This window comes from Burkholderia sp. AU45251 (genome assembly GCF_030482905.1).
Taxonomy (GTDB): Bacteria; Pseudomonadota; Gammaproteobacteria; order Burkholderiales; family Burkholderiaceae; genus Burkholderia; species Burkholderia aenigmatica.
In genome coordinates, this window is record NZ_JAUJQH010000038.1 from 1 (window position 1) to 44,874 (window position 44,874).

Sequence of the window (44,874 nt, forward strand, 5' to 3'; positions counted from 1 at the left end):
TGCCGCAGCCCGAGCTGCCGAGCAGCGCGAACAGCTCGTTCTTCGCGATGGTCAGGTTCACGTTGTCGACGGCCGTGCTGTCGCCGAATTTCTTCACGACGTTTTCGATGCGCACGAACGCGTCGTTTTGCGTACGGGCCGCGGCGGCCGGTTGGGTCTGTCGTGCAGCAGCGGAAGAGGGTATCGATTGCATGGGAGTCACCATTCGTTCTTCACGGATTGCAGGCGTGAGCGTCCCCGCACGAGGCGCGCAACGCGACTCGCGGACGACGGCTCGTGCCGGATGGAACAGTGCGCGCGGCGCGCGCGGGCGGACGGAGGTCCGCGGATCTCAGGCGGGCAGGCGTGAAGCGATGCCTGCGCCGCCGGAATGCTGGGCGATCAGTGGCCGGTCTTCAATTGGGCCCACAGGCGGTTCTGGAGGCGCAGGATGTCGGCCGGCATCGGCTTCATCAGCACCATCTTCTTCAGCACGTCTTCGGGCGGATAGACCGTCGGGTCCTGCGCGACGCTCGGCGTGACGAACTGATGCGCAGCCTTGTTGGCAGTCGGGTAGAACACCGTGTTGGTGATCGCCGCGTTGACCTTCGGATCGGACACGTAGTTGATCCACTTCAGTGCGGCCTCGGGGTGCGGTGCATCCTTCGGGATCACCATCACGTCGAACCACAGCAGGCCGCCTTCCTTCGGGTTCGAGAACTTGATGTCGTACGAACGCTTCGCTTCGGCCGAGCGGCGATGCGCGATGCCGACGTCGCCCGACCAGCCGAGCGCGACGCACACGTCGTTGTTCGCGAGGTCGTTGATGTAGCCGGACGAGTTGAACTGGGTGATGTACGGGCGGACTTTCTTCAGGACTTCGAAGGCTGCCTGGTAATCGCCGGGGTTCGTGCTGTTCGGGTTCTTGCCCATGTATTGCAGCGTGGCGGCGAACACGTCGACGGCCTGGTCGAGGAACGACACGCCGCAGCCCTTCAGCTTTTCCATGTTGGCCGGGTCGAACACCAGTGCCCAGCTGTCGACCGGCGCCTTGTCGCCGAGTGCCTTCTTCACCGCCTGCGCGTTGTAGCCGATGCCGTCCGTGCCGTAGGCCCAGGGCACGCCGTACTGGTTGCCCGGATCGGCATCCGCGATCATCTTCATCAGCAGCGGGTCGAGGTTCGCGAGGTTCGGCAGCTTCGACTTGTCGAGCTTCTGGTACACGCCGGCCTGGATCTGCTTGGCCATGTAGTTCGACGTCGGCACGACGATGTCGTACCCCGAACTGCCGGCCAGCAGCTTCGCCTGAAGCGTGTCGTCGCTGTCGTAGTTGTCGTACTTGACGTGGATACCCGTCTGCTTCTGGAAGTTCGGGATCGTGTCGGGTGCGATGTAGTCGGACCAGTTGTAGACATTCAGCTCGTCGGCCGCGTGCGCCGTCGGGCTGGCGACCGACGTGAACGCGGCCGCGGCGGCAAGGGCGGCAACAGAACAGGCTTGGCGAAGAAAGCAGGCACGCATGGTGGAATTCCCCTGGTTATGGCGGCGTGCGGCGCCCGCCGCACGCCTGTAGGCAAAACCGTTACGAAATACCCAGTTGCTGGGCGGTTGCATCGACTGCTTTTTTCGCCTTCGATACGAGTTCATCGATTTCCGGACGCGAGATCACGAGCGGCGGCGACAGCAGCATCCGGTCGCCGGTCGCACGCATGATCAGGTTGCCGTTGAAGCAGAAGTCGCGGCAGATCGTGCCGACGTCGCCGCCGTTCGCGAAGCGGCGGCGTTCGGCCGGCGATTCGGCGAGCTGCAGGCTCGCGACGAGGCCGTGGCCGTGCACTTCGCCGACGATCGGGTGACGCGCGAAGGTTTCGCGCATCAGCGCCTGGAAGTACGGGCCGGTATCGTTCTTCACGCGCTCGACGATCCCTTCGTCGCGCAGCAGCTTCAGGTTCGCGACCGCGACGGCCGCTGCAACCGGGTGGCCCGAGTACGTGAGACCGTGGTTGAATTCGCCGTTGTCGATGATCGGCCGCGCGACGCGCTCGTGAATGCCGACGGCACCCATCGGCACGTAGCCCGACGTGAGGCCCTTGGCCATCGTGATCAGGTCCGGCTCGAAGCCGAAGTGCTGGTGCGCGAACCATTCGCCGGTACGGCCGAAGCCGCCGATCACTTCGTCGGCAACCAGCAGGATGTCGTACTTGCGGCAGATCCGCTGGATTTCCGGCCAGTACGTCGACGGCGGGAAGATCACGCCGCCCGCGCCCTGGAACGGCTCGCCGATGAACGCGGCGACGTTCTCCGCGCCGAGTTCGAGGATCTTCGCTTCGAGTTGCTGCGCGCGGGCGAGGCCGAACGCTTCCGGCGTTTCACCGGCCGCCGCTTCGCCGAAGAAATACGGCTGGTCGATGTGCACGATGTTCTCGACCTTCGACGGCATCTGCTCGTGCATGTAGCCCATCCCGCCGAGCGTGCCGCCCGCGATCGTCGAGCCGTGATAGCCGTTCTTGCGCGAGATCACGTACTTCTTCTGCGGCTGGCCCTGCACGCGCCAGTACTGGTGCACGAGGCGCAGCACCGTGTCGTTGCCTTCCGAGCCGCTGTTGCAATAGAAGAAGTGGTTGAAGCCCTTCGGCGTGACTTCCGCGAGCATCGCGGAGAGTTCGATCACCGGCGGGTGCGTGGTCTTGAAGAACGTGTTGTAGAACGGCAGCTCCTGGATCTGGCGATACGCGGCGTCGGCGAGTTCCTTGCGGCCGTAGCCGACGTTCACGCACCAGAGGCCGGCCATCCCGTCGATCACCTTGTTGCCGTCCGAGTCCCACAGGTAGACGCCGTCGGCCTTCACGATCACGCGGCTGCCCGCGCGGTTCAGCGCACCCATGTCCGAGAACGGATGGATGTGGTGCGCGGCGTCGAGCGCGCGGTATTCGGCGGTCGTGCGCGCCTGCGTCGCGCGCGGCGCGGCGGCCGTAGCGGTGGGGGCGGCGGGCTGGATCCAGGCAGATTCGTTGCGGTACGTCATGTTTCCTCCGTGATTCCGTATTCGGTTGGGTGCACGCTCAGACGTGCAGCAGCAGATGGCGGCGTTCCCACGAGCTGATCACGCGGAAGAACGCTTCGTATTCGGTTTCCTTCAGCGCGAAATACGCCTTCAGGAACTTGTGGCCGAGAATCTCGCCGAGCGGCTCGCATGCAGCCATCAGCGTGAGCCCTTCCTCGAGGTTGCGCGGCAGCTGGTACGGCAGGTCGTAGCCGTCGCTGACGAGCGGCTCGGTCGGCTCCAGGCGCTGCGTCATGCCGAGATAGCCGGCCGCGAGCGTGGCGGCGAGTGCGAGGTACGGGTTGCAGTCGACGCCCGGGATGCGGTTCTCGATGCGGCGTGCCGACGGGCTCGAGTGCGGGATGCGGAAGCCGACCGTGCGGTTGTCGTAGCCCCACTGCACGTTGATCGGTGCAGCCATGAAGCGCGACAGGCGGCGGTACGAGTTGATGTACGGCGCGAAGATCGGCATCAGTGCCGGCGTGTACTTCTGCAGCCCCGCGAGGTAGTTGTAGAACATCGACGTCGCGCCGCCGGTTTCCTGCGACGTGAACAGGTTATGGCCCGTTTCCTCGTCGACGATGCTCTGGTGCACGTGCATCGCCGAACCCGGTTCGTCTTCCATCGGCTTGGCCATGAACGTCGCGTACATGTTGTGACGCAGCGCGGCCTCGCGCACCGTGCGCTTGAACAGGAACACCTGGTCGGCCAGCGACAGCGCGTCGCCGTGCATGAAGTTGATCTCCATCTGCGCGGCGCCGACTTCGTGGATCAGCGTGTCGATGTCGAGGTTCTGCGCTTCGCAGTACTCGTAGATGTCCTCGAACAGCGGGTCGAACTCGTTGACGGCCTCGATCGAATACGACTGGCGGCCCGTTTCGGGGCGGCCCGTACGGCCGACCGGCGGACGCAGCGGCAGGTCGGGATCCTTGTTCATGTCGACCAGGTAGAACTCGAGCTCGGGCGCGACGACCGGCTTCCAGCCCTTCGCCTTGTACAGGTCGAGCACGCGGCGCAGCACGTAGCGCGGCGAGATCTCGACCGGCGAGCCGTCGAAGTGCACGCAATCGTGGATCACCTGGGCGGTCGGGTCGATCGCCCACGGGATCAGGCGGATCGTCGATGCATCGGGCACGCACACCATGTCGGGGTCGGTCACGCCGGTCAGCGAGCCGTCTTCCGGATATTCGCCGGTGACGGTCTGCACCATCACGGCTTGCGGCAGGCGCATCGATTCGCCGGACGTGAACTTGTTGCGCGGCGTGATCTTGCCGCGCGCGATGCCGGCCATGTCGGGAATGATCGCCTCGACTTCGGTGATCCGGTGCTGCTTCAGAAAATCTTCGATGTCTTGCATGTCTGTTCTCGTTGGTTTGGGTCGGCGCGCTCAGGCGAGCGCGGCGGCGGCCATGGCACGCGTGCGGGCGGCGCGGCGGGCGCGGCAGGCATCGCCGAAGGCGCGGAAGATCGCGCTCGACAGCGGGTCCTGCGCATGGCGCCATTCCGGATGCCACTGCACGGCCAGGGCGAAAGCCGGTGCGTCGACGACGCTCACGGCTTCGATCAGCCCGTCCGGCGCGACGGCCTCGACAGCCAGGCCGGAGCCCAGCTGAGCGATGCCCTGCTTGTGCAGCGAGTTCACGTGCACTTCGTCGCGGCCGCCGGCGAGCGCGTGCAGCTGGCCGCCGGGCGTCAGGCGCACGACGTGCGCGGGGCCGTACTGCGTGTCCATCGGCGCGTCGTCGTCTTCGCGGTGATCGGCGAAGCCCGGCACTTCATGCACGCGCTGGTGCAGCGTGCCGCCGCAGACGACGTTCAGCTCCTGGAAGCCGCGGCAGACGGCCAGCACGGGTACGCCCGCGGCGATCGCCGCGCGCAGCAGCGGCAGCGTGGTCGCGTCGCGGGCCGGGTCGTGCTTCGTGCCCGGTGCGCTCGGTTCGCCGCCGTACAGGTGCGGCTCGACGTTCGAGTAGCTGCCGGTAAACAGCAGGCCGTCGACCGTGTCGAGCACGTCGTCGACCGACTGGCGATCGCCGAACGCGGGCAGCACCATCGCGAACGCTTGCGCGCCGTCGACGATCGCGGCGACGTACTTGTCGCCGACCGTATGCGACGCGTGGGCGCCGATTTGCGTGTGGTCGGCGGTGATGCCGACGAGAGGTTTCCTTCTTTCCATGACGTCAATCAGTTATCCGGAGGGTTGTCGCTTACGTCTTGCCGGATGTGGCGAAACGCCGGCGTGCAACAACCCCGCAGCCTTGCGCGAGACGCAGGGCCGCTGGTGAATGGGCGCAACGGGATGGTGTGGCGATCCGCGCTGCGCGCGACGATCTGGCCGTCGTTCATTTCATGGCGATACGCGACGCAGCAACGCATGCGCGAACGCGTTCCGTCACCGCACGGACGATGCGGTTGGCGAATCGGCAGATGAAACGAACGACGTAAAGAAAGGAGAGGCGCTACGGCAGCAGCGACGCCACTTCGTCCGTATCGACGGCAACGAAGGCGCGTGCGGAAACGGCGTTGTGACGCCGAACGGAACGACGGGACAGGATGGTGTAGATCGACAGATGAAGCAGGCGAGGACTATGCCAGCCGCAACTGCCGTCGTCGGAAGCGGACGCCGCGCTGCGCAAACTTCGCACATCGCCTCGATCCCACCTCACCAGAGGGCCACGGACTCTCACGATTACACTCGACTGGGTTGTTGAAAGTATTGAACACCTGACCGTTTCGACGCGCTGGGCGTTTAAAATAATCAAGGCGCCGGTTACGCGTTATTTACATTGATGGGCATCAATTTTTGCGTTGCAATAACGTTTTTGCTGCCCATGAAAGCTTGATGACGCTAACCTGAGAGCCAGCATATACGAGCCAAAAACGGCGTCAAATGTTTTTTAACGGTGTTGCATCAGGGCTTTCCCGAGCAGTGCGAACAAAAGATTCGTAAACGGAATAATCGACAGGGTGTTCATTATTTCGAACGCCTTTCAGGGTTTTCCCCGCTGATGCGCGGCATAAAGTGATTAGAATATTCAACGGCTGTCCAACGCGTCGTTTCACTTTGTCATCGCACTTATCGTGTCCGAAACCGAATCGATGTCTACCGAAGTCGCCGAGCGCCTGCGTTTCGTGCGCAACAAGCATGGCCTGTCGCAGCGCGAACTCGCGAAGCGGGCCGGCGTGACCAACGGCACGATCTCGCTGATCGAACAGGGCCGTGTGAGCCCGTCGGTCGGCTCGCTGAAGAAGCTGCTCGAATGCATCCCGATGAGCCTCGCGGAGTTCTTCACGTTCGAGCTCGTCGATTCGCGTTCGGTCGTGTCGCGTCGTGACGAGATGCCGAACCTCGGCAACGACACGCTCGCGTTCCATCTGGTCGGCGCGAGCATGAAGGACCGCAACATGTGCATCCTGCGCGAGATCTACCAGCCGCAGGCCGATACGGGGCCCGAGATGCTCGTACACGCGGGGCACGAGGGCGGCGTCGTCGTGTCGGGCCGGCTCGAACTGACCGTCGACGGCGCGACGTGGCTGCTCGACCCCGGAGACGGCTACTACTTCGAAAGCCGTTTGCCGCACCGTTTCCGTAATCCCAGCGCGGACCTGATCTGCGAGGTCGTTTCGGCCAATTCGCCGGCGACCTTCTGACCTTTCCACCGCGCGTCACTGCATTCGCTGCCGGCCGGCTGCGCGTCACGCGCAGCGGCGTGCCGCATCGCGAATGCCAAAAAACTGAGGCATCCTGATGAACAAGTTGACTTTGGCTGACTGGCAGGACAAGGCGGCGTCGCTCGAGATCGAAGGGCGCGCATTCATCGACGGTGCGTCGCGCGACGCGCATGGCGGCAAGACGTTCGACTGCGTGAGCCCGATCGACGGCCGCGTGCTCGCGAAGGTCGCCGATTGCGGCGAAGCCGACGTGAACGCGGCCGTTGCGGCCGCGCGCCGCGCGTTCGACGCGGGCGTATGGGCCGGGCTGAACCCGCGTGCGCGCAAGGCCGTGCTGCTGCGCTGGGCCGCGCTGATGCGCGAGCATCTCGACGAGCTGTCGCTGCTCGAAACGCTCGACGCCGGCAAGCCGATCGGCGACACGACGACGGTCGACGTGCCGGGCGCCGCGTACTGCGTCGAGTGGTTCGCGGAAGCGATCGACAAGGTGGGCGGCGAGGTCGCGCCGGCCGATCATCATCTCGTCGGCCTCGTCACGCGCGAGCCGGTCGGCGTGGTGGCCGCCGTCGTGCCGTGGAACTTCCCGATCCTGATGGCCGCGTGGAAATTCGGCCCGGCGCTCGCGGCTGGCAACAGCGTGGTGCTGAAGCCGTCGGAGAAATCGCCGCTGACCGCGATCCGTGTCGCGCAACTCGCGTACGAGGCCGGCATTCCCGCCGGCGTGTTCAACGTCGTGCCGGGCGCGGGCGAGCCCGGCAAGCTGCTCGCGCTGCATCGCGACGTCGATTGCATCGCGTTTACAGGCTCGACGGCGGTCGGCAAGCTGATCATGCAGTACGCCGCGCAGTCGAACCTGAAGCGGGCATGGCTCGAACTCGGCGGCAAGTCGCCGAACATCGTGCTGCCCGATTGCCCCGATCTCGACCGTGCGGCGCAGGCAGCCGCCGGCGCGATCTTCTACAACATGGGCGAGATGTGCACGGCAGGTTCCCGGCTGCTCGTGCATCGCGACATCAAGGACGCGTTCATCGAGAAGCTCGTCGCGGCCGCGCGTGCGTACGTGCCCGGCAATCCGCTCGATCCGTCGGTGTCGATGGGCGCGATCGTCGACGGCATCCAGCTCGAGCGCGTGCTCGGCTATATCGAGGCCGGGCGCAGCGAAGGCAGGCTCGTCACCGGCGGTGCGCGCGTGAAGGCGGAAACGGGCGGCTTCTACGTGGAGCCGACGGTGTTCGAGGTGAAACCGGATGCGAAGATCGCGCGCGAGGAGATCTTCGGGCCGGTGCTGTCGGTGATCGTGTTCGACGACGTCGACGAGGCCGTGCGGATCGCGAACGACACCGAATACGGGCTGGCCGCGGCCGTGTGGACGTCGAACTTGACGACCGCGCACGACGTGTCGCGCCGGCTGCGTGCGGGCACCGTCTGGGTGAACTGCTACGACGAGGGGGGCGACATGAACTTCCCGTTCGGCGGCTACAAGCAGTCGGGCAACGGTCGCGACAAGTCGCTGCACGCGCTCGAGAAGTACACCGAGCTGAAGTCGACGCTGATCCGGCTGCGCTGACGCGCTGCCGGGTGCGGGCGCGGCCGTCGTACGACCGCGTGCCCGCACCCGCGGCGGGCGGGCGTTATGCCGTGCGCAGCGCGGGGTGGAAGCCGGCGGCTTCGATGATCGACTGCACACGCTCGGCGCCTTGCGCCGATTCGACCTTGACGATCTTCGCCGCGACGTCGATGTCGAGCTTCGCGGCGGGATCGGCGGCCGTCACCGCGCGGGTGATGGCATTGGCGCAGCCGCCGCAGGTCATGTCCTGGACTTCGAATTCCATCGTGTTCTCCTGAGTTGACGATTGACAAGCATCGACAGCATGAAGCTTGCCATAGTGGGAAGGTCAAGCGTGCGCGTGCCGCCGGGAATCGGTGTTGCGCCTGGATCGGGCGACAGCGCGTTGTAAAGATGAAGTCTGACGAATATCGATCGGGCCTTTGACGTCATTCGGCACTTGTCCTGATTGACGGAGAAGCGTTCCGGGCGAAGCCGGGCGGATGCCTTGCGGGGCAACGCGTGACGTCGATCCATTAAGCGCGATCACCATGTTGCGAGTAAGGGTACGCGAGGTGAAAATGCGAATCGATCTTAGTATCAGCTCCCTTCGATATTTCATTTCGTTACCCCTATGAATCGTTTTGCTTTCGGCTTCGCGCTGGCGCTGCTGGGCGCTTCGGCAACGTCCGCCTTCGCGGCCGACGATGTCGTCAACCTGACCCTGAAGGATCACAAGTTTTCGCCGGACGGCGTGACGATCCCGGCCGGCAAGAAGGTGAAGTTCGTCGTGAAGAACCTCGACGCGACGCCCGCTGAATTCGAGAGCGACGACTTCAAGGCGGAGAAGGTCGTGCCCGCCGGCAAGTCGGTGGAGATCCTGGTCGGGCCGCTGAAGGCCGGCACGTACGAATTCCACGACGAGTATCACGAAGCGCAGTCGAAGACGCACCTGACCGTCAAGTAAGCCGATATCGCCATGTTGTCTACCGCTCTGATCGTTTTTCGTGAAGTGCTCGAGGCCGCGCTGGTGGTGTCGATCGTGATGGCCGCGACGAAGGGCGTGCCGCGGCGCGGCTGGTGGGTCGGCAGCGGGCTGGTGGGCGGCGTGATCGGCGCCGGCCTGATCGCCGCGTTCGCCGACGTGATTTCGCAGTGGGCGTCCGGCATGGGGCAGGAGGTCTTCAACGCGGGCGTGATGTTCGTCGCGACGCTGATGCTCGCGTGGCACAGCATCTGGATGAGCCGGCACGGTCGCGAGATGGCGATGCAGATGACCGAGGTCGGGCGTGCCGTCGCGGCCGGCAGCAAGCCGCTGACGGGGCTGGCGATCGTGGTCGGCGTCGCGGTGCTGCGCGAAGGTTCCGAGGCCGTGCTGTTCCTGTACGGCATCGCGGCTGGCGATCCGGGGCAGACGCCGCAGATGATCGTCGGCGGGCTGCTCGGCGTGCTGGGCGGCGCCGGGCTCGGCTACGGGATGTATGCGGGCCTGCTGCAGATTCCGCTGAAGCGCCTGTTCTCCGTCACCAACTGGCTGATCGTGCTGCTCGCGGCGGGGATGGCAAGCCAGTGCGTCGGCTTCCTGCTCTCGGCGGGCCTCGTGCCGTCGTGGGGCGATGTGATCTGGGATACGTCGTGGCTGCTCAAGGATTCGAGCATCGTCGGCAAGGCGCTGCATACGCTGGTCGGCTATACCGCGCGCCCGGCGGGCATCCAGATCGTCGCGTATCTCGCGACGCTGGCCGCGATTGTCGGGCTGGCACGGCTCGTCGGCCGGCCGCAGGCGGCGGTGCGGCCGCCACGGCCGGTGGCCTGAGTGGTCCGGGTTCGAATAAAAAAGGGGCGTCATGGACGCCCCTTTTTTGCATGTGCGGTTCGCGGCCGGCCCGTGCGCGGCCTGGGCAGCCGCACACGGGTGGCGCACGCCGCGCCCGGTCAGCGGTGGCTGTCGATCCATGCGCGGGCCCATTCGAGCCCCGCATCGCGTGCGTCGTCCTCGGTGTCGAACACGCCGAGCACGCCGGATGCTTCGACCAGCTTGTTGTTCTGCGTGATCGTGCCGCTCGCCGCAAAGCGCTCGGGCTGCAGGATCTCGTCCTGCTGCAGGATCGCGTGGCCCCAGATCTGGTAGCCGTGGTAGGTTTGCGCTTCCATTATCGAGTCACCTCCGCGGAGCGGCCGTGCGTGCCGACCTGCAGCACGTTGCCGTCCGGCGTGTATTGACGCGGGATGTTGGAGAAGTTTAGCGCGTGCTGCGCATCGGGCGCAGCCGGCTGCATCACCGTCAGGCGGCCCGGTGCGGGCTGCGCGACGGGGCGCGGGGCGACGGGTGCCTCGGCCGCGGCGGCGGGCGAACGATGCGAGCCGGCTTTCACGGCCTGCGCGGTTTGCGCGACGCGACGCTTGTGCGGTGGCTTCGCGACGGCCTTCGGCGGCACGGCGGCGTGTTTCGTCGTCGTGGCGGCGGGGGCGTCGGCACCTTTGCGTGCCGCCGGCGCGTGCGCGGCCGGCGACCGCGCCTCGGGCGGGTTCCAGACCTCGACATAGTGCTCGGCCGCCCAGCCCGTCGACGCGAACGTCAGTGCCAGCATTCCGCATCCCAACAGTCTTACCATGGTCTCTCCGTCTGTCTCGTCGGCGTGCCTGCTCGTTTTACTCCACCGTCACCGACTTCGCGAGGTTCCGCGGCTTGTCGACGTCGGTGCCGCGTGCGCACGCGGTGTGATACGCGAGCAATTGCAGCGGCACGACGTGCAGGATCGGCGACAGTTGCCCGTAGTGCTCCGGCATCCGGATCACGTGCAGGCCGTCGTCGTTGACGATCTGCGTGTCGGCATCGGCGAACACGTACAACTCGCCGCCGCGCGCGCGCACTTCCTGCATGTTCGACTTCAGCTTCTCGAGCAGCGTATCGTTCGGCGCGACCGTGACGACCGGCATCGCTTCCGTGACGAGCGCGAGCGGCCCGTGCTTCAGTTCGCCGGCCGGATAGGCCTCGGCGTGGATGTACGAGATTTCCTTCAGCTTCAGCGCGCCTTCGAGTGCGATCGGGTAGTGCAGCCCGCGGCCGAGGAACAGCGCGTTTTCCTTGCGCGCGAATTCCTCCGACCACGCGATGATCTGCGGCTCCAGCGCGAGCACGCTGTTCAGCGCGGCCGGCAGGTGGCGCAGCTGCTTCAGGAATTCCGCTTCCTGTGCGGCGTCGACGTGCCCGCGCAGCTTGCCGAGCGTCGCGGCCAGCACGAACAGCGCGACGAGCTGGGTCGTGAACGCCTTGGTCGACGCGACGCCGATCTCGGTGCCCGCGTGCGTCAGGAACTGCATCTCGGTGAGGCGCACCATCGCGCTCGTCGCGACGTTGCAGACGGCCAGCGTATGCGTGTGGCCGAGCGACTGCGCGTGCTTGAGCGCCGCGAGCGTATCGGCCGTCTCGCCCGACTGCGAGATCACCAGCACGAGCTGGCGCGGGTTCGGTACCGATTCGCGATAGCGGTATTCGCTCGCGATCTCGACCTGCGTCGGGATCTTCGCGATCGATTCGAGCCAGTATTTCGCGGTCAGGCCCGAGTAGTAGCTCGTGCCGCACGCGAGGATCAGCAGGCTGTCGATGTTCGCGAACGCGGCGGGCGCGGCGTCGCCGAACAGCGTCGCGTCGAATGCGTCCGTTTGCGGCACGGTATCGCTGATCGCGCGCGGCTGCTCGAAGATTTCCTTCTGCATGAAGTGACGATACGGGCCGAGTTCGACCGCGCCGCCGTAGGTGCTGACCACGCGGATCTCGCGCTGCGCGAGCGCGCCGTTCCGGTCGACGATCTTCACGCCGTCGAGCGACAGCTCGCACACGTCGCCTTCCTCGAGGAACGTGAAGCGGTCGGTGCTGCCCACGAGCGCGAGCGCGTCGGACGCGAGGAAGTTCTCGCCGTCGCCGTGGCCGACCACGAGCGGCGAACCCTGGCGCGCGCCGACGACGGTGTGCGGCTGGTCCTTGTGGATCACGGCGATCGCGTACGCGCCGTGCAACTGGCCGACCGCCTCGCGCACCGCGTCGAACAGGTTGCCGCGATACAGGCTGTGCACAAGGTGGGCGATCACTTCGGTGTCGGTCTGCGACACGAATTCGTAGCCCTTCGCGCGCAGCGCTTCGCGCAGCGATTCGAAGTTCTCGATGATGCCGTTGTGGACGAGCGCGAGCGCGTTCGACGAGAAGATCGGGTGCGCGTTGTGCGTGACGGGCGCACCGTGCGTCGCCCAGCGCGTGTGTGCGACGCCCGTCGTGCCTTCGACGTGCGATTCGCGCACCTGTGCGTCGAGATCGGCGACGCGCGCAACGCTGCGCGCGCGCTTCGGCGCGTCCGGCTCGAGCACGGCAACGCCGCACGAGTCGTAGCCACGGTACTCGAGGCGCCGCAATCCTTCGATCAGCACCGGAACGATATTACGCTGCGCAACTGCGCCGACAATGCCGCACATGAAATCTACCTTCTATAGGGAAGCGGGCGCCGTAGGGCACCCGCGTGATGTTAACTTTTCTTCTTGACCGGGCGGACGTAGCCGCTTTTTGCGGTCTGCGTCTTCTCGTTCAATGCGAGCAGGCCGTCGGCCACGTCCTTCCAGACCGTCGTGCCGGCGGCGATCGTCACGCCGCGGCCGACGCGCACCGGCGCGACCAGTTGCGTGTCGGAGCCGACGAACACGTCGTCCTCGATCACGGTGCGGAACTTGTTCGCGCCGTCGTAGTTGCAGGTGATCGTGCCCGCGCCGATGTTCACGCGCGCGCCGATGTCGGCGTCGCCAATGTACGTGAGGTGGTTCGCCTTCGAGCCGTGGCCGATCACCGCGTTCTTCACCTCGACGAAGTTGCCGACGTGCGCTTCGTCCGCGAGCTGCGCGCCGGGGCGCAGCCGCGCGTACGGGCCGATCACCGTGTGCGCGCCGAGCTCGGCGCCGTCGATGTGCGTGAACGCGTCGATGCGCGTGCCCGTGCCGACCGACGCGTTGCGGATCACGCAGTTCGCGCCGATCGTCACGTTGTCGGCGAGCGTCACGTTGCCTTCGAACACGCAGTTCACGTCGATCGACACGTCGCGGCCGCAGCGCAGCGTGCCGCGCACGTCGAGGCGCGCCGGATCGGCGAGCGTGACGCCGTCGACGAGCAGCGCGTCGGCGATCGTGCGCTGGTGGATGCGTTCGAGCTCGGCGAGCTGCGCCTTGCTGTTCACGCCGAGCGTTTCCCATTCCTCGTCGGGCTGCGCGGTGACGACCTCGAAACCGGCCTCGATCGCGAGCTCGACGACGTCGGTCAGGTAGTACTCGCCCTGCGCGTTCTCGTTCTTCAGCGCGCCGAGCCACATCGACAGCTGGGCTGTCGGTGTGACGATGATGCCGGTGTTGATCTCGGCGATCTTCAGCTGCTCGGGCGACGCGTCCTTCTGCTCGACGATGCGCGTGACGAAGCCGGCCGCGTCGCGCACGATGCGGCCATAGCCGGTCGGATCGTCGAGCGTGACGGTCAGAATCCCGTAGCGGCCTTCGCGCGCGGCGTCGACGAGGCGCTGCAAGGTCGACTCGCGTGTGAGCGGCACGTCGCCGTACAGCACGAGCGTCGGTTGCGCGGGATCGAGGAGCGGCAGCGCCTGGCGCACCGCGTGGCCGGTGCCGAGCTGCTCGGCCTGCACGGCAAACTGCACATCCGGGGCGGCGACGGCGGCCTGGACCTGCTCGGCGCCGTGACCGACGACGACGACCAGCCGGGACGGCTGCAGCGTGCGCGCGGTGTCGATGACGTGGGAGAGAAGCGGCCTGCCGGCCAGGGGATGAAGCACTTTCGGCAGCGCGGAACGCATGCGCTTGCCGGTGCCTGCCGCCAAAATCACGATATTCATGGCGCCAGCTTGTCAGAAGAGTTCGAAGCCGTCCATTTTAGCATGCAGCCCCCGTCGATCCGGGCCCGCTGCGGCGCGGCTGCAACGCCGGAACGGGCGGCTGGCGCGCCGTTCCGGCAAGGGTTCCGGCCCCGCTTACAGGTCGTCGAACTGGACGATCGAGATCGGTTGGGCGCCGCCCGGCGCCGCGGTGTCGTCGCCCGACGCGCACGGCTCCTCGTCGAACGCGATGTCGCCCTGCGGATCGGCTTCGCCTGTCGCCCGCAGCGACTGGAACGGGTACAGCGTCGTGTCCATCAGGTGCGACGGCACGACCTTCGCGAGTGCGTTGAACATGTTCTCGACGCGGCCCGGGAAGCGCTTGTCCCATTCGCGGATCAGTGCCTTCATTTCCGCGCGCTTCAGGTTCGGCTGGCTGCCGCACAGGTTGCACGGGATGATCGGGAATTCGCGCAGTTCCGCGTATTTCTCGAGATCGGTTTCCTTCACGTACGCGAGCGGGCGGATCACGATGTTCTTGCCGTCGTCCGACTGCAGCTTCGGCGGCATTCCCTTCAGCTTGCCGCCGTAGAACATGTTGAGCAGCAGCGTTTGCACGATGTCGTCGCGGTGGTGGCCGAGCGCGATCTTGGTCGCGCCGAGCTCACCGGCCACGCGGTACAGGATCCCGCGGCGCAGCCGCGAGCACAGCGAGCAGGTCGTCTTGCCTTCGGGCACGAGCCGCTTGACGATGCTGTAGGTGTCCTGGTTCTCGATGTGGAACGGCACGCCGACCTGCTTCAGGTATTCCGGCAGCACGTGCTCGGGGAAGCCCGGCTGCTTCTGGTCGAGGTTCACCGCGACGATGTCGAAATCGATCGGCGCGCGCTCGCGCAGGCGCAGCAGCACGTCGAGCATCGCGTAGCTGTCCTTGCCGCCCGACAGGCACACCATCACCTTGTCGCCCTGCTCGATCATGTTGAAGTCGCCGATCGCCTGGCCGACCTGGCGCACGATCCGCTTGAACAGCTTGTTGTTCTCGTACGCGTCTTTCTGTTCGCGGCGCGTCAGCGCCGGGCGGCCTGCCGGCGCGGCGGTCGCGTCGAGGGGGGCGGCATCGGCCGCCGTGTCATTCATGTGGGGGGCGTTCATGCGCGCTCCTCGTCCTTGATGCGAAAGACTTCGACGCCGACGGCGTCGCAGTCCGGATAAGCGTCCGGTTTCTCGGTACAGACGCGTACCGCGCGCACGGCATCGTGCGCCAGCAGGCGCGCGGCGATCGCGTCGCACAGCGTTTCCTGCAGGTGGATGTGGCCCCGCGCCAGACATTGCGTGACGCTCTGCTTCATCAGATCGTAGTCGACGATTTCATGCAGCCGATCGTCGACGGGGGTGGACAGCGCGAGAGGCACGAACAGGTCGACATTGATGACGACGCGCTGCTCGCCGCGCTTCTCGTGTTCGAAGGCACCGATGTTGATGTGCACTTCGTAGTCGCGCAGGTAGAGCCTGCGGCAGTCCGCGAGGCGGGGGTGCAGGAGAGCGGAAAACATGGTCGTCCCAGTCAAATTGGCGTGCGCACACGCAAAGCGGCGCGGGCGGCGGCAGTCAGGCCGCGCGATCCGCGCAGTTCATTCATTCGGGCCGGCGGCGGGCGGCACGAGGTGCTCGCCGCCGTCGACGGTCAGCGTCGCGCCCGTGACGCCGGGCGCGCTCGCGAGATAGCAGGCCGCCGCCGCGATGTCGTCCGCGTGCGGCGCGTGGCCGCGCACGAGCGCCGCGACCCGCACCTTCGGCGCGAGCGCCAGCGCCAGCGCCGACGTCGCGCGGTTCAACGCGGCCTGCATCAGCGCGTGCGACATCTGCGCCGGCGCAGGGTGAAACAGGGCCTGATCCAGTACGTGGATCGCGCACGCGCGCAGCGCTTCCTGTTCGCATGCGGCCTCGGGCGTCGCATCGGCGAGCGCGCGGGCCAGCGCGAGCGGCGCCGTCACGTTGCGCGCGAGGGCGCCGGCGAGCGACGCGCCGTCCACCGTGTGGGCGTCGTCGGCGCCCGCGCTGGCGCTCACGAACACCGCGCACGCGGGCCGGCCGAGTGCCGCGCTGCACGCGGCGACGAGTGCGGCGGCGTCGGCTTCCAGGGCCAGATCGGCGTCGAGCACGACCGCGCGGCGGCCAAGCGCCGCGACTTCGGCGACGAGCGCGTCGGCGGCCGCGTGCGGCGCGCCGTGGCTGCGCTGCAGCGCGACGTCCCAGCCGTGCCGCGCGAAGCCGGTCGCGAGCGCACGGCCGATCGACGCGGCGTCGGCCGCGCTGCCCAGGGCGCCTGTGACGAGCGCCACGCGCTGGGTCGACGTATCGGCTGAAACGGTCATTTACAATGCCGGGATGAACCCGAAAGCTCACGAACCCGCTAGTTTACCTGCTCCCGGCCCTGACGCGCTCGCGCAGTCCGAAACCCTTGCCGGGCAACTGCGCGACGAGATCGCGGCGGCCGGCGGCTGGCTGCCGTTCGACCGCTTCATGGAGCGCGCGCTGTATGCGCCCGGTCTCGGCTATTACAGCGGCGGCGCGCGCAAGTTCGGGCGCCGCGCCGACGACGGCAGCGACTTCGTCACCGCGCCCGAACTGTCGCCGCTGTTCGCGCAGACGCTCGCGCAACCGGTCGCGGAAGCGCTCGCGGCGAGCGGCACGCGTAGCGTGATGGAGTTCGGCGCCGGTACCGGCAAGCTCGCGGCCGGGCTGCTCGCGGCGCTCGACGTGCTGGAAGCCGGGCTCGACGAATACCTGATCGTCGACCTGTCCGGCGAGCTGCGCGAACGGCAGCGCGACACGATCGCGGCCGCCGCGCCGGCGCTTGCCGCGAAGGTGCGCTGGCTCGACGCGCTGCCCGAGCGGTTCGACGGCGTCGTGGTCGGCAACGAGGTGCTCGATGCGATGCCCGTGCGGCTGTTCGCGAAGGCGGGCGACGCATGGCATGAGCGCGGTGTCGCGCTCGACGCGCACCAGGCGTTCGTGTTCGAAGACCGTCCGGCCGCGCCGGCCGGCCTGCCGCCGGTGCTCGCGGGGCTGGACGATGCGGGCGACGGCTACCTGACCGAGACGCACGAGGCCGCGCTGGCCTTCACGCGCACCGTCTGCACGATGCTCGGGCGCGGCGCGGTGCTGCTGGTCGACTACGGCTTTCCCGCACACGAGTACTACCACCCGCAGCGCGACCGGGGCACGCTGATGTGCCACTACCGCCACCATGCGCACGACGATCCGTTCCTGTACCCGGGGCTGCAGGACATCACCGCGCACGTCGAATTCACCGGCATCTACGACGCGGCGATCGCCACCGGCGCCGACCTGCTCGGCTACACGTCGCAGGCGCGTTTCCTGCTGAACGCGGGCATCACCGACGCACTGGCCGCGATCGATCCGTCGGACATCCACGCGTTCCTGCCGGCCGCGAACGCGGTGCAGAAGCTGATCTCCGAGGCCGAGATGGGCGAGCTGTTCAAGGTGATCGCGTTCTCGCGCGGCATCGACGGCACACTCGACGCGTTCGCGCGCGGCGACCGCTCGCACGCGCTCTGACGGGAGCCGACATGCTGCGCTGGCTGATGACGTCGTTCGTCGCGGTGATGATCCTGACGCGCTGCTGGCCGTGGCTCGGCAAGCTCGGCATCGGGCGGATGCCGGGCGACGTCACGCTGACGCTCGGCGGGCGGCGCTACCCGTTCCCGTTCATGTCGACGCTGGTGCTGACGATGCTGGTATCGATGGTGGCGCGGCTGCTTTAGGGCCTGTTCACGCTAATAACGGGCTTGCGCTGGCCACCACGAATGAATTTTCCCGAACAGGGAACGTGCCTGTCCGCCCGCATTGCGGCGTCGTTCGTCGCTTGTCCCCCAAGGGGACTTCCTTCGGGGCGTTTGGCACGGCCAGACGGCGCTCCTCACTTCTTGCACTGCGAGCGGAAAGGCGCGTTCGCAAGTCCGTTATTAGCGTGAACAGGCCCTAAGCCGCGCCTGAATGGCGGCGCGCGTTACAGCTCGATTTCGCCGAGGATCCGGTGCGCGAGCGCCTTCGCCTCGTCGAACGCTTCCTCCTCGCTGGGGCTCGTCGAGTGGACGTCGTAGCGCGTGTTCTCGGTGTCGTCCCCGTCGTCCCGCGCGAGGATCACGTAACCCTGGAACTGCCCGTTGCCCGCATGCTGGGTATGCGCCTTGGCCGTGTAGATGCCTTTCGTGAACGTGTTGGTGTCCATCGTGCTCTCCCGCAAAAGGACACTTCATCGTAGCACTGCGGCGCAGCATGTACAGCGCCGCTTATCGGTGACCGAACGGCGTCCGGTCGCGGCGTCCGGTCACCGTCCTTCCCGTCATCGTTCGATCAGCGAGACGACCTCGTCGAGCGTCGGCGCGTGCGCGCCCGTATGCCGGCACGCGGCGGCGCCCGCCGCCAGCGCGAACACGAGATGCTCGCGCCACGATCGCTGCGGCGCGGCCATCAGGCTGAACAGCATGCCGCCGATCGACGCGTCGCCCGCGCCGACGGTGTCGGCCACTTCGACGCGCGGCGGGCTGGCTTCATGCATGTCGCCGTCCACGTAGAGCGTCGCCGCCTGCGCGCCGCGCGTGACGAGCACGGCCGCGCGCGGGTTCAGCGCGCGCACCGCGCCGATCGCGTCGGGGCCGTCGCCGCCGAACAGGTGCCGCAGGTCCTCGTCGGACACCTTGATCAGGTCGGCGAGTGCGGCCATTTTCTCCAGCGTCGGCCGGTACGCGGCCGTCATCAGGTTCCGGACGTTCGGGTCGAAGCTGATCTTCACGCCGCGCGCGTGCAGGTCGGCCGCGAGCGCGGCCAGCGTGCCGGCGAGCGGTTCGCGCACCAGGCTGATGCAGCCGAAATGCGCCCATTTCACGTGGTCGGTCCAGCCGGCCGGCAGCCGTGCCGGATCGAACGCGAGGTCGGCGCTCGATTCGCCGATGAAAAAGTACGCGGGCGGGCGTGTCTCGTGGACGATCGCGAGCAGCGGCGGCCGTGCGACGCGCTGCAGGAAGCGCAGGTCGAGCCCGGCCGCTTCGCTCGTGCGCCACAGCACATCGGAGAAGCAGTCTTCGCCGATCGAACCCGCGAGCGCGCTCGGCACGCCGAGCCGCGCGACCGCGCGCGCGACGTTCCAGCCGGCGCCGCCCGGCACCGACGTCCATTGCGCGTCGCCCGCGCGCACCATGTCGGTCAGGATGTCGCCCGCCGACACGAAAGCCGGAAACGTGCCGCCACTCATTGCGTCGGCTCGCTGCGTTGAGTGCGGGCGAGGGTCGCCAGCACGTCGTAGCACGCGCCCATCGTGTGATAGTCGGTCTTGCCGGCCGGGCTCTTCTCGTCGCTGTACTTGCGGTTGTCGCAGGTGAGGATCCGGTACCACGCGCCGTAGCGGTGATCGACGAAGTGCGCCCAGCTATAGCGCCAGATCTCGTCGTACCAGTCCCAGAAGCGCTCGCTGCCGGTGCGCGCGCCGAGCATCGCGGCCGCCGCGAACGTTTCCGCCTGCACCCAGAAGTACTTGTTGTGGTCGCAGATCGTGAAGTCGGGGCCGAAGCCGTAGTTCAGCCCGCCGTGATCGGCGTCCCACGCGTGCGTGAGTGCGGCGTCGAACAGCTCGGCCGCGCGCGGCACGAGCCAGTCGAGCGGGCGGTGCCGCTCGAGGAGCAGCAGCAGCTTTGCCCATTCGGTCTGGTGTCCGGGCTGGAAGCCCCACGGACGGAAGATGTTCGAGCTGTCTTCCTTGTTGTAGTCCCAGTCGACCGACCAGTCCGCATGGTAGTGCTCCCACACGAGCCCGCCCGACAGCGCGGCCTGGCGCTGCGTGACGTGGGACGCGAGCTTCTCCGCGCGATCGAGGTACGTGAGGTGGCCGGTCGCCTCGTACGCGGCGAGCAGCGCCTCCGTCATGTGCATGTTGGCGTTCTGGCCGCGATACGACGACACGATCCAGTTCGGCGTCGCGTCGTCCGCGTACAGGCCGGCTGCCGCATCCCAGAAGCGGTGCTCGGCCAGCTCGTAGGTGGCCGCGATCAGCGGGCGGGCCTCGTCGATGCCGGCCATCGTCGCGTGCGCGGCCGCGAGCAGCACGAACGCGAGCCCGTAGCAGTGGCGCGTGCCGTCGAGCGTCGCGCGCTTCGCGCCGTCGCGCCAGTCGAGTTCCCAGTCGTAGCCCTGCAGTTCGTCGTCCCAGTGCGCGTCGCGCAGGAAGCGCAGCCCGTGGCGCGCGTATTCCAGGTGGCGCGGGTCGCCGAAATGCCGGTACGCCATCGCGTAGTTGAAGACGAACCGGCAACTGCTGACGAGGTGGCGCGACGTGCGGTTGTAGATGCTGCCGTCGTCGCGGAAGTAGTGGTAGAAGCCGCCCGTCGGGTCGAACGCGTTCGTCGCGTAGAAGCGCAGCGTGTCCTCGATGTGCGACAGCAGGAACGACGGATCGCGGAAACTCGCGACGAACGGCGCGGCTTGCGTGTGGGCGGCCGGCGCGGCCGTGCAGGGTTGGACCGGGGGCATGTTCATGATTCGGTGACCGTGGCGGTATCGAGTGCCGGGGAGCCGGCGGGCTGGCTGCTGGCCCGCACGATCAGCTCGACGGGCAGGGAGATCTCGGTGCGCTCGGGCGCGTCGGCGAGCAGCAGCTCGACGCCGCGGCGGCCGAGCGCCTCCTTGTCGACCGCGAGCGTCGTGAGCGGCGGGCTCGCGTGCGCGGCGGCCGGGATGTTGTCGAAGCCGACGATCGCGATGTCGTCGGGAATGCGCAGCCCGCGTGCGATGCAGACGCGCTGCGCGGCGAGCGCGGCCGCGTCGTTGTACGCGAAGACGGCCTCCGGGCGCGGGCCCGGCGCGTCGAGCAATTGCTCCATCGCACGCGCGGCGCCGGTGTCGGGATCGAGCCCCGCGTCGATCGTCACTTCGTACGCAGGATCGAACAGCCGCCCGGCCTCGAAGAACGCGCGCCGGTAGCCGATCGCGCGCTGCGCGATGCTGTAGTGCGCGGGCGAGCCGCCGATGAACGCGATCCGCGTGCGGCCGGTGGCGAGCAGGTGGCGCATCGCGAGCGCCGCGCCCGTCGCGTTGTCGATGTTGACCGAGCGCAGCCCGGGCGCCCACAGGTCGATCAGCACGAGCGGCCGGCCGGTCGCGGCGAGCGCCTCGATCGTCTCCGGCTCGATGAAGCCGGCCACCGCGATTGCGTCGGGCGCGTGCGGGCGCATCTGGCGCAGCACGTCGTCGTTCGGCCCGACCGTGAGCAGCGTCGGCACGATGCCGCGCTCGCGGCACGCGTCCTCGACGCCGTGCAGCACGTGCGAGAAGAACGGGCTGGCCGGAAAGCGGTTGTGCTGGCGATGCAGCAGGAAGGTGAGCCGGCGGATGCGCGGCCGCAGCTGCGCGGGATCGTAGCCGAGCTGCTGCGCGATCTCGACGATGCGCGCACGCGTGGCTTCGGACAGGCCCGGCTGGTTTTTCAGCGCGCGGGAGACGGTGCCGATCGAGACCTCTGCCGCCCGCGCCACATCGCGAATGGTGGTACCCATCGTTCGTTCGGGGTCCGGTTTGTTTAGGGTGAAAGCGATTGTATAGTAAAACATATCGCGGAATTCGGGCCGGATAGCCGGGGAATACCCGCAAATTCTGGCTTTTTAAGCGCTAATCTGCGAAAACACCGTTACTAAAAATACTAAACAAAACACGAAAAAGGCAAGGTGGGCGTGCGGACATCTGGCGAGCGGGAAGGGGGCAAGCGGGCCGGCTTCACGCATTCGCGCGGGCAGTGCCCGACTGCCTTCGCCGGCCGCCGGGAAGGCGGCATGCAACTAACGGTCTGGCTGCTTGGCCGGCGATAGTTCGCTACCGCCGCACCGGGGCGCCGTGTTCCGTAAACGACGGCCGCCGCCGTTCAGCGTATTGCCACCGCCGGCGGTTCGCCGCGATGGCGCAGCGCGGCACGGCCGGCATCGAGATCGACCACCGCGAGCCCGTCCGGCTGCTGTTTCGCGCGCCGCTTCGCGAGCGCGGCGACCGATGCGATCTCGTCGCTGCCGTAGCGCTTCGCGCCATGCGCGCCGGCCGGCACGCCGACCACGCCGATCGCCATCGTCACGAAGCCGAAGAATGCCGGATTGCCGTGGCGGTCCTCGCCGCGCAACCCGCCTGCCTGCCGGTCGGCCTGCGTGTAGAAGAGCTGCGCGCCGTCGTTGAAGCGCGCGATTGCGTCGGCGGCACGTTCGCGCCAGTCGGCGCGCTGGAACAGCACGAGGAAATCGTCGCCGCCGACGTGCCCGAGAAAGTCGCGCTGCGGGTCGCACACGCTGGCCAGTACCGTCGCCGCGAACTTCAGCACCTCGTCGCCCTGCCAGTAGCCGTACTGGTCGTTGAACGGCTTGAACTGGTTCAGGTCGACGTAGCACGCGTGAAAGCCGGCGTCGCGCTGGAGCAGGCGGTCGATGTGCGCGCTGATCGGGATGTTGCCGGGCAGGAACGTCAGCGGATTCGCGTAGCGCGCGGCTTCGATGCGCATCTCGGTCACCGCGCGCACGAGGCTCTCGCCGGTGCCGAGCCCGACGTAGCGGCCGTGTTCGGTGATCACGAAGCCGTCCGCGAGATAGCGCTGGTCGTGGCTCGCGAGCAGCATCGCGAGCTGCTCGAACGTCGTCCCGTTGTCGATCATCAGCGGCGCGTCGTTCGCGAACTGCAGGCACGGCTTCTTGCCGAACACCTCGCGGTGGTACGGCAGCGCGAAGCGGTCGATGAAGCCGCGGCGATTCACCAGCGCGACGGGCCGCCCGCGTTCGACGAGCGCGACCGCGTGCAGGTCGGGCATCCGGTTGAACAGGTCGAGCACGTCGTTGCTGGTCGCGTCGCGAGGCAGTGCCGGCGCCGGAACCAGCATCTTCCCGGCGATCGTGCCGGCCGGCCGCACCGAGCGCGTCGCGCCGGGAAACACCGCGATGTGCGGCGCGCGGATCGCATCGCGCGCGGCCGGCGCGACGACCCGCGACGGCTGCGCGTTCGGCCGGCCGAGCAGGAAACCTTGCACGCAGCAGATGCCCATGTCCCGCACGACGATCAGGTCGCATTCGTTCTCGATGCCTTCCGCGATCAGTTGCGCGCCGCTCGCCTGCGCGAAGTGCTGCATGGCCTTCACGGCCTCGAATTTCAGCGGGTCGCGGGCGATGTCGTGGATGAAGAAGCGGTCGATCTTCACGACGTCCGGATGCAGGCGCAGCCACAGGTTCATGCTCGCGTTCGCGGTGCCGTAGTCGTCGAGCGCGAACTGGATGCCGGTGTCGCGCAGCGAGGCGACCGCCGGCCCGATATGCGTGATGTCGGTCGTCGCGTTCTGCTCGGTCAGCTCGATCACGATGCGCTCGGCGGCGACCCGCGCGCGGCCGAGCAGCTGGCGGATGCGCTCGCGTTCGCGCGCGAGTTGCAGGATCGTGCCCGCGCTGAAATTGAGGAACAGCTTGCCGTCGCAGCCGAGCGCCGCGAACGCGTCGAGGCAGGTGAGCGCGGCGGCCTGTTCGAGCGCGAGGGTCTCGCCTTCGCGCGCAGCCAGCGCGAACAGCGCGGCGGGCGGCTCGAGGTCGGTGCCGCGCGGGCCGCGTATCAGGCCCTCGTATCCGACGACCGTCCCCGACCCGAGATCGACGATCGGCTGGAAGACGGCGGCGAGCGCGCGATCCGCGATCAGGCGCGTGGTGCGGGCGGCAGCGGAGTCGGAGTGGGGCGCGGGCATGGGCGAGAGCAGCCGAATCGACAGGACGCCCGACTTAACGGCACCGCTCGCGGGGAATTGAATGAAGATTTCGTGACGCGATGGGCGTTGCTGGTGCATCGCGTCGGTGTGCAGTTGGGAGGGGGGTACCGCAGGAGGGCGGGAGGGCAGGAGGGCAGGTGGGCAGGTGGGCAGGTGGGCAGTTGGTCGGAAAGGCGGGAAGCGGGAAGCGCGAGGCGCGAGGCGCGAGGCGCGAGGCGGGAAGGCGCGAGGCGGGAGGCGGGAAGGCGGGAAGGCGGGAAGGCGCCACCCGGAGCCATCCCGCCGCCCTGATCGTCAGCGCTTGCCTGCGCTCAGCGCGCCGGGCGCCGATGTCGCGTCGCCCTCGTCGTGCTCGCCGCTCATGTCGCGCGCCCCCCAGCGCTGCGCGAGCGCCGCGCACGCCATCAGCTGGATCTGGTGGAACAGCATCAGCGGCAGCACGATCGCGCCGACCGCGTTCGCCGAGAAGATTACCTTCGCCATCGGCACACCGGCCGCGAGGCTCTTCTTCGATCCGCAGAAGATGATCGTGATCTGGTCGGCGCGGTTGAAGCCGAGCCGCTTGCTGACGAACGCAGTCAGCAACAGCGCAATCGCGAGCAGCACGAGGTTGACGACAAGCAGGCCGCCGAGCGCGCGCGGCGGGATCTGGTGCCACAGGCCTTCGTTGACGGCCTCGCTGAAGGCGACGTAGACGACGAGCAGGATCGAGCCCTGGTCGACGAAGCGCAGCACGCCGCGGTTGCGGTCGATCCAGCCGCCGATCACGGGCCGCAGCAGCTGGCCGGCGATGAACGGCACGAGCAGCTGCATCACGATGCTGCCGACGGTGCTCCACGGCGACGCGGCAGCCGCCGACTGCGACGTGATCATCAGCCCGACGAGCGCCGGCGTGACGAAGATGCCGAGCAGGCTCGACGCGGATGCCGCGCACACGGCGGCCGGCACGTTGCCCTTCGCGATCGACGTGAACGCGATCGACGACTGGACCGTCGACGGCAGCGTGCACAGGAACAGCACGCCCGCATACAGCGTCGGCGTGACGAGCGGCTGCAGCACGGGTTTCAGCGCGAGGCCGAGCAGCGGGAACAGCGCGAACGTGCTGAGCAGCACGACCGCGTGCAGCCGCCAGTGGGTCGCCCCCGCGACGACGGCTTCGCGCGACAGCTTCGCGCCGTGCAGGAAGAACAGCAGGCCGACGGCGATGTTGGTCGCCCAGTTGAACGCGTGCGCGGCCGGGCCGCGGCACGGCAAGAGGCTCGCGAGCACGACGGTGCCGACGAGCGCGAGCGTGAAATTGTCGGGAAGAAAACGGGGACGGGCCATCAGGAACTCGATTCGGAAACGACGGAGGCGCGCGTCGCGCGCGCGGATGGCGCCATTGTCCCGGTTGGCAATTCACTACACAAATTCATTGTGGGAATCGATTGATGAATCAATCTCATGCAACAACGCCCACGGTATCGGCCCGGCCATGCGCAAAACGGCAGAAGAATGTTCTGTCCCGGCCGCGGGCGGAAGTGAAAAAACCTAGCAGTAACATGGTGTTACACCGATGCCGGCGACATAACACTTTTTGGCTCGACACGCTTTCGGCCCGCTCATAAATTACTGCTGAAAGCCTAGCGTCGGCCAAAAGCGGCCGGCGGCGGGCATGGACTGGCTCTGAACGATGACGGAACGGGTGAAACGGAAGATCGGACGATGGGTGGCAGGCGTGCTCGGCGCGCTGCTGATGCCGCTCGCGCTCGCGCAACCGCCCCACGGCGGTCATGCGTTCGGCGGCCACGGCTTCGGTGGCGGCGACATGCGCGCGTACGGTCAGCCGGCTGGCGGTGCGCCCGTCTGGCGCCGCGTCGCGCCTCCTCCTGGTGCACGCGCCGGCGGCGTGAGCGGCTACGGCTCCCGCTGGGGGCTGCGGCCGACGCCGTCGTATGGCCATTACGCCGCGCAGAGCCCGTATCGCCCGATCAGCGCCGACGCGCGTCAGATGCCGCGCCCGCCGGGCGGCGGCAACGTGCCGTTGCGCGCCGGTTCGATCCGCGCCGACGTCGCGCGCTACAACGAGGAGCGCGGCGGCCGTCCGATGCCGCCGCCCCGCTCGCAGGAAGAGCCTGCGCACTCGCCGTTTTTCTCGCCGTTCTACCGAAACTGAGCGCCCGCGCGCTCGTCCCTCCGCCGGCTGATGCGAATTCGCCACAGTCGCGCACAGATTTCCGCTGATTTTCCCGCCGCATTGCGCTATCTTTCGCGCCCGGATCGCGTGTGCCACGCCGCCGGCCCGCCGTGCGACCGCGTTCAGGCCGGGCCGCCGACGGATTTCCGGCCATGTATCCGTTCCGCGAAGTTAATGCTGCCGCTATACCAGCAATAAGTGTGCGCAATTTTGACCGGACGAATGATCCGTAAAGATGGCTGCGCCCCATACGACGCAAGCACTCGGCTCCAAAAAACAACGCTCGCGCCACTTCTCGACAATTCGACAAGATCTGGAGATCTAATGAAAGCATTCGCTCGCCGTGCATCGCGCACGTCCGTCAAGCTGATCGCCGCGGCCGCCTGCGTGGCGGCAACCGCTCCCGTCCATGCACAGTCGAGCGTGTCGCTCTATGGTCAGGTCGACGAATGGGTCGGCGCAACCAAGTTCCCGGGCGGCAACCGCGCGTGGAACGTGAGCGGCGGCGGGATGTCGACGTCGTACTGGGGCATGCACGGCGCCGAGGATCTCGGCAACGGCTACAAGGCGATCTTCACGCTGGAAAGCTTCTTCCGCGCGCAGAACGGCCAGTTCGGCCGCTTCCAGGGCGACACCTTCTTCGCACGCAACGCGTACGTCGGCATCGATTCGCCGTACGGCACGGTGACGGCCGGTCGCCTGACGACGCACCTGTTCCTGTCGACGATCCTGTTCAACCCGTTCTACGACTCGTATACCTTCTCGCCGATGGTGTACCACGTGTTCCTCGGCCTCGGCACGTTCCCGACCTATCCGAGCGACCAGGGTGCCGTCGGCGATTCGGGCTGGAACAACGCGCTGTCGTATACGTCGCCGTCGTTCGGTGGCCTGAATTTCGGCGCGATGTACGCGCTCGGCAACCAGGCCGGCGACAACGGCTCGAAGAAGTGGAGCGCGCAGTTCAACTATGCGAACGGCCCGTTCGCGGCGACCGCGGTCTACCAGTACGTGAACTTCAACAACGGCCCGCGTGACCTGAGCGCGCTGGTGGCCGGCATGAAGAGCCAGGGCATCGCGCAAGTCGGCGCGACCTACGACCTGAAGTACGTGAAGCTGTTCGGCCAGTACATGTATACGAAGAATGACCAGGTCGCGGGCAGCTGGCACGTGAATACCGCGCAAGGCGGCGTGTCGGTGCCGCTCGGCGTGGGCAACGCGATGGCGTCGTACGCGTACTCGCGCGACGCGGGCGGCCTCGACCAGACGCGCCAGACCTGGGCCGTCGGCTACGACTATCCGCTGTCCAAGCGCACGGATGTCTACGCTGCGTACATGAACGACCACATCAGCGGCCTGTCGTCCGGCAACACGTTCGGCGCCGGCATCCGCGCGAAGTTCTGACGCGCACACGCGACCGGTGCGCCGGTCGCGCGCGAAAATCGCGTCCGCGCTACATGTTTTTCCGCCCAAACGGCGCCGCCACCCGCGGCGCCGTTTTGCCTTTGTTGACCTTTCTGTTTCCTCGCCTTTGTTACCCTATCTCGTAATTGGACCATTCCCCCGTCATTACGAGCTAGTTCGATGGATACCCTCGTCAGCATGAATGTGTTTCGCTACGTCGTCGAAGTGGGCAGCTTCGTCGGCGCGGCCGAGCGCATGCAGATGTCGGCTGCGATGGCGAGCAAGCACGTGATGCATCTCGAGCAACAGCTCGGTGCGCGGCTGCTGCATCGCACGACACGACGCGTCGCCCCTACCGAGGCGGGACGCGAATACTATGAGCGCCTCGTGCAGGCGCTGTCGGAACTCGACGAAGCCGGGCAGGCCGTCGGCGCCGCAAGCGTGGTGCCGCAAGGCAGGCTGCGCGTGACGTCGCTGTCCGCGTTCGGGCTGCGGCACGTGATGCAGGCCGTCACCGATTATGCGGGCCGGTTCCCGGACGTGACCGTCGACATGACGCTGTCCGATCGCGTGGTCGACCTGATCGAGGAAGGCTACGACGTCGCGGTGCGCGCGGCGCCGAACGGCTTGAAATCGTCGTCGCTGGTCGCGCGGCAGATCGCGACCGCGCACATCCTGCTGGTCGCGTCGCCCGAGTATCTCGAGAAACACGGCACCCCCACGACGATCGCCGATCTCGCGCACCACAACTACCTGCGGCGCGACTCGAATTCGACGATGCTCGACTCGCTGGTGATCGACGCGGCCGCCGCGTCGCGCGTGAACCTCAACGGCAACCTGATCGTGAATCACCTCGAAGGGCTGCGTGCGGCCGTGCTTGCGGGCGCGGGCATCGCGCTGCTCGGCACCGAGGTGGTCGGCGACGACATCGAGTCCGGCCGGCTCGTGCCGGTGCTGCTCGATGCGGTGCCGCCGCACGAGGCGCCGATCTATGCGGTCTACGCGAGCCGGCGTCACGTGTCCGCGAAGGTGCGTTCGTTCGTCGACTTCCTGGCGGCGCGTTTCGAAGGGCAGTCGCTGTGCCCGTCGATCGAATCGCACCTGCGCGTGCTGCCGATGACGCGGATGAAGCGCGCGGTCTGAACCGTCTTTCCCGCTGCGGCGGGGCAATGAAAAAGCGCGAACCGCTGCGGTTCGCGCTTTTTGTTTTGTCTGACGGTATGTGCGCCGGTAGCGGCCGTCGTGGCCGCCGCATCCGTCAGCGCGGAATGCCGAGCCGTGCCTTCGCGTCGTCGTACTCGCGCTTCAGGCGCTCGACGAGCGCACCCACGCTCGGCAGGTCGTCCATCAGGCCGACGCCCTGGCCGGCGCCCCAGATGTCCTTCCACGCCTTCGTCTTGTCGCTGCCGAAATTCATCTTGGTCTTGTCGGATTCCGGCAGTGCGTCCGGATCGAGGCCGGCCTTCTCGATGCTCTCGCGGATGTAGTTGCCGTGCACGCCCGTGAACAGGTTCGTGTAGATGATGTCCGACGATTTTGCGTTCACGATCGCGTGCTTGTAGTCGTCGATCGCGTGCGCTTCCTGGGTCGCGATGAAGCGCGTGCCCATGTACGCGAAATCGGCGCCCATCGCCTGCGCGGCGAGGATCGAGCCGCCGTTCGCGATCGAGCCGGACAGCACGATCGGACCGTCGAAGATCTTGCGGACTTCGCCGACGAGCGCGAACGGCGACGTCGTGCCTGCGTGGCCGCCTGCGCCGGCCGCGACGAGGATCAGCCCGTCGACGCCGGCTTCGAGCGCCTTCTGCGCGTGACGCAGGTTGATCACGTCGTGCAGCACGATGCCGCCGTAGCTGTGCACCGCGTCGACGATCTCGCGCGCCGGCGCGCGCAGGCTCGTGATGAAGATCGGCACCTTGTGCTCGACGCACACGCGCACGTCGTGCTCGAGCCGCGCATTCGACTGATGGACGATCTGGTTGACCGCGATCGGGCCGATCACCGCGTCGGGATTTTTTGCCTGGTGGTCGGCGAGCTCGGACTGGATCTGCGTGAGCCACTCGTCGAGCAGTTCGGCCGGGCGGGCGTTGAGCGCGGGGAATGAACCGACGATGCCCGCCTTGCATTGCGCGAGCACGAGTTCGGGGTAGCTGACGATGAACATCGGCGACGCGATGACGGGCAGCGTCAGGTTTTGCAGGACGGTGGGCAATGCCATGTGATGTCTCCAGTCTCCAGGGGCGGTCGCGCAGTCGCGCCGACGCCATGCTTTGCGGTCGAACCGTAATTCGAGTGTAGCTGCGAAACGAGGTCGTTCTTATTAATACGAACGATCGTGCGATTCTACGCGAGCTTAACAAACTGCACGGTGTGGCGGCAATCGAGTGAGTGTTCTCTTTCTACGGATTCAGGGGGGTACCGCGCTGTGCAGACGCGCAAGCGCTCCTAAAATAACCGCCATAACAAACCAACGAGAAACAAACCATGTCGTTTGAGGCGTTTGCACCGTTTCGCGTGACGGTGCAGGACACCGACATCTTCGGTGTCAAAGGAGGCGCGGGTCCGCCGCTCCTGTTGCTGCACGGACATCCGCAAACCCACATGATCTGGCATCGCGTTGCCGCGACGCTCGCGAATCATTTCACGGTGATCGCCACCGACCTGCGCGGTTACGGCGCATCGGGCAAGCCGCCGAGCGACGCGCAGCATGCGCCGTATTCGAAACGTGCGATGGCGGCCGACCAGGTCGCCGTGATGCGGCATTTCGGTTTCGACCACTTCCATGTGTGTGCGCACGATCGCGGCGCGCGGGTCGCGCACCGGCTCGCGCTCGATCATCCGGACGCCGTCGAGCGGATGATGCTGCTCGACATCGCGCCGACGCTCGCGATGTACGAGAAAACCGATCGTGCGTTCGCGACCGCGTATTTCCACTGGTTCTTCCTGATCCAGCCGGCGCCGCTGCCGGAGACGCTGGTCGGCGCGCATACCGATGCGTACATCGAGCGCGTGATGGGCAACCGGTCCGCCGGGCTCGCGCCGTTCGCGCCCGAGGCGCTCGCCGCGTACCGGGCCGCGCTCGCGCAGCCGGGCGCCGTGCATGCGATGTGCGAGGACTACCGCGCGTCCGCGACGATCGATCTCGAGCACGACCGTGCGGATCTCGAGCGCGGCAACAAGGTCGCGTGCCCGCTGCGCGTGCTGTGGGGCGAGAACGGGATCGTCGGTCGCTGCTTCGATCCGCTCGACGAATGGCGTCGTGTCGCGCGCGACGTCAGCGGCCGCGCGCTCGACTGCGGGCACTACATTCCGGAAGAGGCGCCCGTCGCGCTGATCGACGAGCTGCTCGCGTTTTTCGAGGCGCGCGACCCGGCGGCATAAGTGCGCGTGCGGGCGGCGCGTGCCGCCCGCTGCTCAGCGGTGCGCGCCGTCGTCCTCGACGAGCGGCGGCAGCCGGCGCGGCACCGGTGTCGATTTCACGATCGCGGTGCTCGTCTCGGCCCGCTCCGTCACTTTCGACAGGATGCCGTCGAGGTGCTCGATCGTGCGCAGGTAGAGCCGGCAGATGAAGCAGTCGTCGCCGGTGACCTTGTCGCATTCGACGAATTCGGGAATCCGCCGCAGCATCTCTTCGACGAGATGCAATTGGCCGGGCAGCGGCTTCACGCGGACGATCGCCTGCAGCGTGTAGCCCAGCGCGCGCGGGTCGAGCTCGACCGTGAACGCGGCAATCACGCCTTGCGCTTCGAGCCGCCGCACGCGGTCGGCGGTCGCGGGCGCCGACAGCCCGATCTGCCGGGCGAGTTCGCTGGTGGCGATGCGCGCGTCGTCGGCCAGCGCCGCGAGGATCGCGCGGTCGATCGCGTCGAGCGACGCGACCGCGGGCGGGGAAAGGCGTTTCGGCATGATCGCTTTGCTTTCGAAGGTGAATCGGTTGATTTACTTCAGTTTAGCCGTGGTTGTCGTGAAAGCAAGTTTCTAGAATCGAAGTCATCCACTCTTCTGAACGGAGTTCACGATGGCTTCGAATGAAATTCGCCGCGGCGCCGCCGAGATGGTCGTCGCGATGATGATGTCCGGCACGATCGGCTGGCTCGTGATGTCGTCGCAGCAGCCGCTGACGAACGTCGTGTTCTTCCGTTGCCTGTTCGGTGCCGCGACGCTTGCGATCGTCTGCGCGGCGTTCGGCTTCCTGCGTCGCGCGCTGTTCTCGCCGCGGATGCTCGCGCTTGCGACGCTCGGCAGCGTCGCGATCGTCGCGAACTGGCTGCTGCTGTTCGCCGCCTATTCGCGCGCATCGATCTCGATGGCGACCGCCGTCTACAACACGCAGCCGTTCATGCTGGTCGCGCTCGGCGCGATCGTGTTCCGCGAGCGGATCACCGCGTCGACGGTGGCGTGGCTCGCGCTCGCATTCGTCGGGCTCGTCGCCGTGGTGCGCGTCGAGCCGGCCGTGCTCGCGGTGCCGGGCGAATATCTGGAAGGCGTCGCGCTGTCGCTCGGCGCGGCCTTTCTGTATGCGATCTCGTCGATCGTCACGAAGCACCTGAAGGGCACGCCGCCGCATCTGCTCGCGCTGCTGCAGGCCGGCCTCGGTGTCCTGCTGCTCGCGCCGTTCGCGCACTTCGGCACGCTGCCGGCGACCGCCGCGCAGTGGTTCGACCTCGTTGTGCTCGGCGTCGTGAACACGGGCCTGATGTATGTGCTGCTGTACGGCGCGATCCAGAAGCTGCCGACCGCGATGACGGGTGCGCTGTCGTTCGTCTATCCGGTCGTCGCGATCGTCGTCGATCACGTTGCGTTCGGGCAGACGCTCGCGTGGACGCAGGTGTTCGGCGCGCTGCTGATCCTGCTCGCGGCGGCCGGCGTGAATCTCGGCTGGCGCATCGTGCCCGCGCGTCGCGCGGCAGTCGGCAACTGAAACGGTCGTACGATTCGGCGCCGCCGCGGCGCAGCGCCGCGGCGTGTCGAATGCGAATTTCAGGAACGCGTATTGGGAGCGGATGGCGCGCAGATGGCGAGCGAAAGCGGCGCGCGCGCACGCATGAAAGACGCTGTAAGAAGTTGTAGGGAAACACCCGATGCGATGCGGCCGCGTCGCTCGTATGATGCGGGCTGTGACGTTGATCACGTTCACAGGATTCCGATCTCGATGCCGTTCGCCCGTCAGGCTGAACGGCTTTTTTTTATGCGCCGCTTCCCGCAATCAGCCGCCGCCGCGCATCGAGCCGCGCGAGCAACGCGCGCCTCGCGTCGTCGTCCGACGCACGCCACCCCTTGATCTCGTCACGCGTGCGCAGGCAACCCGCGCACCAGTCGGTGCGCGGATCGATCCGGCAGACGTCGGTGCACGGCGACGCGACCGTGCCGACTTGCACCGGCACGTCGCTCACGCGGGCTCCCGCAACGCGACGTCCGCGACCGGCGCACCCGTCAGCGACACGAGTTCGTTCGGCGACAGGTTGAACACCGCGTGCGGATGGCCGGCGGCCGCCCACAGGCTGTCGAGCGCGAGCAGGTCGGCGTCGATCAGCGTGACGGGTTCGACGAGATGGCCGATCGGGCAGACGCCGCCGATCGCGTAGCCGGTGTTGTCGCGCACGAACTTCGCGTCCGCGCGGCCCACTGCGCCGACCTGCGCGGCGACCTTCTTCTCGTCGACGCGATTGACGCCGCTCGCGACTACGAGCACCGGCGCACCGTCCGACTGCCGGCGAAACAGGATCGACTTCGCGATCTGCGCGACCGAGCAGCCGAGTCCGGCTGCGGCTTCGGCGGAAGTCTTGCCGGTTTCGGCGAGCATCACGATGCCTTTCTCGTGGCCGCGCTCGCGCAGCAGCAGCGCGACGCGTCGCGCGGAATCGGGGAGGGCGTCGAGTGAAGCGGGTGTCGTCATGTCGAGGAATCCGTGGAAAGTCGGGGTCACACGCAGTTCGCGGCGTCGGCCGCGCTCTGCGCCTTGGCGAGCAGTGCGCGACCGGCGCGCGACACGTTCGCGCGGCCGATCGCGTTCGAGATGAAGTCGCCGGCGGCGACGACCTGCGCGAGATCGATGCCGGTTTCGATGCCGAGGCCCTGCATCAGGTACAGCACGTCCTCGGTCGCGACGTTGCCGGTCGCGCCCTTCGCGTACGGGCAGCCGCCGAGGCCCGCGACCGACGCGTGGAAGATCTCGATCCCTTCGAACAGCGCCGCGTAGATGTTCGCGAGCGCCTGGCCGTAGGTGTCGTGGAAGTGGCCCGACAGGCGTTCGCGCGGAAACACGCGCGTGACGGCCGACAGCACTTCGCGCGTGCGCTTCGGCGTGCCGACGCCGATCGTGTCGGCGATGTCGATCTCGTCGCAGCCGAGCGCGGCGAAGCGTTCGACGACGTCGACGACCGATGCGACCGGCACTTCGCCCTGATACGGGCAGCCGAGCGTGCACGACACGCTGCCGCGCAGCCGCAGGCCCGCATCCTTCGCGGCCTTCGCGACGGGCTCGAAGCGCGCGATGCTCTCGGCGATGCTGCAGTTGATGTTCCGCTGCGAGAAGGCCTCGCTTGCCGCGCCGAAGATCACGACTTCGTCGGCGCGCGCGGCGACCGCATTCTCGAAGCCCTTCAGGTTCGGCGTGAGCACCGAGTACACCGTGCCCGCGCGGCGCTCGATGCCGGCCATCACGTCGGCGCCGTCGGCCATCTGCGGCACCCATTTCGGCGACACGAACGACGCGGCCTCGATATTGCGGAAGCCGGCGTGCGACAGCCGGTCGACGAGCGCGATCTTCACGTCGGTCGGCACGAAGGTCTTCTCGTTCTGCAGCCCGTCGCGCGGGCCGACTTCGACGATCTTGACGGCGGTGGGGAACGTCATGGTTGTCTCCTGGTTTGCTTGTAGGTTCAGTAGCCGCGTGCGTAGTCGACGATGCCGCCGACGCGCTCGCCGCGCTCGAGCGCGCGGATCTTGCCGGCGATCTGTGCGATGGCTTCGTCGCGCAGCGTCTCGGCCGAGCTGTGCGGGGTGATCGTGATGCGCGGCGCGTGCCAGAACGGATGGTCTTCCGGCAGCGGCTCGCGATCGAACACGTCGAGCGTCGCGGCGGCCACCTGGCCGCTCGACAGCGCGTCGAGCAGGTCGGCTTCGACGAGATGCGCGCCGCGCGCGACGTTGATGACATACGCGCCGGGCGCGAGCCGCGCAAAGGTGCGCGCCGACAGGATGCCGTCGGTGTCGGGCGTGCTCGGCAGCAGGTTGACGAGCACCTTCGCGCCGTCGATGCATGCGTCGAACGCGCCTTCTCCGGCAAAGGTCGTGACGCCGTCGAGCTGCTTCGCGCTGCGGCTGTAGCCGCGCACGGGCAGGCCGAGCGCGGCGAGCGCTTGCGCGACCTGCGCGCCGAGCACGCCGAGGCCGAGCACGGCGACGGTGAAGCTGGCGCGCGCGTGCGGTTCGAGCGGCCGCCAGCAGCGCTCGCGCTGCAGCGCGTCGTATTCGTCAAAGCGGCGCAGGTAGCGCAGCACCGCGTGCGTCACGTATTCGACCATCTGCTGCGCCATGCCCGAATCTTCCAGGCGCACCAGCGGTACGTGCCGCGGCAGCGTGCCCGGATGCGCGCGCTCGAGCGCGAGCAGCGCGTCGACGCCGGCGCCGAGGTTGAAGATCGCGCGCAGGCCGTCGCGCGGCGTGAAGAATTCGCGCGGCGCGCGCCAGACGAGCGCGTAGTCGGCGGCGGCCGTGTCGCCCGGCTGCCACGCGCGCAGTTGGGCTTCCGGCAGCGCATGCGCGAACGCGTCGCGCCACGCGCCTGCTTCCTGGTGCGGGGAATGGAACAGGATCTTCATTGGATGACGATGCGCGCGCCGGCGAGGCGCGTCACGGGAATGGCGAGAGGAGCCGGGCGCAGCGCGCCGGCGGGCGTAGCGGACATCGGGCGTCTCCTGACGACCGGGCGCCCGGCGCGTCGGCGCCCGGCCCCGGTTCCGTATGAAGCTGACGGGAAGCCCACATTCTACGGTTTCGCGGCGCATCGCGCGCCGGTACTGCGGGGCGGGCGACCGGCGTGGGCGACCGGCGTGGGCGGCCGCTCCCGGATGGCCGGCCCCCGGATGGCCGGCCCACGCAAAAGCAAAGCACAAAATATTGGTTCGGTGGCCGCGGGCGCCGCGCCACAATCGAATCCCGTCTTCAAGCAAGCGAGGGCAATCATGCGCGCATGCAGCAAATCGGCGTGGCCGCCGCGGCTCGTCACCGTTCCGGGCCTGCACGGCAGCGAAGGCGCTCACTGGCAGACCTGGCTCGAACGGCAGTTCCCGCGCTCGCTGCGCGTCGAGCAGCACGACTGGGACGCGCCCGATCTCGCGCGCTGGGCGCAATCGGTGCGCGCGTTGCTCGACCGCGAACGCGGCCCGTTCGTGCTGGCCGCGCACAGCTTCGGCTGCCTCGCGGCTGCGCATGCGCTTGCACAGTGGCCGCACGCGGGCAATGTCGCTGGCGTGCTGCTCGTCGCGCCCGCCAGTCCGAAGAAATTCACGTTTGCCGGGCCGTTCGACGCGCGCCGGCTCGCCGTGCCGTCGATCGTGATCGGCAGCGAGACCGATCCGTGGATGCCGCTCGCCGATGCGCGCACGCTCGCGCAGCACCTCGGCAGCGCGTTCGTGAACCTCGGCGACGCCGGGCACATCAACACGGCGGCTGGCTTCGGGCCGTGGCCGCGCGCGAAGTATTTCATCGACACGCTCGTCCACTGCGCGGCACCGCTGCGCTTTCGCGACGCGGACGACGGCTTCGAAGCCACGCTCGTCGACCGCGCGCTCGCGCACGCGATCTGACCAGCCGGGCGGGCGGCGCGCACGGCCCGTCTGGGCCGCGCCACGCTGCGCCGTCGTGCCTACGCCGCGGAGACGAGCTGTACCGGCGCCGGATCCGGATAGCTCGGCCGGCCGTTCTCGACGTGGCCCGCGAAACGGCGCGAGAAGGTGCCGGCAGCGCCGTCGCTCACTGTCACGTCATACCATTGGTGCCTCGACGCGAGCGTCCACTGCTCGACACGCTCGTCGCCGCCATGCGGCGTCACCTGCCGCGACGGCGCGCCGTACGTGTTGTCGGTCAGCGGCAGCGTGACGCGAGCCCCGCCGGGGTTGCGCAGCTTCAGGTACAGGTTCCCGTTGTTGTCCACCTCGGTTCTGCTGCGATCGGGGGACGGAAGCGGAGGGATCAGCCGGGCGACGACGCGGCGGCACTCGACGCGGCCGCATTCGCCGTGGGCTTCGCGTCGTCGTCGTCATCGGGCGGGTAGTGCACGACGGGCGGCGCGAGCGGCGCGGCATCGGACGCGGCGGCGTTCGCGGCTGCATCGTTGTTGAATGCGCTGGCGGAGCCGGCCGATGCGCCGGCCTGCTGCGACGCGTCGGTCGCGTGTGCGTCGTGCGGCGCGTCGTCGCTGCAGGCGGCGACGAAAGCGGCGGCACAAAGAACGACAACGACGGAAACGCGACGCATGACTTCTCTCCTGGCAGGCTGATCGGGAAACGTTTTCGAGTATGCCGATACGGTGCGACGTTTCGGTGAATCGTTTGCGACCGGCGCGTGATCGCGGAATGCTTTCGAGATCCTGACCCGTCGCCCGAACGGAATGGTGCCCGTGCAACATTTCCCGGTGGACGATGCGGGCCGGGCACTTTTACGCGGGCACGCGACGCGATGCGCGAAGACGTTCACGGCAGCGTGACGGTTCATGATGAACGTGTGCAGCCGATCGCGTTGCGTCAGCGCCGCGGCGTGCGTCGCCGCACCTCGCTGCGCAGCCAGTCGAGCCAGGTGCGGATCGCCGCTTCGTGCGGATGGCCGGGGCGCCACACGACGTAGTGCGCATACACGTCGGTCACGCGCACCGTCGACACGCGCACGAGCGTGCCGTCCGCGAGTTCGGGCTCGATCAGTGAGCGTCGCGCGAGTGCGACGCCGCGTCCTTTCAGCGTCGCGTCGATCAGCGCATTCGCATCGGTGAAGCGCGGCGCGCGCGCGGATTCGGTGAGGCCGAGCCGCGCGGCCTGGAGCCACGGTTCCCACGGCTGGGCGGGATGGCGCAGCAGCGTCGCGCGCACGAGATCCGCCGGCGCGCGCGGCGCGACGCCGTCGCGATTGCGGTACGCGGGGCTCGCGACCGGAAAGATCGTCTCGTTCATCAGCTTCTCGGCGACGACGCCCGGCCACGTGCCGGGCCCGTAGCGCAGCGCGACGTCGATGCGGTCGCGCTTGCGCAGCGGCGCGAGTGCCACGTCCGGGTGCAGCGCGATCGCGATGTGCGGATGCGCGGCCGAGAAGCGCGGCAGGCGCGGGGCGAGCCAGCGCTCGGCGACGCTCGGCAGCACGCTGACGTTCAGCGTGACGTCGCCGGTGCGCGGGCGGCTGCGCGTGGCGAGTGCCGGCTCGAATGCGCGTTCCAGCACGCTGAGGCCTTGGCGCACCTGCAGTGCGAGCGCGTGCGCGGCGTGCGTCGGCGTCGCGCCGTTGCGTTCGCGCGTGAAGAGCGGGTAGCCGAGCTGCGCCTCGAGCGCGCGGATGTGCTGGCTGACGGCGCCTTGCGTGAGCGCAAGTTCGTCGGCCGCGCGCGTGAAGCTCTGCAGCCGCACGGCGGTCTCGAACGCGCGCAGCGTCTGCAGCGGAGGAAGGTGGATGCGTCGCATGCAGGTATTAGTAACACTAATGTCCGAGCACGACAATTCATCGTTTGCGGCGCAAGTGCACGCGTTCCTACACTCGGTTCCGTCTTCCACAGCCCCGTCGGGCCACACCACCATGAACGCATATCGTCTCTATCTGTCGCCAGGCGCCTGCTCGCTTGCCGCCCACATCGCACTGGAGGAAACCGGCGCGCCGTTCGACGTCGAGATCGTCTCCGTGCAGAAGCAGCAGAACCTCGAAGCGCGCTATCTCGCGATCAACGCGAAGGCGCGCGTGCCGGTGCTCGCGATTCCAGGCGAGCCGCGCGTGCTGACCGAAACGCCGGCGATCCTCACGTATCTCGCGCGCCGTTATCCGGACGCGCAATTGCTGCCGCTCGGCGATCCGTTGCGCGAGGCACGGTGTCACGAATGGCTCGCCTGGCTGGTCGGCTGGGTGCATGGCGTCGGCTACGGCGCGCTGTGGCGGCCGGGTCGCTTCATCGGCGATCCGGCCCTGCACGGCGAGGTCAGTGCGCACGGTCGAGACACGATCGAAGCCGCGAATGCAACGATCGAAGCCGCGCTCGCAGACGGTCGCCCATGGGCCGAGCCAGGCGCACATTCGATCGTCGATCCGTTCCTGTTCGTGCTGTATCGCTGGGGTGTCGCGATCGGGCTCGACATGACGCGGCATCCCGCGTGGACTGCCCATGCGCTGCGCGAGGCCGAACGGCCGGCCGCGCGACGTGCGTTGGTGCGCGAAGGGGCCTGATGCAAGCGTGGGTGTCGCGGCGGGTGCCGCGATGCCCGCGGGCATCGCACGGCCGCTATCGCGCGGCGAACAGCGGATAGGTTGCGGCGGCGACCAGCGCGGCCGTGAGCCACACGACGCTCCACGAACTGACGGCGAGCAGCGGTGGAATCGCGAGCGGCGTGGCGAACAGTCCGAGGTAGCAGATCGTGTTTGCCATCCCGAGCGCGGTGCCCGCGTGGTTCGCGCCCGCCAGCGTCGCGAGCTCCGTGTACGCGACGCCGTGCCACGCCGACACGCAGATGCCGGCGAACACGAGAATCACGACGATCGCGGCGACGGGGACTTGCGGGCAGCCTGCCGTCGCGGCCGCAAGCAGCGCGAACGACCCGGCCGCGACGAGCACCGAGCGGCGCAGGTACGCGCGCCGGTTGCCGTGCCGGTCGGTATGGCGGCCGCTCCAGACGCGCGTCACCATCGCGCCGAGCTGCAGCACGACCATCGCCGCGCTGATGCCGGCGAGGCCGAGCCGGCCGAAGTCGTGCAGGAACACCGTCGCGAACGTGAGCACCGCGAACTGCGGTGCGCACAGCGTGCCGATGCCGAGCACGATGCGCCACACGGGGCCGCTCGTCAGCGGGCCGCGGGTGCGCGGGGCTGCGCGATGCGGCTGTTCCGCCGCGCGTGTCGCAGCGGCGTCCACGGTGACCGGTGCGGCGGGCGGCTCGTGCAGCCAGCGCCAGGTCAGCGCCGCCGATCCCGCGCACAGCAGCATCAGCGTGCCGAATACCGCGGCAAAGCCCAGGTGCGACGCGAGCGACGGCAGCAGCGCTGCGCCGATCCCGCCGCCGAGCGGCACGGCCGTCTGGCGGATGCTCATCGCGAGCCCGCGTTCGCGCTCGCCGAACCAGCGCATCACCGCGCGCCCGCTCGACCCGTTCACGCTGCCGCCGAGCAGGCCGACGCAGCACATCGCCGCGACGACCCGCAGCAGCGGCGGCACCCCGTGCGCGGTCGGGACGATCGTGCACACCATCAGCGCGAACATCGCGGCCGTCGCGACGAGCCCGGCGAGCAGCACGCGGCGATCGCCGAAGCGATCGGCGGCCATCCCCCACGGCAGCTCGGACAGCGCGACGCCGAAGCCGAGCGCGCCGAGCACGAGGCCGAGTGCGCCGTTGTCGAGGTGATAGGCCGTGCGCATCCACACCGCCGTGGTCGGAATGCCCGCCGCTGCGGCCGAAAAGCTCATGTTCGCGGCGACGCCGGCGGCCAGCACGCGCCAGCGATGGGCCGGGCCACGTGCATCGCGGGCGGGCGAGGAGGGGGAGGCGAGGTACGAGGTATCCATGACGGCAGGCCCGGTTGGAAATTGACATCGACAGTCTGGCGACCTACATTCATCCTGAAAATCGGAAAGTTCTTGATGAATCGTTCGATGAAACAGGATGGTTGATATGCCCGGACAAGACATTCCGCGCGACGGCGGCGAGTCGCTCGCGCTGGCCGATGCCGCGCTGGCACGGCCAAACTTCGACGTGGCGGCGCTGCGTAGCCTCGTCGCGGGGGTGGATCTCGGCAGTTTTGCGAAGGCGGCCGACCGCGTCGCGCGCTCGTCGTCGGCGGTGAGCGCGCAGATCCGCAAGCTCGAGGAGCAGGCCGGCACGCCGCTGTTCGTGAAAGCCGGGCGCGGGCTGGCGCTGACCGACGCCGGCGACGCGATGCTGCGCTATGCGCGGCGGATGATCGAGCTGAACGACGAGGCGGCCGCGGCGGTGCGCGGCACGAATCTCGACGGCTGGGTGCGCGTCGGGCTGCAGGAGGATTTCGGCGAGGCGATCCTGCCCGACGTGCTCGGGCGGTTCGCGCGCGCGCATCCGAAGGTGCGGATCGAGGCGCGGGTGGCGCGCAATGCCGATTTGCTCGACCGGCTCGACGCGAACCAGCTCGATCTCGCGCTGGTGTGGGGCGATCCGGCGTCGGCGGCGCTGGTGGCGCGCACGGGGATCGACAGCGAGGCGATCGCACAGGTGCCGATGCAGTGGGTCGGGGCGGCGGGAGCGGGCGGCTTCGGCATGCCGGGCGGTGCCGCGGAGGAGGGTACGGAAGGCGGCGCGCTCGAAACGGGCGGCCGTGCGATACGCGCGCCGGGCGAGCCGCTGCCGCTCGTCGTGTTCGACCGGCCATGCCGGTTCTTCGGCGCGGCGACCGGCGCGCTCGACCGCGCGGGCGTGCCGTGGCGGGTCGCGTTCACGACGCCGAGCCTCGCCGGGCTATGGGCCGCGGCGGCGGCCGGCCTCGGGCTGACGGTGCGCTCGCACTACGGGCTGCCCGCATCGGTGCGCGTGCTCGATGCGGCGACGTGCGGGCTGCCGGCACTGCCGAGCCTGCCGCTGATCCTGCTGCGGCGCACGTCGTCGGCCACGCCGACCGTCGATCGGCTCGCGCGGATCGTGAAGCAGGCGGTGCGGGAGGCGACGGAGGGGGCGGCGCTGGCGGCGTGATATCGAGTGGCTGGCATGCTTCGGGCGGCCGTTCGGCCTATTGGAGCAACAGGGCGAATGTCGTGACAATGGCGGATCACTCAATGGAGCCCATCATGCAAGTTGCCACTGTCCCCGAAGCCGCGCTCGATCTGCAGCGGCTGCTCGATGCCGCGATCGCCGGCGAGCGCGTCGTGATTGCGCAGGATGGCAAACAGTCGGTCCGGCTGGTGCCGCTTGAGCCCATCCATCGGTTCGGCGCCCTCAAGGGGCAGATATGGATTGCCGACGATTTCGACGCACCCCTTTCCGCCGAAGAGCTGGCCGAGTTCGAAGGGAAGTAATGCGGTTGCTGGTCGATACGCACATCTTTCTGTGGATGTGGGGTGACGATCCGAAACTGAGCGTGCGTGCGCGCAGGCTGATCACTTGCGCTGATGCCGTGTTCGTCAGCAGCGCGAGCATCTGGGAAATGGCGATCAAAGCCGGGAAGGGAAAGCTGGATGTCGACGTGGATTTGCTCGTCGGTGAGATCAAGACGAGCAAGTATCGTGAGCTACCGGTCCGGGCTACGCATGGTGCTGCCGTGCGTCATCTGCCACATCATCATGGCGACCCGTTCGACCGGTTGCTCGTCGCGCAAGCGTGGTGTGAACCGCTGTTGCTCGTCACGGCCGACAGCCACCTCGCGCAATATGGTGCGTCCCGAATCCTGACAGTCTGAAACAGTTTCGGAAGCGAAATGCTACGCTGCCGCGACAGCGTGCGTGGACGTTTCCAGTTCCGCACAAATGGCTGCCAGCCGCGCCCTCAACCCTTCACTCGCCGGCACGAACGGCAGCCGCAACCCGTCCTCGCACCACCCTTGCGCGGCCAGCACGGCCTTCACCGGCGCCGGGTTCGGCTCCGCGAACAGCGCCGCGACGAGCGGCTGCAGCGCAACCGACAGGCGCCGCGCATCGGCGAGCCGCCCGTCGCGCAGCAGCGCGTGGATGCGCACATGCCATTGGGGCAGCACGTGCGCACTGCTCGCGATCGCGCCGTGCGCACCGGCGCACATCGCCGCGAAGTTCTGGTTGTCGTCGCCGGACAGGATCGCGAGCGGCGTGTCGTGCACGAGCCGGCTCATCCGGTCGAGCGTGCCGCCGCATTCCTTGATGCCCGCGACGCGCGGGTCCTGCGCCAGCGCCTGCAGCGTCTCCAGTTCGACGTTCACACCGGTGCGGTACGGGATGTTGTAGACGAGCACCGGCAGGTCGGCCGCCTCGACGATCGCCTCGACGTGGCGGCGGATGCCGTCCTGCGTCGGCCGCACGTAGACGGGAGGCGTGACGAGCAGCCCGTCGGGCCGCAGTGCCGCGAGTTCGCGCGCGCGGGCGGCCGCGAAGTGCGTCGCGCTTGCGGTCAGCCCGACGACGATCGGCAGCCCGGGCGCCGCGTCGCGCAGCGTCGCGAACACCGCATCCTGTTCGCGCGCGTCGAGCAGCACGCCCTCACCGGTCGTCGCCCCTGCGACGAAGCCCGCGATGCCCGCGGCCGCATAGTGGCGCGCGAGCCGCGCGAGCGCGGCGTGGTCGACCTCGCCGTGGTGGAACGGCGTAATGATCGGCAGCCAGATACCTTCGAAACGTGTGTTCATGCAAAGCCTCATGGTGGAAACGGAGTGGGAAGGAACCGTTCCGCCGGCGGAGTGCCGGAGCGAGGCGTGCGTGCAAGGAGAAAGAAACGACCTGCGGGCATCCCGTCCGGCATTCGCCTGACGGGACGCGACGTCCCCGTCAGTCGAGGAGTCGTTTTTTCAGTTTCAGCCCGGCCGCGCGCGTACCTGCCGCGACGGCGGCGAGGATCGAAAGCGAGCGCAGGGCAGCGGACATGGAGGAACCGTAAGTGGGCTGAGCGGCGATCTTAACACCGGATCCGATGCGTGCGCGAGCGTCCGCCGCCGTTTAGCAGGATTCGAGATTTGCTTTCCACGACTGATTGGAAAGCGCGTCGCGCCCGGCCGCTAGAATGCCCGCTTACGTTTCGATGACAGCGCGTACGCGTGCCGTCACGCACACTCACCACCACTGGAAACGGGGCATATCACGATGGCAAGCATGAAGGGGATCGGCCGCTGGCTGCACACGGGCGCCGCGGCGGCGCTGGTCGTGGCGGCGACGGCCGCGCACGCGGACACGTCGATCCTGAACGTGTCGTACGACGTGACGCGCGAGCTGTACAAGGACATCAACACGAGCTTTGCGGCCGCCTACAAGCAGAAGACCGGCGAGACGGTGGCGATCAAGCAGTCGCACGGCGCGTCGAGCGCGCAGGCGCTGTCGGTGCTGCAGGGGCTGCAGGCCGACGTCGTGACGATGAACCAGCCGAACGACATCGACCTGCTCGCCGAGCGCGGCCAGTTGCTGCCGAAGGACTGGCGTGCACGTTTCCCGGACAACAGCTCGCCGTACTCGACCACGATGGTGTTCCTGGTGCGCAAGGGCAACCCGAAGGCGATCAAGGACTGGAGCGATCTCGCGAAGCCGGGTGTCCAGGTGATCATCGCGAACCCGAAGACGTCGGGCAACGGCCGCTACGCGTATCTCGCCGCGTGGGGCTTCCAGAAGCAGAAGGGCGCGACCGACCAGCAGGCGCTCGACTTCGAGAAGGCGATTTTCCGCAACGTGCCGGTGCTCAACTCGGGCGGCCGAGGGGCGACGACCACGTTCACGCAGCGCGGCATCGGCGACGTACTCGTGACGTTCGAGAACGAAGTCGCACTGATGGACACGGGTGCATCGGGCGCGCAGTTCGACGCCGTGTATCCGTCGGCGAGCATCCTCGCGGAGCCGCCGGTCGCCGTCGTTGACAAGGTCGTCGACAAGAAAGGCACGCGCAAGGTTGCGCAGGCGTATCTCGACTACCTGTACACGCCGGAAGCGCAGGAGATCATCGCGCAGCATCATCTGCGCCCGCGCGACGCGAACGTGCTGAAGAAGCATGCGGCCGAGTTCAAGCCGCTGAAGACGTTCAGCGTCGAGCAGGTCTTCGGCAGTTGGGCGAACGCGCAGAAGACGCACTTCGCCGACGGCGGCACGTTCGATCGCGTGATCGTCGACCGGAAGTGACAGGCCGGCGCGCACCGTGCGCGCCGCGGCAGGATCAACGGGAAGCCGGCCGCTGATGCGGCCGGCTTTTTTCATGGCGGTGACCCGTCCTGAAATAGGTTGACACTTTTTCGCCGAAGCGAAGAGGTGCCAAGTGCAACAAGGGATCAAACGAACGCAGCGGGACTACAGCCTGGCTTTTAAGCTGTCGGTGGTGGCGCAAGTCGAAAAAGGCGAACTGACGTACAGAGAGGCGCAGCAGCGCTACGGCATCCAGGGGCGCTCGACCGTGCTGGTATGGTTACGTAAGCACGGCTTGCAGGATTGGGCCGATCCATCCGGCCGTGCGCGATCGGGTTCCACCATGCCAAAGCCAGACTCAAAGCCACTCACACCGGAGCAGCGCATCAAAGAGTTGGAGACGCAGTTGCGAG

The 44,874-nt window shown here is 67.9% G+C and carries 46 protein-coding genes and 3 pseudogenes; 18 read left to right on the forward strand and 31 right to left on the reverse strand.

The window, feature by feature from the left end; all coding sequences use genetic code 11:
- From QZM67_RS36945 to QZM67_RS36970, 6 genes and pseudogenes are all read right to left on the reverse strand, one after another.
- Nucleotides 1-193: pseudogene (locus QZM67_RS36945) on the reverse strand (polyamine ABC transporter ATP-binding protein); the annotation flags it as partial.
- A gap of 188 nt (nucleotides 194-381) precedes the next feature.
- Nucleotides 382-1,500, reverse strand: coding sequence for a polyamine ABC transporter substrate-binding protein (locus tag QZM67_RS36950; RefSeq protein WP_175025869.1), 1,119 nt, complete (start codon nucleotides 1,498-1,500; stop codon nucleotides 382-384).
- A 61-nt stretch (nucleotides 1,501-1,561) separates the two neighbouring features.
- On the reverse strand, nucleotides 1,562-3,004 hold the full coding sequence (locus tag QZM67_RS36955) for an aspartate aminotransferase family protein (RefSeq protein WP_301811001.1): 1,443 nt from the start codon (nucleotides 3,002-3,004) through the stop codon (nucleotides 1,562-1,564).
- A gap of 37 nt (nucleotides 3,005-3,041) precedes the next feature.
- Complete coding sequence (locus tag QZM67_RS36960) at nucleotides 3,042-4,379, reverse strand: glutamine synthetase family protein (protein WP_043184609.1); 1,338 nt, start codon at nucleotides 4,377-4,379, stop codon at nucleotides 3,042-3,044.
- A 30-nt stretch (nucleotides 4,380-4,409) separates the two neighbouring features.
- Nucleotides 4,410-5,198, reverse strand: a complete 789-nt coding sequence (locus tag QZM67_RS36965) for a gamma-glutamyl-gamma-aminobutyrate hydrolase family protein (RefSeq protein ID WP_301811003.1) — start codon at nucleotides 5,196-5,198, stop codon at nucleotides 4,410-4,412.
- A 283-nt stretch (nucleotides 5,199-5,481) separates the two neighbouring features.
- On the reverse strand, nucleotides 5,482-5,667 hold the full coding sequence (locus tag QZM67_RS36970) for a hypothetical protein (RefSeq protein WP_043184603.1): 186 nt from the start codon (nucleotides 5,665-5,667) through the stop codon (nucleotides 5,482-5,484).
- 454 nt (nucleotides 5,668-6,121) lie between these two features.
- Here QZM67_RS36970 and QZM67_RS36975 point away from each other — a divergent pair, with 454 nt between their 5' ends.
- A complete protein-coding gene (locus QZM67_RS36975) occupies nucleotides 6,122-6,673 on the forward strand; it encodes a cupin domain-containing protein (protein WP_043185160.1) in 552 nt (183 codons plus the stop codon).
- Between the two features lie 97 nt (nucleotides 6,674-6,770).
- On the forward strand, nucleotides 6,771-8,261 hold the full coding sequence (locus QZM67_RS36980; RefSeq protein ID WP_301811005.1) for an aldehyde dehydrogenase: 1,491 nt from the start codon (nucleotides 6,771-6,773) through the stop codon (nucleotides 8,259-8,261).
- A 64-nt stretch (nucleotides 8,262-8,325) separates the two neighbouring features.
- Here QZM67_RS36980 and QZM67_RS36985 read toward each other — a convergent pair whose 3' ends face one another.
- Nucleotides 8,326-8,526: a heavy-metal-associated domain-containing protein gene (locus QZM67_RS36985; RefSeq protein WP_021162112.1), complete on the reverse strand. Its 201-nt coding sequence runs from the start codon at nucleotides 8,524-8,526 to the stop codon at nucleotides 8,326-8,328.
- Between the two features lie 348 nt (nucleotides 8,527-8,874).
- Between QZM67_RS36985 and QZM67_RS36990 the strand changes: the two genes are divergently transcribed.
- Both QZM67_RS36990 and QZM67_RS36995 read left to right on the forward strand, forming a co-directional pair.
- Nucleotides 8,875-9,207 (forward strand): cupredoxin domain-containing protein, encoded by a 333-nt coding sequence (locus tag QZM67_RS36990; protein WP_011353437.1) that lies wholly within the window; start codon nucleotides 8,875-8,877, stop codon nucleotides 9,205-9,207.
- 12 nt (nucleotides 9,208-9,219) lie between these two features.
- Entirely contained in the window at nucleotides 9,220-10,056 is an 837-nt protein-coding gene (locus QZM67_RS36995; RefSeq protein WP_043184596.1) for an FTR1 family protein, read from the forward strand.
- A gap of 119 nt (nucleotides 10,057-10,175) precedes the next feature.
- On the opposite strand, the gene QZM67_RS37000 is transcribed toward QZM67_RS36995, so the two are convergent.
- The 7 genes from QZM67_RS37000 to QZM67_RS37030 form a co-directional block, all read right to left on the reverse strand.
- Complete coding sequence (locus QZM67_RS37000; protein WP_011353435.1) at nucleotides 10,176-10,394, reverse strand: hypothetical protein; 219 nt, start codon at nucleotides 10,392-10,394, stop codon at nucleotides 10,176-10,178.
- Nucleotides 10,394-10,855 carry a hypothetical protein gene (locus tag QZM67_RS37005; protein WP_301811008.1) on the reverse strand — a complete coding sequence of 154 codons (462 nt, stop codon included), beginning with the start codon at nucleotides 10,853-10,855 and terminating at the stop codon, nucleotides 10,394-10,396. Before QZM67_RS37005 ends, QZM67_RS37000 begins: the two co-directional genes overlap by 1 nt.
- A 37-nt stretch (nucleotides 10,856-10,892) precedes the next feature.
- Nucleotides 10,893-12,710: a glutamine--fructose-6-phosphate transaminase (isomerizing) gene (glmS, locus tag QZM67_RS37010; RefSeq protein WP_089451387.1), complete on the reverse strand. Its 1,818-nt coding sequence runs from the start codon at nucleotides 12,708-12,710 to the stop codon at nucleotides 10,893-10,895.
- A gap of 50 nt (nucleotides 12,711-12,760) precedes the next feature.
- Complete coding sequence (gene glmU, locus QZM67_RS37015) at nucleotides 12,761-14,122, reverse strand: bifunctional UDP-N-acetylglucosamine diphosphorylase/glucosamine-1-phosphate N-acetyltransferase GlmU (RefSeq protein WP_043186996.1); 1,362 nt, start codon at nucleotides 14,120-14,122, stop codon at nucleotides 12,761-12,763.
- A 135-nt stretch (nucleotides 14,123-14,257) separates the two neighbouring features.
- Entirely contained in the window at nucleotides 14,258-15,253 is a 996-nt protein-coding gene (gene ttcA / locus QZM67_RS37020) for a tRNA 2-thiocytidine(32) synthetase TtcA (RefSeq protein WP_175025862.1), read from the reverse strand.
- Nucleotides 15,250-15,654, reverse strand: coding sequence for a dihydroneopterin aldolase (locus QZM67_RS37025; RefSeq protein WP_043186999.1), 405 nt, complete (start codon nucleotides 15,652-15,654; stop codon nucleotides 15,250-15,252). Before QZM67_RS37025 ends, ttcA begins: the two co-directional genes overlap by 4 nt.
- A 78-nt stretch (nucleotides 15,655-15,732) precedes the next feature.
- Entirely contained in the window at nucleotides 15,733-16,476 is a 744-nt protein-coding gene (locus QZM67_RS37030; protein ID WP_301811012.1) for an SDR family oxidoreductase, read from the reverse strand.
- A gap of 13 nt (nucleotides 16,477-16,489) precedes the next feature.
- Here QZM67_RS37030 and QZM67_RS37035 point away from each other — a divergent pair, with 13 nt between their 5' ends.
- Together QZM67_RS37035 and QZM67_RS37040 are read left to right on the forward strand one after the other, a co-directional pair.
- Nucleotides 16,490-17,683, forward strand: coding sequence for a class I SAM-dependent methyltransferase (locus tag QZM67_RS37035; protein WP_301811014.1), 1,194 nt, complete (start codon nucleotides 16,490-16,492; stop codon nucleotides 17,681-17,683).
- Between the two features lie 11 nt (nucleotides 17,684-17,694).
- Nucleotides 17,695-17,889, forward strand: coding sequence for a DUF2905 domain-containing protein (locus tag QZM67_RS37040; protein WP_031399528.1), 195 nt, complete (start codon nucleotides 17,695-17,697; stop codon nucleotides 17,887-17,889).
- Nucleotides 17,890-18,134: 245 nt separating this feature from the next.
- On the opposite strand, the gene QZM67_RS37045 is transcribed toward QZM67_RS37040, so the two are convergent.
- From QZM67_RS37045 to QZM67_RS37070, 6 genes are all read right to left on the reverse strand, one after another.
- Nucleotides 18,135-18,356, reverse strand: a complete 222-nt coding sequence (locus QZM67_RS37045) for a hypothetical protein (protein ID WP_011353424.1) — start codon at nucleotides 18,354-18,356, stop codon at nucleotides 18,135-18,137.
- A gap of 114 nt (nucleotides 18,357-18,470) precedes the next feature.
- The gene (locus tag QZM67_RS37050; protein WP_301811017.1) at nucleotides 18,471-19,379 is read right to left on the reverse strand and encodes a carbohydrate kinase; all 909 of its coding nucleotides are present in this window, start codon (nucleotides 19,377-19,379) and stop codon (nucleotides 18,471-18,473) included.
- Complete coding sequence (locus tag QZM67_RS37055; RefSeq protein WP_175025508.1) at nucleotides 19,376-20,656, reverse strand: AGE family epimerase/isomerase; 1,281 nt, start codon at nucleotides 20,654-20,656, stop codon at nucleotides 19,376-19,378. The genes QZM67_RS37050 and QZM67_RS37055 overlap by 4 nt, the downstream gene beginning before the upstream one ends.
- Entirely contained in the window at nucleotides 20,653-21,672 is a 1,020-nt protein-coding gene (locus QZM67_RS37060) for a LacI family DNA-binding transcriptional regulator (RefSeq protein ID WP_175025507.1), read from the reverse strand. Before QZM67_RS37060 ends, QZM67_RS37055 begins: the two co-directional genes overlap by 4 nt.
- Before the next feature lie 362 nt (nucleotides 21,673-22,034).
- Nucleotides 22,035-23,873 carry an EAL domain-containing protein gene (locus QZM67_RS37065; RefSeq protein WP_301811020.1) on the reverse strand — a complete coding sequence of 613 codons (1,839 nt, stop codon included), beginning with the start codon at nucleotides 23,871-23,873 and terminating at the stop codon, nucleotides 22,035-22,037.
- Nucleotides 23,874-24,188: 315 nt separating this feature from the next.
- Nucleotides 24,189-25,220 carry a bile acid:sodium symporter family protein gene (locus QZM67_RS37070; RefSeq protein ID WP_011353419.1) on the reverse strand — a complete coding sequence of 344 codons (1,032 nt, stop codon included), beginning with the start codon at nucleotides 25,218-25,220 and terminating at the stop codon, nucleotides 24,189-24,191.
- Between the two features lie 346 nt (nucleotides 25,221-25,566).
- Between QZM67_RS37070 and QZM67_RS37075 the strand changes: the two genes are divergently transcribed.
- From QZM67_RS37075 to QZM67_RS37085, 3 genes are all read left to right on the forward strand, one after another.
- Complete coding sequence (locus QZM67_RS37075; RefSeq protein WP_043187012.1) at nucleotides 25,567-26,049, forward strand: hypothetical protein; 483 nt, start codon at nucleotides 25,567-25,569, stop codon at nucleotides 26,047-26,049.
- A gap of 345 nt (nucleotides 26,050-26,394) precedes the next feature.
- Nucleotides 26,395-27,471 (forward strand): porin, encoded by a 1,077-nt coding sequence (locus tag QZM67_RS37080; RefSeq protein WP_043187014.1) that lies wholly within the window; start codon nucleotides 26,395-26,397, stop codon nucleotides 27,469-27,471.
- A 180-nt stretch (nucleotides 27,472-27,651) separates the two neighbouring features.
- The gene (locus QZM67_RS37085) at nucleotides 27,652-28,614 is read left to right on the forward strand and encodes a LysR family transcriptional regulator (RefSeq protein ID WP_043187016.1); all 963 of its coding nucleotides are present in this window, start codon (nucleotides 27,652-27,654) and stop codon (nucleotides 28,612-28,614) included.
- A 115-nt stretch (nucleotides 28,615-28,729) separates the two neighbouring features.
- Here QZM67_RS37085 and QZM67_RS37090 read toward each other — a convergent pair whose 3' ends face one another.
- Nucleotides 28,730-29,689, reverse strand: coding sequence for a nitronate monooxygenase family protein (locus QZM67_RS37090; RefSeq protein WP_043187018.1), 960 nt, complete (start codon nucleotides 29,687-29,689; stop codon nucleotides 28,730-28,732).
- A 266-nt stretch (nucleotides 29,690-29,955) separates the two neighbouring features.
- On the opposite strand from QZM67_RS37090, the gene QZM67_RS37095 reads away from it, so the two are divergent.
- Entirely contained in the window at nucleotides 29,956-30,852 is an 897-nt protein-coding gene (locus tag QZM67_RS37095) for an alpha/beta fold hydrolase (RefSeq protein ID WP_043187020.1), read from the forward strand.
- 33 nt (nucleotides 30,853-30,885) lie between these two features.
- On the opposite strand, the gene QZM67_RS37100 is transcribed toward QZM67_RS37095, so the two are convergent.
- On the reverse strand, nucleotides 30,886-31,377 hold the full coding sequence (locus QZM67_RS37100) for an Lrp/AsnC family transcriptional regulator (RefSeq protein WP_043187021.1): 492 nt from the start codon (nucleotides 31,375-31,377) through the stop codon (nucleotides 30,886-30,888).
- 112 nt (nucleotides 31,378-31,489) lie between these two features.
- Between QZM67_RS37100 and QZM67_RS37105 the strand changes: the two genes are divergently transcribed.
- Nucleotides 31,490-32,392 (forward strand): DMT family transporter, encoded by a 903-nt coding sequence (locus QZM67_RS37105; protein WP_301811021.1) that lies wholly within the window; start codon nucleotides 31,490-31,492, stop codon nucleotides 32,390-32,392.
- A 265-nt stretch (nucleotides 32,393-32,657) separates the two neighbouring features.
- Here QZM67_RS37105 and QZM67_RS37110 read toward each other — a convergent pair whose 3' ends face one another.
- Genes QZM67_RS37110 through QZM67_RS37125 form a run of 4 tightly spaced genes read right to left on the reverse strand, consistent with a single transcriptional unit; the run spans nucleotide 32,658 to nucleotide 35,294 of the window.
- The gene (locus QZM67_RS37110) at nucleotides 32,658-32,864 is read right to left on the reverse strand and encodes a DUF1289 domain-containing protein (protein ID WP_043187024.1); all 207 of its coding nucleotides are present in this window, start codon (nucleotides 32,862-32,864) and stop codon (nucleotides 32,658-32,660) included.
- Nucleotides 32,861-33,367 (reverse strand): YbaK/EbsC family protein, encoded by a 507-nt coding sequence (locus QZM67_RS37115; protein WP_043187025.1) that lies wholly within the window; start codon nucleotides 33,365-33,367, stop codon nucleotides 32,861-32,863. The genes QZM67_RS37110 and QZM67_RS37115 overlap by 4 nt, the downstream gene beginning before the upstream one ends.
- A 26-nt stretch (nucleotides 33,368-33,393) precedes the next feature.
- Nucleotides 33,394-34,326 (reverse strand): hydroxymethylglutaryl-CoA lyase, encoded by a 933-nt coding sequence (locus QZM67_RS37120; RefSeq protein WP_089451378.1) that lies wholly within the window; start codon nucleotides 34,324-34,326, stop codon nucleotides 33,394-33,396.
- Nucleotides 34,327-34,352: 26 nt separating this feature from the next.
- Nucleotides 34,353-35,294: a glyoxylate/hydroxypyruvate reductase A gene (locus QZM67_RS37125; protein ID WP_301811022.1), complete on the reverse strand. Its 942-nt coding sequence runs from the start codon at nucleotides 35,292-35,294 to the stop codon at nucleotides 34,353-34,355.
- A gap of 363 nt (nucleotides 35,295-35,657) precedes the next feature.
- Here QZM67_RS37125 and QZM67_RS37130 point away from each other — a divergent pair, with 363 nt between their 5' ends.
- Nucleotides 35,658-36,281, forward strand: coding sequence for an alpha/beta hydrolase (locus QZM67_RS37130; protein ID WP_175025500.1), 624 nt, complete (start codon nucleotides 35,658-35,660; stop codon nucleotides 36,279-36,281).
- 59 nt (nucleotides 36,282-36,340) lie between these two features.
- On the opposite strand, the pseudogene QZM67_RS37135 reads toward QZM67_RS37130, so the two are convergent.
- The 3 genes and pseudogenes from QZM67_RS37135 to QZM67_RS37145 all read right to left on the reverse strand — a co-directional run.
- A pseudogene (locus tag QZM67_RS37135) lies at nucleotides 36,341-36,619 on the reverse strand (phospholipase domain-containing protein); the annotation flags it as partial.
- A 47-nt stretch (nucleotides 36,620-36,666) separates the two neighbouring features.
- Entirely contained in the window at nucleotides 36,667-36,951 is a 285-nt protein-coding gene (locus tag QZM67_RS37140) for a hypothetical protein (protein WP_043187035.1), read from the reverse strand.
- Nucleotides 36,952-37,217: 266 nt separating this feature from the next.
- On the reverse strand, nucleotides 37,218-38,138 hold the full coding sequence (locus tag QZM67_RS37145) for a LysR substrate-binding domain-containing protein (protein WP_301811023.1): 921 nt from the start codon (nucleotides 38,136-38,138) through the stop codon (nucleotides 37,218-37,220).
- A 112-nt stretch (nucleotides 38,139-38,250) separates the two neighbouring features.
- Here QZM67_RS37145 and QZM67_RS37150 point away from each other — a divergent pair, with 112 nt between their 5' ends.
- Nucleotides 38,251-38,889, forward strand: coding sequence for a glutathione S-transferase family protein (locus tag QZM67_RS37150; RefSeq protein WP_301811024.1), 639 nt, complete (start codon nucleotides 38,251-38,253; stop codon nucleotides 38,887-38,889).
- 55 nt (nucleotides 38,890-38,944) lie between these two features.
- Here the strand turns inward: QZM67_RS37150 and QZM67_RS37155 are convergent, their stop codons facing one another.
- Nucleotides 38,945-40,219 carry an MFS transporter gene (locus QZM67_RS37155; protein WP_301811025.1) on the reverse strand — a complete coding sequence of 425 codons (1,275 nt, stop codon included), beginning with the start codon at nucleotides 40,217-40,219 and terminating at the stop codon, nucleotides 38,945-38,947.
- A 106-nt stretch (nucleotides 40,220-40,325) separates the two neighbouring features.
- Between QZM67_RS37155 and QZM67_RS37160 the strand changes: the two genes are divergently transcribed.
- The 3 genes from QZM67_RS37160 to QZM67_RS37170 all read left to right on the forward strand — a co-directional run bounded on the left by QZM67_RS37160 (nucleotide 40,326) and on the right by QZM67_RS37170 (nucleotide 42,075).
- Nucleotides 40,326-41,372, forward strand: a complete 1,047-nt coding sequence (locus tag QZM67_RS37160; protein WP_301811026.1) for a LysR substrate-binding domain-containing protein — start codon at nucleotides 40,326-40,328, stop codon at nucleotides 41,370-41,372.
- 95 nt (nucleotides 41,373-41,467) lie between these two features.
- Entirely contained in the window at nucleotides 41,468-41,695 is a 228-nt protein-coding gene (locus tag QZM67_RS37165) for a type II toxin-antitoxin system Phd/YefM family antitoxin (protein ID WP_041493132.1), read from the forward strand.
- Complete coding sequence (locus tag QZM67_RS37170) at nucleotides 41,695-42,075, forward strand: type II toxin-antitoxin system VapC family toxin (RefSeq protein WP_174988741.1); 381 nt, start codon at nucleotides 41,695-41,697, stop codon at nucleotides 42,073-42,075. Before QZM67_RS37165 ends, QZM67_RS37170 begins: the two co-directional genes overlap by 1 nt.
- Before the next feature lie 21 nt (nucleotides 42,076-42,096).
- Here the strand turns inward: QZM67_RS37170 and dapA are convergent, their stop codons facing one another.
- Entirely contained in the window at nucleotides 42,097-42,990 is an 894-nt protein-coding gene (gene dapA / locus QZM67_RS37175) for a 4-hydroxy-tetrahydrodipicolinate synthase (protein WP_301811027.1), read from the reverse strand.
- A 451-nt stretch (nucleotides 42,991-43,441) separates the two neighbouring features.
- On the opposite strand from dapA, the gene QZM67_RS37180 reads away from it, so the two are divergent.
- Both QZM67_RS37180 and QZM67_RS37185 read left to right on the forward strand, forming a co-directional pair.
- Entirely contained in the window at nucleotides 43,442-44,461 is a 1,020-nt protein-coding gene (locus QZM67_RS37180) for a sulfate ABC transporter substrate-binding protein (RefSeq protein ID WP_301811028.1), read from the forward strand.
- A 133-nt stretch (nucleotides 44,462-44,594) separates the two neighbouring features.
- Nucleotides 44,595-44,874, forward strand: a pseudogene (locus tag QZM67_RS37185) (IS3 family transposase); the annotation flags it as partial.

Coding starts and splice junctions, on each gene's coding strand:
- QZM67_RS36950 (WP_175025869.1), bottom strand. CDS start 1,500: ATGCGTGCCTGCTTTCTTCGCCAAGCCTGTTCTGTTGCCGCCCTTGCC.
- QZM67_RS36955 (WP_301811001.1), bottom strand. CDS start 3,004: ATGACGTACCGCAACGAATCTGCCTGGATCCAGCCCGCCGCCCCCACC.
- QZM67_RS36960 (WP_043184609.1), bottom strand. CDS start 4,379: ATGCAAGACATCGAAGATTTTCTGAAGCAGCACCGGATCACCGAAGTC.
- QZM67_RS36965 (WP_301811003.1), bottom strand. CDS start 5,198: ATGGAAAGAAGGAAACCTCTCGTCGGCATCACCGCCGACCACACGCAA.
- QZM67_RS36975 (WP_043185160.1), top strand. CDS start 6,122: ATGTCTACCGAAGTCGCCGAGCGCCTGCGTTTCGTGCGCAACAAGCAT.
- QZM67_RS36980 (WP_301811005.1), top strand. CDS start 6,771: ATGAACAAGTTGACTTTGGCTGACTGGCAGGACAAGGCGGCGTCGCTC.
- QZM67_RS36985 (WP_021162112.1), bottom strand. CDS start 8,526: ATGGAATTCGAAGTCCAGGACATGACCTGCGGCGGCTGCGCCAATGCC.
- QZM67_RS36990 (WP_011353437.1), top strand. CDS start 8,875: ATGAATCGTTTTGCTTTCGGCTTCGCGCTGGCGCTGCTGGGCGCTTCG.
- QZM67_RS36995 (WP_043184596.1), top strand. CDS start 9,220: ATGTTGTCTACCGCTCTGATCGTTTTTCGTGAAGTGCTCGAGGCCGCG.
- QZM67_RS37000 (WP_011353435.1), bottom strand. CDS start 10,394: ATGGAAGCGCAAACCTACCACGGCTACCAGATCTGGGGCCACGCGATC.
- QZM67_RS37005 (WP_301811008.1), bottom strand. CDS start 10,855: ATGGTAAGACTGTTGGGATGCGGAATGCTGGCACTGACGTTCGCGTCG.
- glmS (WP_089451387.1), bottom strand. CDS start 12,710: ATGTGCGGCATTGTCGGCGCAGTTGCGCAGCGTAATATCGTTCCGGTG.
- glmU (WP_043186996.1), bottom strand. CDS start 14,122: ATGAATATCGTGATTTTGGCGGCAGGCACCGGCAAGCGCATGCGTTCC.
- ttcA (WP_175025862.1), bottom strand. CDS start 15,253: ATGAACGCCCCCCACATGAATGACACGGCGGCCGATGCCGCCCCCCTC.
- QZM67_RS37025 (WP_043186999.1), bottom strand. CDS start 15,654: ATGTTTTCCGCTCTCCTGCACCCCCGCCTCGCGGACTGCCGCAGGCTC.
- QZM67_RS37030 (WP_301811012.1), bottom strand. CDS start 16,476: ATGACCGTTTCAGCCGATACGTCGACCCAGCGCGTGGCGCTCGTCACA.
- QZM67_RS37035 (WP_301811014.1), top strand. CDS start 16,490: ATGAACCCGAAAGCTCACGAACCCGCTAGTTTACCTGCTCCCGGCCCT.
- QZM67_RS37040 (WP_031399528.1), top strand. CDS start 17,695: ATGCTGCGCTGGCTGATGACGTCGTTCGTCGCGGTGATGATCCTGACG.
- QZM67_RS37045 (WP_011353424.1), bottom strand. CDS start 18,356: ATGGACACCAACACGTTCACGAAAGGCATCTACACGGCCAAGGCGCAT.
- QZM67_RS37050 (WP_301811017.1), bottom strand. CDS start 19,379: ATGAGTGGCGGCACGTTTCCGGCTTTCGTGTCGGCGGGCGACATCCTG.
- QZM67_RS37055 (WP_175025508.1), bottom strand. CDS start 20,656: ATGAACATGCCCCCGGTCCAACCCTGCACGGCCGCGCCGGCCGCCCAC.
- QZM67_RS37060 (WP_175025507.1), bottom strand. CDS start 21,672: ATGGGTACCACCATTCGCGATGTGGCGCGGGCGGCAGAGGTCTCGATC.
- QZM67_RS37065 (WP_301811020.1), bottom strand. CDS start 23,873: ATGCCCGCGCCCCACTCCGACTCCGCTGCCGCCCGCACCACGCGCCTG.
- QZM67_RS37070 (WP_011353419.1), bottom strand. CDS start 25,220: ATGGCCCGTCCCCGTTTTCTTCCCGACAATTTCACGCTCGCGCTCGTC.
- QZM67_RS37075 (WP_043187012.1), top strand. CDS start 25,567: ATGACGGAACGGGTGAAACGGAAGATCGGACGATGGGTGGCAGGCGTG.
- QZM67_RS37080 (WP_043187014.1), top strand. CDS start 26,395: ATGAAAGCATTCGCTCGCCGTGCATCGCGCACGTCCGTCAAGCTGATC.
- QZM67_RS37085 (WP_043187016.1), top strand. CDS start 27,652: ATGGATACCCTCGTCAGCATGAATGTGTTTCGCTACGTCGTCGAAGTG.
- QZM67_RS37090 (WP_043187018.1), bottom strand. CDS start 29,689: ATGGCATTGCCCACCGTCCTGCAAAACCTGACGCTGCCCGTCATCGCG.
- QZM67_RS37095 (WP_043187020.1), top strand. CDS start 29,956: ATGTCGTTTGAGGCGTTTGCACCGTTTCGCGTGACGGTGCAGGACACC.
- QZM67_RS37100 (WP_043187021.1), bottom strand. CDS start 31,377: ATGCCGAAACGCCTTTCCCCGCCCGCGGTCGCGTCGCTCGACGCGATC.
- QZM67_RS37105 (WP_301811021.1), top strand. CDS start 31,490: ATGGCTTCGAATGAAATTCGCCGCGGCGCCGCCGAGATGGTCGTCGCG.
- QZM67_RS37115 (WP_043187025.1), bottom strand. CDS start 33,367: ATGACGACACCCGCTTCACTCGACGCCCTCCCCGATTCCGCGCGACGC.
- QZM67_RS37120 (WP_089451378.1), bottom strand. CDS start 34,326: ATGACGTTCCCCACCGCCGTCAAGATCGTCGAAGTCGGCCCGCGCGAC.
- QZM67_RS37125 (WP_301811022.1), bottom strand. CDS start 35,294: ATGAAGATCCTGTTCCATTCCCCGCACCAGGAAGCAGGCGCGTGGCGC.
- QZM67_RS37130 (WP_175025500.1), top strand. CDS start 35,658: ATGCGCGCATGCAGCAAATCGGCGTGGCCGCCGCGGCTCGTCACCGTT.
- QZM67_RS37140 (WP_043187035.1), bottom strand. CDS start 36,951: ATGCGTCGCGTTTCCGTCGTTGTCGTTCTTTGTGCCGCCGCTTTCGTC.
- QZM67_RS37145 (WP_301811023.1), bottom strand. CDS start 38,138: ATGCGACGCATCCACCTTCCTCCGCTGCAGACGCTGCGCGCGTTCGAG.
- QZM67_RS37150 (WP_301811024.1), top strand. CDS start 38,251: ATGAACGCATATCGTCTCTATCTGTCGCCAGGCGCCTGCTCGCTTGCC.
- QZM67_RS37155 (WP_301811025.1), bottom strand. CDS start 40,219: ATGGATACCTCGTACCTCGCCTCCCCCTCCTCGCCCGCCCGCGATGCA.
- QZM67_RS37160 (WP_301811026.1), top strand. CDS start 40,326: ATGCCCGGACAAGACATTCCGCGCGACGGCGGCGAGTCGCTCGCGCTG.
- QZM67_RS37165 (WP_041493132.1), top strand. CDS start 41,468: ATGCAAGTTGCCACTGTCCCCGAAGCCGCGCTCGATCTGCAGCGGCTG.
- QZM67_RS37170 (WP_174988741.1), top strand. CDS start 41,695: ATGCGGTTGCTGGTCGATACGCACATCTTTCTGTGGATGTGGGGTGAC.
- dapA (WP_301811027.1), bottom strand. CDS start 42,990: ATGAACACACGTTTCGAAGGTATCTGGCTGCCGATCATTACGCCGTTC.
- QZM67_RS37180 (WP_301811028.1), top strand. CDS start 43,442: ATGGCAAGCATGAAGGGGATCGGCCGCTGGCTGCACACGGGCGCCGCG.